Genomic DNA, 57,671 nt, shown 5'->3' on the forward strand with positions numbered 1-57,671 from the left:
AAGACCGGAATCGAACCGGTACGGTGTTTAACCACCGCAGGATTTTAAGTCCTGTGCGTCTGCCAGTTCCGCCACTCCAGCTTGTTTTAAGACTATTCTTTTAACTTAAGATTAAAATATGGTTGCGGAGACAGGACTTGAACCTATGACCTTCGGGTTATGAGCCCGACGAGCTACCAACTGCTCCACTCCGCGATATTGGTGCTGAAGACCGGAATCGAACCGGTACGGTGTTTAACCACCGCAGGATTTTAAGTCCTGTGCGTCTGCCAGTTCCGCCACTCCAGCTTGTTTTAAGACTATTCTTTTAACTTAAGATTAAAATATGGTAGCGGAAATAGGACTTGAACCTACGACCCTTCGGGTATGAACCGAATGCTCTAGCCAGCTGAGCTATTCCGCCAAATGGTTGCGGGGACAGGACTTGAACCTGTGACCTTCGGGTTATGAGCCCGACGAGCTACCAGCTGCTCCACCCCGCGATGTTGGTGCTGAAGACCGGAATCGAACCGGTACGGTGTTTAACCACCGCAGGATTTTAAGTCCTGTGCGTCTGCCAGTTCCGCCACTCCAGCATATCTTGTCACCTTTCAGCGACAATACTTATTATAATAGATGTATATATTTATGTCAACAAAAATTTGTAACTTTTTTTTACCTTATTTTCTAATTGAAGTTTTACGCTTGAAAATATAAAATTCAAACTCATATACAAATTCCTCCACATCCTTTAGGAATGGAGGAATAAAATATAATGATGAAATTTTTATATACATAACTTACATCATTGAGTGAAAATTCTATAGTACGTTTCTATCCTCTTTTACTATATCCTTTTCCTTTTCCTTCTTGATGTCTTTTAAGATCTTGAAATCTTTCTTCACTATCTTTTAGGAACTTAGACATTCTATCCTCAAAACTTCCTGAAGGAGTAGATTTGGTTTTTTCCTTATCCCAATCTATCTCTACTGGTTTTATGGATCTTTTAGGTACTCCAGCTTGCTTTATGGATAAACTCATTTTCCCATTATCATCTACTGAAATAATTTTAACTTTAACTAAATCATTTTCTTGTAGATGATCTCTTACATCTTTTACAAAAACATCTGATACTTCAGAAATGTGTACTAAACCGGTTTTACCGTCTACCTCCACAAAAGCACCAAAATTAGTGATATTAATCACTTTACCTTCAACAATACTTCCAGCCTTTAAGGTCATATTAAAAAGACTCCTCCTTAAATTGATAATTTAAAATATATATTTGGCTATACTTTAATTTAAATTAAATATAGCGAAATCGCTTTACTTAGTGTCACTATTATCTATTACAGGAGTCTCACCTTCTTTAATTAATCCTAACTTTTCTCTAGCTAACTTTTCAACATATTTATTATCTTCAGCTAATTTCATTTCATCCTGTAACTTTTCATTCTCGTCTTTAATCTTTTTTAGTTCTAAAGAGTACTTTGCCTTTTCATTCTTTTGTCTATGTATAATAGTTTGCTGTTTGAAAAAAGTAACACCTACATAAGCAATAAGAACTAACAATAACACTCTTTTTATTCTTTTCTTTTTCATTTCATTAACCCTTTCTGAAATAATCAAGAATATATACTAAATCGTATAAGTATATTTTAATTTGTATTCTTAATTTCTTCAAGGTTTTTATAAGATTATTTTCTATTTTTTTTCAGTAAGCTTGTAGAATATTATTCTAAAAGGATAGGTAACTCTATATATTAACAATCTAGCCATGGTTAATATAGTAACAACTATATTATAAACTATTTTTATAAAAAGTGTACTAAATAATTTTAAATATAAAAACAAGCCCATAATTCCATATATAACTACGTTAAAACTTATGTATGCATAATTAGTATACATCATAAATATAAAAATCAATATTCCTGCTAGAATCCAAAATAGTATGTCCTCTATTGCTGTAACTAATTTATTGGGATTATTAAAGCCTCTTATGATTCTGTAACAATCAAAAAAAACTCCTAATAATACTCCACTAAGTATAGAAAATATAAATAAAACTATCTGTTGATGCATTGTAAATATCATAGTGCACCCTACCTAAATAGTCTAGCTATTATACCGTCTGATTTTTTCCTTTTCTTTTCTTCACTGGTATATACAATATATCCTACATTTCCAGTAATAACAACATCACCATTTTGAACATCTAACTTATTCATTTTTAGTTCTTCTCCACGTATATCCATATTTCCTAATACTGTTTTTAATAATATCTGATGCTCATCAAAGCTAATTATTTCTGTAACTCCATCTAAAGTCATCTTTTTTCTATTTTCTAAAGCCATATAACTTTTTTTATTTTCCACTTTTATATCTTTATTTTGTTCCATAATATCCTCCTTAAAATGTTACCTATCCCATAATATCTTTATAAAAATATATTCATTAAAGAGGATTTTATGCTATATATTACTACTCTTTATCTTCTTCTCCACTTATAATCTCATACATATTTTTAGCTTCTTCTTTGCTCACATGTTGAGCTATATTTACAATTTTAGCTTTTAAAATTTGCTTTGCAAATTTAATTTCAATAATATCATCTTCTTTAACTATGGTACTTGGTTTTGCAACCTTTCCATTTATAGAAACTCTATCACTTTCGCAAACCTCTTTTGCCACAGTCCTTCTTTTAATAATCCTAGAAATCTTTAAATATTTATCTAATCTCATAAATAAATCTCCTTTTAATTAAAAAGTAGCAAATTTTATTTGAATATAGAAAAAACCCAGATTAAAATCTAGGCTTTTGTCTATAAAAATAAAATTATTTATTAACTCTATCTTTAAATTCTTTTCCTGCTTTAAAAACTGGAGCTTTTGAAGCTGGTATTGTTATTTCTTCTTTAGTTCTTGGATTTCTTCCAGTTCTTTCAGCTCTTTCTCTTGTTTCGAATGTTCCAAATCCAACTAGTTGAACTTTTTCACCATTCTCTAAAGTTTCCTCAACACTCTCAATGAATGCTTTTAAAACTGTTTCTGTATCTTTCTTTGTTAATCCTGATTTTTCAGCCATGCTTGCTATTAATTCTGATTTATTCACAATAGTACCTCCTTAATATTAATACTATATAAAGCTATTTGCTTAATATATAGTCTTTATACAACTAAACTTATTCTTCAATTTTAGCAAAAATCCTTCTTATCCGCTATAGTCTTAGCATTTTTTTACTAAATTAAACACGTTTTGCTTCATTCCATAGCAAATCCATTTCATCAAGAGTCATATTTTTCAAATTTAACCCTCTTTTTCCTGCAGATTGTTCCATAAATTGAAATCTTCTAATAAATTTATCTATAGTATAATTTACTGCAAATTCTGGGTCAATGTCAAGAAGTCTTGCTACATTTACTGCTGCAAATATTAAATCTCCAACTTCTTCTTCTATTTTTGACCTATTTTGTAGTTTATATACATCTTTGATTTCATTTAATTCTTCTATAACTTTTTCCATTGCCGGCTCTACATTTTCCCAGTCAAATCCAACTTTCCCTGCATTTTTTTGTACTTTTTCAGCTCTTATCAAACCAGGTAAATATTTAGGTATATGATTTAACGTATCTGTATAAGAGGTAAACTCTTTCTCTTTTTCCTTTATATTATCCCAATTATCTAAAATATCTTCAGTGCTATTTACCTCTATATCTCCAAATATATGTGGATGCCTATTTATCATTTTATTAGTTATACCCTCTATAACATCATTTATACTAAAAAATCCTTCTTCTTTACCAATTTGAGCATGAAACACTACCTGCAGTAGTATATCTCCCAACTCTTCAATTAACTTATCATCATCCTGTTCTTCTATTGCCTCTATAACTTCATAGCATTCTTCTATAAGACATCTTTTTAAAGAATCGTGAGTTTGCTCTAAATCCCACATACAGCCATTTTCTCCCCTAAGGGTTTCCATAACCTTTGTTAAATCATAAAAATCCTTGGTATTATTTTCATCTCTTGGGATATAAATAGATGTCAAATAATCTATATCCTCTTGTCTATCTAGATCATACAACTTAATTTTTCTTATGCTTTCCTCACCCTTAACTCCAGCTGCTCTAACAAAATAAATTTCTGTATCATCTTTATAATATTCGCATAGAGCCAGCTTAGTTTCTGATGCTATAAACCTATTATAAACCTGAGTAATTACTACCCCTATTCTTTTATCCATAATCTGATTTTTTATATCAAAGGCATCTATTATTTTAACCCCTTCAATAGGATCTATCTTTAAACTCTCCATTACTGCGTCAATGAAACTTACAGAAGGGATTATTTCAACTTCAATGCCTCTCTCATCACAAAGTTTAAGTAATAGTGTTACTGACTTCTCTGCCACTAACGGATGGCCTGGTACAGCATATACTATATCCTCTCTTTCCTCATGAATTCTTACTAAATCTTCTGCTATGTTTATATATATATCATCAAAGTTATCATATTTTTCATAGAAATTATCATAACTTATAAAGTCTATACCTAAGCTTTTTAAATAATCCACATTTGGATGCTTTTCTGTTCTAAAAAATACATTATTGTTGTTTCTAAGTATATCTAGAGCCCCTATTGTTAAAGCTTCTTTAGCTCCTGGACCCAATCCAACTACCCTAATCATCAGCATCTCTCCTTTATACTTTGTTTCTAATAAACTTTTTCATTCTGCTTAATTATTTTTTCTTATTTTAACATCAATAATTCATAAAAAATTCTTAATAAGTAGTTTACTTAATGAATTTTCCTTTTATATCATCTATACTAAATATTCTTAGTATTATTATCAAGATAGAAAATAAAAGTACTCCTACAAAAATGGAGCTTAAGCAAGAAATACCATTGCTCATTGTATAATTATAAACATTATTATATACTAAAACAACTGCAATTATCATAATTAATGATGCAAATAGAGGCTTAATAAGTACCTCATATATGTTTAACTTTATATTAAAAATCTTTCTAACTTTTATAAGGTTTAGCAGTGTAGTAATTCCATAACCTACAATAGTTCCTATTACTGCTCCATTAATATTTATCTCTGATAGAGACACAAGATAATAAGATATACCTATTTTAAATATGCAACCTACTATTAAATAATATACTGGATACATATATTTCCCACAACTTTGTAGTAACGATGTAGTTATCTGAGTAACAATTACTAATGGCACTGATATAGCTAATAGCTTAAGGATCTCATATCCTGCTGTATCTCCTAGAAACACTAGTCCCATTATAGGTTTTGCTAAAAAATATAATCCTAAAAAACTTGGAATCCCTATGACAAAAGCTAGCTTAAATACCATTTCAACTCTTCTCTCTAGTTCTCTAAAATTTCTCATAGCATATACTTCCGATACTATAGGAACTAAAGCAGCACATAGTGACATAGATAGTGCTAATGGTATATTTTGTAACGTCATAGCTTTCCCTGTAAGTTGTCCATATAATATGGCGCTGTCCCCAATACTGTATCCAGCAACAAGCAATCTCTGTGGTACTATAATAGAGTCAATAAGTCCCATGATAGTTCCTACAGCCGCTCCTAGAGATATAGGTAATGCTGCCTCTATTATTGAGCTTAATATACCTTTATTTTTCTCTCTATTATGCTTTGGCATATATTTTGTTGCTTTAAAATATTTTAAGGATAAATATATGCTTCCTAAAAATCCTCCAGCCACTGTTCCAAAAGCTGCTCCAGCTGCTGCATACTCTATTCCCTTAGGCAATAATAAATATGCAAGAGCCACACCAAATATAACTCTGCCTAGTTGCTCAATAATCTGAGCTACCGCAGTATTGTTCATATTTTGTAACCCTTGAAAAAATCCTTTAAAAGTACACATTAGACATACAAATATGGGAGCTATAGAAATTACAATAAAAGATTCATAAGACTTTATATCCCACTTTAATACACTTATTATATTTTTAGAAAAGAAAAGCATTAAAAATGAAGCTACTATACCTAACGGAATCATAATCTTCAATGTTTCTCTCAACACATCTCTAATAGCATATACATCATTTTTAATATTAAATTCAGAAATCAACTTTGACATAGCTATAGGTATTCCTGATGCTAATGCTACAAATGTCATATATAGTGGATAGGACATCTGATAATATCCCATACCTTGGTCTCCTATTAACTGTTGTATAGGTATCCTAAAAAAAACACCTAGGAATCTTGCAAATATTGTAGCTACCCCTAAAATTATAGTTCCTTTTATTAGCGATTGTTTTTTCATATTTCCTCCTAAATACTTAGTACTATGTTTATAAATATTTTAGGAATAGCTTATTTAGTACTAGTAAAACTTAAATAACCGCACATAAATTTATTGTGCGGTCCATTAAAATAATTATTAAGTTTGCCTTAGATTAAATTATATTTATTGCTCCATTTGTTTTCCTAAAAAAGATGCTGCTGTTTCAGCTAATTTAAGCTCTAAATCTCCAAAGGTATTAACTTCTTTAGATGCTATTATAATTGCTCCTACTACATCTCCTTCTGCCATTATAGGCACTATTACTTGAGCTTTATATGAATCCATCTCTTCATCACTATGTAATGGTACGGTGCTTTGCCCTGGTGAATTCAATACAATGGACTTTCTATCATCCATTATTTTTTCTAATTGATTACTAACCTTTTTATCCATATATTCTTTTTTAGAACTACCACTTATAGATATAATAGAATCCTTATCGCTAATTATTACTATATTTCCTATACTTTGTTGTAGTGCTTCACTATATTCCTTTGAAAACTCACTCAATTCTTCAATTGGGGAATATTTTTTTAATATAACTCCACCTTCTCTGTCTGTAAATATCTCTAATGGATCTCCTTCTCTTATTCTTAAGGTTCTCCTAATCTCTTTTGGAATTACAACCCTCCCTAAATCATCTATGCGTCTTACTATTCCAGTCGCTTTCATTCAATAATCCTCCTCTTTTACTAATCATGTAATATTAATGCTATTATTATCCTTCTTAACTTAAAATTTATACATATTGGTAAAAATTCGAGAAGATTTTTTTAACTTTTTAAGTAATTTATTTTAATAAATATAATTTAAAAATATCATGCTATACTAAATATATTTAAAGTAAATTATTTATAAAATACTTTATTAAAAAAATATTAAGCTATAACTCTAATTTTATAACAAATTAGAGTTATAGCTTAATTTTATAATTATACTAATAAATTACTTAATAAATATTTATATATTATAATTTTTAATATCTTATATTATTTTTTATAAAGATAATTTATCCTCATATACTTTTATTTTAGAATCACTTTGCCATGCTTTAACTTTTTCTTGCCAAGCAGTGTATTTCTTTTGCTCTAGTAATTCTGAATTTATTGTTTCTTTTACTTCTTCTAATTTCTTAACCGGATATTCTTCCTTATCTAGGCATTTTATTACATGATATCCAGATTGAGTTGCTACAGGTGTTTTAGTATACTCTCCCTTAGGCAAGCTTATGGCAGACATCATAAAGGTTTTATCATATTGAGTTGTAGTATACTCAATCCAATCTAAATCTCCACCTTTATCCTTAGTTCCATCTGTTCCCTTTTCTTTAGCTACTGCTGCAAAATCTTCACCCTTATTTAATCTTTCTATAATAGCCTTAGCCTCTTCCTCAGTTTTAACAAGTATATGTGCTGGTCTTACTCTATTAGGCTTCTCTGTGTATTTTAATTGGTTGCTATTATATTCATTTTTTATCTCTTCATCTTTAACTGATACATCCTTAACTACTTCTTCATATACCTTATCTGATATTACAGAAGGCTGTATTTCATTTAATAACATCTCTTCTGTAAGTCCTGCTTGTTCAAGAGATTTTTTATACTCTTCTTCAGTATTAAAAGATGCCTTTATTTCTTCTAATTGCTTTTTGCTCGCTTCATTAAGTTGTTCTTCTGTTGGCATAACGCCTAATTTATTAGCTTGTTCTCTTATGATTACGTCGTTAATCATAGTATTTAATACGCTTAATCTTTGCTCTTGCAGATATTGTTTAGCTTCCTCATTTTTTGCATAGTCTGCGCCATATTCTTTTTCTAAGTTTTTAAGCACTATAGCTAATTGCTCATCAATTTCACCTATAGTTATCTTTTCACCAAGAACCTTTGCAACTACAGTCTTATTTATACCCTCTTCAGTTTTTTCTACCATACTACAACCAACCATAGAAATAACTAAAGCACTTAATGTAATGCTAGCTATTAACTTTTTAATTATTTTCAATTTAAATCCCCCAATCTGGTTTCTCTCAAATTTAATCGTATCTCTTATTTTATCACAATTTTTTAGGTAAATAAACATAGTACTATGTTAACTCATTGTTTATACTTAACAAATCCTTCATTAAACTTATAAGCGCATTTAATAATTCCTCTTTCTTTATAGTCCTTGATTTATAAGATAAAGCTGGAGATTCACCCATCTTAAATACTATTTGCTTTTTATAGTTTTCTAATACATGCTTTACTAATTTAGGTGATATATAAGTCTTGTCCTTAAATGTTATTATCACTTCATTCATTAGCTCCTTTATTTCAATTATTCCTAGCTCTTTAGCTAATGACTTTAAATAAGCTATATTCATTAGATTATAAACTGTGTTTGGTATATCTGAATATCTATCCTCTATCTCCTCTTGTAACTCCATCATGTAGTCGTTGGAATCAATGGATGCAATCTTCTTATAAACCTGTATCTTTTGAGTTTCATCGCTTATATATTTACTTGGTATATATGCATCTATCTTAATATCTACAGTAGTTTCTATTGGTTCCTTCTCTATTTCTCCATTTATAAGCTTTACAGCGTCTTCAAGCATTCTACAATACAAATCATATCCAACACTAGACATATGACCGCATTGAGCCGACCCCATTATATTTCCAGCACCTCTAATTTCTAAGTCTCTCATAGCTATCTTCAGCCCTGAACCCAACTCTGTAAAATCCTTTATAGCCTTTAATCGTTTTTCTGCTACCTCTGTTAAAACCTTATCCTTCATATAGGTGAAGTATGCATAAGCAATTCTATTGCTTCGTCCCACTCTTCCTCTTAATTGATAAAGTTGAGAAAGTCCCATTTTATCTGAATCGTATATTATCATAGTATTTGCATTAGGAATATCTATTCCTGTTTCTATTATAGTTGTACATACTAAGACATCATATTTTTTTTCTATAAAATCTAAAATAATATTTTCTAATTCTCTTTCTGTCATCTGCCCATGAGCTATTCCAATTCTAGCTTCTGGTACAAGTTTTGCTAGATAGCTGGCCATATCCTTAATAGTTTCAACTCTATTATATACAAAAAATACTTGCCCCTCTCTATTTATTTCCCTGATAATAGAATCTCTAATAAGTTGATCATTAAATTCTACCACATAGGTCTGAATTGGGTATCTTTCCTCTGGTGGTGTCTCAATAACACTAATATCTCTTACTCCTGTTAAAGACATGTGAAGAGTTCTTGGAATAGGTGTAGCTGTTAAGGTCAATACATCTATATTTTTCTTTAAATCTTTTATCTTCTCTTTATGGGTAACTCCAAATCTCTGTTCTTCATCTATTACTAAAAGACCTAAATCTTTAAATACTACATCCTTTTGTAAAAGTCTATGTGTTCCTACTAATATATCTATATTTCCTTCCTTCAGTGCCTTAAGTGTTGCTTTAATCTGCGCAGCAGTTCTAAATCTACTCACCATCTCAACCTTTATAGGGAAGTCTGAATATCTCTTTACCATATTTTTATAATGTTGCTCTGCTAAAATAGTGGTTGGTACAAGAAAGGCTATTTGTTTTCCGTCCATTACACATTTGAATGCAGCTCTTAAAGCCACCTCTGTTTTACCATATCCAACATCGCCGCATAATAATCTATCCATGGGTTTAAAGCTTTCCATATCATTTTTAATATCTTCTATAGCTGTCAGTTGATCTGGAGTTTCTTCATAAGGGAATTCATCTTCAAATTGCTTTTGCCATTCGGTGTCCTCTATATATTTATGCCCTTTCAAAGTGGATCTAATAGCATAAAGTTTAACTAAATCCTCTGCAATTTCTTCAACTGATTTTTTTACTTTGCTTCGAGCCTTAGCCCACTCATTTCCGCCTAATTTATTTATCTTTGGTGTTTTCCCCTCTCCACCTATATATTTTTGTACTAAATCTAACTGCTCTACAGGCACATATAGGGTATCTCCCGATGTATATTCTAACTCTAGATAGTCTTTTTTATTCCCTTGTACATCTAGTTGCTTTATTCCCTTATAAACTCCTATACCGTGGTTTATGTGAACAATATAATCTCCTAGCTTTAATTCTGTAAAGCTCTTGATTCTTCCTGCAGCTTTTTTGCCATACCTTCTAGTAGACTTTCTCTTAGATTGACCAAAAACCTCAGTGTCGGAAATTACACATACTTTCAATTCTGGATATTCAAATCCTTTTATTGAATTACCAAAGGTAACTGCAACTTCACCTGGTTCTATATTAGATATTAAATCTCTATAACTAGCTTCTATCCCTCTGTCTCTTAATGTATTTATTAATCTTTCTCCCCTTGTTCTAGTCCCAGATAATATTAAAGTTCTATATTCCTTCTTCTTTTTATCCTCAATATCCTCAATCAATAAATCTAATTGACCATGATAGTCATGATTAGTAATTTGAGATACTGCAACTATAGTACTTGGCTTTAACACTTTGCTTGTCTTTGATAAGGCATCTAAAGTTATTACTCTTCTTTCTTCTAATCGTGAGATTACCTCATCTTGAGGCATTAAAAGTTCACCTTGTTTTGGAAGTATATTACCTCTCTTAACAAAGTTTTCATAGTTCTCACTAAACTCATAATAAATACTATTTAATTTTCCCATACATCTAGATACATCATCTACTACAACTACATTATTATCTAAATAGTCAAAAAATGTAGATGTTTTTTCATAGAAATATGGCATATAACTATCAATAGTTTCAAAATTCCATGTTTCCTTTAAAGACTCTATATTGGCATTGATTATACCTGTTAATCTCTCTATAGCATCCTTTTGTTTTGTCTTTTTAAAAGCTTCTACGGTAGATTCATAATCACTTTTTATAAGGCTACAAGCTCTTTCTATCTGCTCTTTAGTCAATATCATTTCTTTCGCTGGAAATATAGTAACTTTGTTAACCTTATCTACACTTCTCTGGGTATCTGTATTAAAAGTTCTTATAGAGTCTACTTCCTCATCAAAAAATTCAATTCTTAAGGGCATGGCATTAATAGGGGGATATATATCTAAAATCCCTCCTCTCATTGAGAATTTCCCTATTGTATCCACCACTTCACATCTTTCATATCCGCACTGAATTAACTTTTCGCATAAATTGCTTAAATTCACTATGTCTCCAACTTGAATGTCAAATATAAAGCTTTTAAATACATCTACTGGAACATAGTTAGCTGCTAAAGATTCAATAGATGTTATTACAATACATTTTTCGCTTTCAAGGATTTTATTTAATATTTTTAACCTTTCCCATCTTACATCTCCAGAAATAGCATCTACATTATAAAATACCACCTCTCGGCTTGGAAAATAGTATACATCATTACAATAAAAATTTAAGTCTTCATATAGATTTTTAGCTTCTATATCATTGTGAGTAACTATCAATATTTTATTATCAACTTCCTCATAAACTCCATATAATAAATAACTTTTTCCTGACTCTGATAATCCATAAACTCCTATTGGATAATGTTTATTCTCCATAGCACGAACTATGTTTTTAAACTCTGAACTTAATTTTAAAGGCGTCATTAGCCCTTTTAATCTCAAAATATCATCACCTCTGTAAAATTTATGCTTTAATTTCTAAGCTTTAAAAGAATTAAATCTATTCATAGCTTCTTGTACTCCTTTAGATATAATTACTTCTACAGCTTCTACTGCTACATCAAAGGTTTTCCTAATAATTTCTCTTTCTTCTTTTGAAAATCTGCCTAATACGAATTCCACTAAATCCTCATTAGGCTGTCCAACACCTACTTTAATTCTCGGAAATTCTTGTGTAGCCATTTGAGAAATTATACTTTTTATCCCATTATGACCTCCTGAACTTCCTTTTTCCTTTATTCTAATTCTTCCTACCTCAAGACTAATATCATCATAAATAATTATAATATTCTCAGTAGGTATCTTATAAAAGTTAGCTATCTCTCTAATACTATCACCACTAAGATTCATAAAGGTTTGTGGCTTTAGAAAAATAACTTTTTCTCCCGCTATTGTAGTTTCTCCATACATTCCTCTAAATTTTGTCCTATTTATAGAAAAATTATACTTTGATTCACATAAGTTAATTATATCAAATCCTACATTATGCCTTGTCCTATCGTATTTTTCTCCTGGATTTCCTAAACCTACAACTAAATACATAAATACCTCCTACTCTTTAGTTATATATTTTTTACATTCTAAATCTTATTATACTAGAAATCTTTCATACTAACAAAAAAGTAGCATGAAAATTTCATGCTACTTTTTTGTTTCTTGTTTTATCATCATATTTACTGTTCTATAAGCTCCATTTTTAAATATAACACACTCTATATTTTCTCCATCTTTATTTCCTATAAGTACTTTATTGATATCGTCTACAGACTTTATAGGATTATGATTTATTTCTACAATGATATCCGTAGGTCTTAATCCTGCATTATAGGCATTGCTTCCTTTTTTAACATCTCGTATATAAAATCCCTCTACTCCGTCACTATCTCTAGGTATAGCCTCTTCTCCATTAATCCCCAGAGTAGCGATTAGATGGTTTTCACCATTCATCATATCATTTAAAATTGATGATAAATCATTTGAAGAAATATAATAAGTGTCTTCCATATTTCCTTTGGAGTAATTTATAGATATATTGCTTACACCAATGAGCTCACCCTTTGAATTACATAGAGCTGCTCCACTATTTATATTATTAGGTGGTTTTGATATTTTAAAAACATTTAATGAAGTAGTTAATCTAGCATCCTTATTTAAAAACAAAGATACTTCATTAATACTAATTACAGTACTTTGTTGTACGTACTCCCTATATTGTCTGCCATCATGATTACCAATAACCACTACTTCATCTTCATTTTTTGTTTGAGAAGAATCTCCTAATTTTAGTGGTATTAAATTCTCAGCATTAATTTTTACCAATGCTAAATCATAGGTTTTTTCTATACCAATAAGCTTTCCTTCATATACTTCATTGTTAAATAATTTAACCTTTATATTACTAGCATCCTGTATTAAATGATAGTTTGTAATTATATATCCTTCTTTTTTTATAATTATACCTACCCCAGAATTGGACTCTGTTATTATATTGTCTTTGTTTTTCACATTTATTATTGAAACCACAGACTGAGTAGCTTGTTTTGTAGAATGATTATTTTTAATGTTTTCATCTTGACTAGATATATTTAAAATACTATTATTACTTGATTGTTCCATGCCATAAATTTTGTAAAAGGTGTCTTCATTGTAGGCTAGGGCAATGGCAGTGACTATCCCTGAAAAAGCAGCTAATGTTACATACGCTACTCCGAATGCTATAGCTTTTCTTCTGCAACTCTTCTTCTTCTTATTAAATCTTATGTTCGATTTAAAAACTCTTTCATCATTGTCTATATCATTAAATCCGTCCATAGCCTCACCCCTTTCAAGCATATCTTTTGTACTAAAACAATAAGCTAAATTACTAATTATATGTTATATAAATCTAACATTATTCCATATTTCTAGCTTTAATATGAAATAATATTATACTTGTGTTCTCTTAGTTAATGCTAAAGTAAATGTAAAGATAACTCCATCATCTTTATTTTTTACCCAAATCTCTTCATCGTGTAAAGTTAAAATCTTCTTAACTATAGATAAACCTAATCCTGTACTAACTTTTTGAGTTCTAGACTTATCTCCTTTATAAAACCTATCCCAAATATGAGTAATATCCTCCTCTGCTATTGTAGGACCCTCATTAAATATTTCTATATATGCCTTCTTGCCTTTTAGTTTACAAGATATGGTTATTGTTCCATTTTCATTTGCATATTTTATAGCATTATCTAATAGGTTAGTTACTACCTGCATTATTTTATCTTCATCTGCTAATACATATAACTCATCTTCTTCGAAGAATACTTCCACACTAAGTTCTTTATCCTTTATTCTAGCTTCATTTCTTAAAATACATATTCTAATGAGCTCATTCATATCTAAAGTTTTCTTCTTTAGCTTATAGTTACCAGAATCAACGGCAGAAAGATCCAATAAATCATTTATAAGTCTAGTAAGCCTTTGTATCTCTTCATAAGCAACATTTAAATAATAACTCTGTTTTTCTACTGGTATAACTCCATCTAATATACCTCCGATAAACCCCTTTATAGAAGTGATTGGTGATCTTAACTCATGAGATACGTTAGATATGAATTCCTTTCTATTTTGTTCCACCTTTTGAAGAGAGTCAGCCATCACATTAAAGGCTTCTGCAAATTCTTCTATTTCATCATCAGATTTAATTGTGACCCTTTTATCCACATCACCAGCAGCAATTTTTCTAGCTACTGAGCTCATTTGAGATAGCGGATTAATAATAAGTTTTTGAGAAAAATAGTATATTACTATACAGGATGAAACTACTGCTAAAACTGCAGATATCCATATAATCTGATATACATTTGACAAAGACCTATCTACATTGGTCATAGAGATATTAATGAGAATTGCCCCTTCATCTTTACCTGATCTATTATTTATTCTTTCAACCATTATATAACTATTTTCTTCAAAGTTTATCCCGTCCTTATCAGCCTCTCCAAACTTTTTAAATTTTTTATCTTCATCATAATTTTCTATTATAACTTGCTTCCCAATTAATGGCTTATACTTTACAGAAGATACTGCATAGACATACCCATTTCTATCTGTAAGTATAATATCATCACTAATGTAAGTTGATATAAGCTTAATAAAAGCATCTAATTCTTCATAAGAAATTTCACTTTCTAAATAATCATTTGCCAAATTTTCAATGAAAGCTAATTGAGTGGATAACTGTTCTTTTCTATTCTTTATAATATAGTCCTGAAACCAAAAGGATAAAAATGCAGCTAATATAGTAAAACTAACAGTAATTATTATGGTATAGGCTATTACCATTTTAGAAAATAAACTGTTTTTTACCATTATTTCACCTCAAATTTATACCCTACACCCCATACAGTCTCAAGTTGCCAATTTTCCCCACCTGAAACTTTTTCTCTTAATCTTTTAACATGAACGTCAACTGTTCTTGAGTCTCCTGGATAATCATATCCCCAAACCTCGCATAATAACTGCTCTCTAGTAAATACTTTGTTTCTATTGCTCGCAAGATAGTATAATAACTCAAATTCTTTTGGTGGCATCTTAATTTCTTTACCATTATATGTTACATTATAAGAGTTAACATCGATTACTAGGTTATCAAAGCATAGTGCTTCTTTATTATCTACTTCTGATGTGTATCTTCTAAGTACAGCTTTAACCCTTGCCATAAGTTCCTTTGGCTCAAAAGGCTTAACTATGTAATCATCTGCACCTAACTCTAGTCCTAATACCTTATCAAAAGTCTCTCCCTTTGCAGTTATCATTATTACAGGAGTTTCATGATTTTTTCTTATCCATTTAAGCACATCTATACCGTCAATATAAGGTAACATTACGTCTAATAGCACTAAGTCAGGTTTATAATTTGTAAAAATCTCTTGCGCCTCCTTGCCATCATTAGCAACTTTAACATTATATCCTGAACTCTCTAAATACATTTTTATAACTTCACATATGTTTTTATCATCATCAACAACTAATATTTTTCCTAAAAATCCTTCCATTAAAAAAACCTCCTATGATTCTTCTATAAATTTTTCAAAATATCGAATTAACTTATTTATATTTGTATTATATAATATTATCCAAAATACAAAGAGATTTCTCACTAAAATTAATATATTTAACAAAATATTTATAAATAAATATTTTATCCTCAGCATTTCTATTTTTTTATAAAAAGAGAGCATAAACTTGGTTTATACTCTCCATATATTTTGTCTCATATCTCAAATTAATCAAATAGCTTACTAACTGAAACCTCTTCATATATTCTCTTTATTGCCTCTGCAAATATTGGTGCTATAGATAAAATTTTAATCTTATCTATATGTTTTTCCTTTGATAGATGTATTGTATCTAACATTACTAGTTCTTTTATAACAGAGTTCTCAAGTCTTTCAATAGCCGGACCTGATAACACAGCATGTGAACAACAAGCATAAACCTCTGTAGCTCCCCTTTCCACAAGAGCACTTGCGCCATTGCATATAGTTCCTGCTGTATCAATCATATCATCTATTAAAATAACTCTCTTACCTTTTACATCTCCTATAATATTCATTACTTCAGCTACATTTGCTTTTGGTCTTCTCTTATCAATAATAGCTATAGGTGCATTTAACCTATCTGCAAACTTTCTAGCCCTTGAAACACTTCCAAGATCTGGTGATACAACCACTACATCTTCACAATCCTTAAATCCCTTTTCAACAAAGTAATCACTTAATATCGGTGCTCCCATTAAATTATCTACAGGAATATTAAAATATCCTTGGATTTGAGCTGCATGTAAATCCATAGTTAAAACTCTATCCGCTCCTGCAGCCGTAATTAAATCTGCCACTAGCTTTGCTGTAATTGGATCTCTTGCCTTAGCCTTCCTATCTTGTCTTGCATACCCATAGTATGGTATAACCGCAGTTATTCTACCTGCCGACGCTCTTTTAAAAGCATCGATCATTATTAATAATTCCATTAAATTATAGTTTACTGGTGCACTTGTTGGCTGAACAACAAATATATCTAACCCTCTCACAGTTTCTCCGATATTTACTGAGATTTCTCCATCACTAAAAGTTCCTACTTGAGACTCTCCTATTTTTAAACCTAATCTTTCTGCAATATCATCAGCAAGTTCGGGGTAAGAACTTCCTGTAAAAATCTTAATATTTCTTCCGTGGCTTATCATCTATGTAATCCTCCTATATTTTATTTATTTTTAAATTTATCGTATACCCAGTTTTCTTTGTTCTCTTGTTTAACTCTTCCAATAGCTAGTGCTCCCTTTGGTACTGTATTAGTAACCGTTGTTCCTGCTGCAATATAAGAATTGTCTTCAACCTCCACTGGAGATACTAAATTCGTATTACATCCTATAAATACATTGTTTCCTATCTTAGACTTATTTTTAATTTTTCCATCATAATTAACTACAACTGTTCCACAGCCAAAGTTACACTTATCGCCCACCTCAGCATCTCCTATATAAGTTAAGTGAGATACCTTAGTTCCATTTCCTATGGTAGATTTCTTGATTTCTACAAAATCTCCAATTCTAGCATCTTTTCCTATGATAGTTTCAGGACGAAGATATGCAAAAGGTCCTACTGTTGTATTCTCTCCGACTTGGCTATCTAAAACAACAGAGCTCTCTAATGTAACATTATCTTTTATAACACTATTATTAATTCTATTGTTAGAATATAGCATACATCCTTCCCCTATAATGGTATTTCCTTCTATTACATTTCCAGGATATATAGTTGTATCTGCGCCTATTTTCACATCACATTGAATGTAAGTGCTATTAGAATCAACTATTAGAACTCCATTATCCATATGATCTTTATTTATTCTATTTCTCATAATCTGTTCCGCAATTGATAGTTCATACTTGGAATTAACCGCAGTAACTTCCTCTATTGTGGCTGATATGGCACCTACTTTTTCTCCTTGTGATTTAAGAATCTCTATAACATCAGTTAAATAATATTCACCTTGATTATTGTTATTATCTAGTTTCCCTAGTGTATTTAAAAGCATTTCTATATCAAAGCAATACATTCCTGAATTTATCTCTTTAACTTTTAATTCATCTTTATTACAATCCTTGAACTCAACAATTTTTTCTACTTCTTCACATTTATTTCTAATTATTCTTCCATACTTTAGAGGCTCTTCCATAACTGTAGTTAATATGGTAGCGCCATAATTTCCTTCTTCATGATAACTCATAAGCTTTTTAACAGTGTCTTCAGTAATAAGTGGACCATCTCCAACAAATATAGCTACAGACCCATTTTTTTTATTCAAGAACTCTTCCGCACACATCACAGCATGGCCAGTTCCTAATTGTTCTTCTTGAACTGAATAGGATATATTTCTATTTTCTGTGCCCTTTCTAACTTTTTCGGCACCCTTTCCTATAACTACGTTTATATCTTCTATTCCACTTTTTCTTATGTTATCTATAACATGGTTAATCATTTCTTTTCCACACACCTTATGTAATACCTTTGGTGTGCTAGACTTCATTCTCTTACCTTCTCCTGCTGCTAAAATGATAGCACATTTATACAACTTCAACACCTCTTTATCAAATTATATATATTTTTAGTATATTAATAATTATATATTATCAGACACTTATTTATTATATTTTATTAAATATGTTTTTTCAACAAGAGGTGCTAGTTCCGAATTTTCACGCAAAACAAAAAGGAGTACTATGTCTCCTTTTTATTACTCTGTTATTTCTTCATTAGAAGTTTCTTCATTCTTTACTTTTTCATATTCCCCTAAAATCGCTTGTTGTATTTTTTCTCTTGTTTCAGTGTTGATAGGGTGCGCTATATCCTTAAACTCCCCATCTGGAGTTCTTCTACTTGGCATAGCTATAAAATGACCATTTTGACCCTCAATAACTTTAATATCATGAACAACAAATTCATTGTCTAAAGTTATTGACACTATAGCCTTCATTTTTCCTTCTGTTGCAATCTTTCTTATTCTAACATCAGTAATTTGCATGAAATTCCACCTCCAAGATGTGCTTTGATATAATATTCTCTGTCAACCACTAAATTCCTTCTAATTTTGAGAAAAATTTAATTTTTCTGACTAAATTTATAATTTTTTTTTACTGCCTCAGTAAAAGTAATTCTAGTATGTCCTAAAAGCTATTTATTTATATTTGAGTACTGTAATTTTTAGATGGACATACTTTTGCTGAGCCACTTTCATCTATTCCTGAAAAATCTACTAAAGCTACATAATTTTTAATTAACTTCTCTCTCATTTCAACATTGTCTATTAAAAATCCACAACCTAGTATTTCGCTTTCAAACTCATTTAAAAGCTCTATTACTCCCTTAGCTGTTCCTCCACCTCGCATAAAATCATCTACGAATATACATTTACTATTCCTTTTCATAGATCTAGTAGAAAGTGCCATAGCTCTTAATTTGTCACTAGAACCTGAAACATAATTAATACTCACAGTAGTTCCTTCAGTAAATTTACTATCATGTCTAACAGTAACCAATTCAACTCCTAATTGCTTAGCTACTTCATAACCTAGTGGTATTCCCTTTGTTTCTATAGTAACTACATAATCTACATCAAGTTTGGCAAATTCTTTCGCTAGCATTGCTGCAGCTCTTTGTATTATACTCGGATTGTAAGCGATATCAGTAATATATAAAAAATTACCTGGAACAACTCGAGATTTCTGTCTAAGGGTTTCACAAAGTTGTTGTAGAAAAATATCTCTATCCTCTTGTGACATATCATTTATAAATTTAATTCCACCAGCAGCTCCTGATACAGTTTCAACTTTCCCCATAGATAATTGTTCTAATATTTCCCTTACTATTACTATATCTTCACTTATGGTTGATTTAGCTGCATTAAACATCTCTGTAAATATATTTAAGTTAATAACTTTATTTGGATTTTCAGTAAGCACTTTAGTAATTCCTATAACTCTTTGATTCCTACTAAATTTATCACTATTTTTTCCCATAATTACTTACTACTACCTTTCCGAATTATAAAATGTTTTTTATTAGTATTGTTCACTCTTTATTCTATCCTTTTTTTGATTTTATTACAATTGATTTTATGTATTTTCTACTTTAAATAGAAATTGTTCATTAAATAGGCTTTGTTTTAAATAGTTGTTGATTTTAGAACTATATTAAAACAAAGCCATTAAATAAAATAAAAGTAGTGTATATTTAGTACAACACTACTTTTTAACATTATCTATATTAACTGTATATTGACATTCTATTGCTCAATGGATTGTGTTTAGTAAATTCATTAGCCTCTTCCATATTTCTGGCTTTAAATAATATTTTTCCACCTTTTTTATTTAGGACTCCACCACATAACATGTATTTAGATCCTTGTGCTTTTGTATTCTCTAAAAAGTTTATACCCTCTAGGCCTTTGCCATCTTCCTTATACTTTAATTCTATAAACAATTCTCCATTTCCCATTCTTTTACCCCCATATGCCTTATATCAACAATCACATTATATCGAACGTTTGTTCTGTTGTCAATATTTTTTCTCTTTTCTTAATATATATGCTTTTATCACTTCATCATGACGCCTTGATATGAATATTCTGTTAACTTATAATAAATGTAGTATTTATACTTTACTTACTCGAGGGGGATATATATATGCTTATTGAAAATTATGAACCTATGAATAAGGATAATTGGATAGGAAGGATTGATAGCCATACTAACTTTGATTCATTTAGGTGGCACCAATGGATTTCTCCTATTGATTTAACTGATCCTAAATTGACACCTTTTACAGGGTTAAATTTTGCATTCATAGGGTTTTGTTGTGATGAAGGAATTAGAAATAATAAAGGAAGAGAAGGTGCAATGAATGGTCCACTATTTATAAGAAGAGAGCTTTCTAAACTTCCGTGTACCTTTAATCCAAATGTTAAATTGTTTGATGCTGGTGATATAGTGGTTGAAAATATAGAATTATCCAAAGCTCAAAACACACTTAGTATGTGTATTGATAAATTGTTATCCTTAAACCTGTTTCCTATAGTACTAGGTGGTGGACATGAAACCGCTTTAGGAAACTATAATGGAGTGTCCAGATTTCTAGAAAAGATGTCTTCTTCACCTAAAATTGGAATAATAAATTTTGATGCTCATTTTGATCTTAGACCTTATACTGAAAAGGGTAGTTCTGGGACTATGTTTAGACAAATTGCTAATGATTGCAAAGATAAAAATCTTGATTTCTCTTATTTTTGCATAGGAATCCAGCAGCATAGTAATACTATCGAATTATTCAAAACGGCCAATAATTTAGGTGTTAATTATGTTTTGGCTAAAGATATGATGTACAGTGATGGATGGAATCTATTAAAAAACTTAAATAATTTTATAAAAAAACAGGATTATATATATGTTACTATATGTTCTGATGTATTTTCTGCAGCCTTCGCTCCAGGAGTTAGTGCTCCTCAAACCTTCGGGCTAGATCCTGAAATGGTGTTAAAGCTACTAAAGCATATTTTAAATTCTAATAAAGTGATTTCTTTTGATATATGTGAAATTTCTCCTCGCTTTGATAAAGATAATATCACTTCAAACTTAGCTGCTGTTATAATATTTTCATTAGTAAATACAGTATGCTCCCTTACAGGTTTAGGATATGCACCTTAAATTTTTATACTTTGAGCTATTTCCATAAACACATATTTTAGGGTCTTTGCCTCCAAAATATGTGTTTATGCAATATTAAATTATCATAATTTAATATTTGTCTACGTAAAGGAGCATCTATATATTAACTTAGCTGCCAATCTAAGTACTCGCCCTCCTCATTATCATATATACTTATGATGCTATATCCTTCTTCTCCAAGATATTTTTTATTCTCACTCTCTCCAACATTAGCCTGCCAAATGAAATAATCTCTCAATAATATTGTTAACATTTTAACACTCCTTTTTATATTTTTTCCACTAAAGGCATTACTTTAGTGGATTAAACTGTTATTTTATACTTATTTTTAATACATTATATGGTTTATTTATATCTTTGATTATACTTTATCATAATTTTCAGAAAATTCCTACATGAGTTTTTGATAAATTTTAAACATTTCATCTTTTTTTACAGTTTTTTTTATATGTTAATTTATATTTAAATTTATCCAATTATTGAAGTACATTTATTTCATTTATATTTTCATATTTCAATGTGTTTTCCTTTATATCAAGACCTTTATTATTCTTAAAATTCAATTTAATATGTTTTTTATTCTTTTTTTTGTATATAATTTAGATGTGAATTACTGTTATAATTAATTGCTGTATATAAACCTTAGAATTTTAAAATTGTTGAATACACCTTACTCTAGGTTTATTAATATAATATTAAATATAAATTAATTAGGAGTTGTTATATATGAGTTTTGATTTTTTAAAAGACACCAATCAGAAAGTGCATTTTATCGGAATTGGTGGAATTAGTATGAGTGGACTTGCCGAAATACTATTAAATAATAACTATAAGGTTTCAGGCTCTGATTCCAAAACCTCTAACATAGTTGAAAAATTAAAGAACAAAGGGGCAGAAATTTATATAGGTCATAATGCAGATAATCTTGTAAATGTAGATCTAGTGGTATACACAGCTGCTATATCTAGTAATAATCCTGAACTTACCTCCGCTGTAGAACACAATATTCCCGTAATGGATAGAGCTGAGTTCTTAGGAAAAATAATGTTAGGACATAAATATAATGTAGCAGTAGCAGGAACTCATGGTAAAACTACTACAACATCTATGTTTTCGCATATCGCTATTGAATCCAAAGTTAATCCCACTATACTTGTAGGTGGTGAGCTAGATATAATAGATGGCAATGTATTGGCTAATAACAGTGAATATTTTATTACTGAAGCCTGTGAATATAAAGGTTCCTTCTTAAAGTTCCATCCTTATATAGGAATGATATTAAACATAGATGAAGATCATTTAGACTACTATAGGGACTTAGACCACATAAAAAATACCTTCAAACAATTTGTAGGATTAATTCCTAAAGAAGGCTATGTAGTTGCAAATGCCGATGATGAAGATGTATTAGATGTTATTAAAGACTGTACATGTAATATATTAACCTATGGAATAAATAATGGAGAGTATAGAGCAAGAAGTATAGAGTTTAACACTACTGGTTGTGGTACTTATGACTTATATAAAGGTGAGGAAATGCTATTCTCTGTTGAACTTAATGTTCCTGGAGAACATAATGTTCTAAACTCTTTATCTGCTATATGTACTTCATTGGCTTTAGACCTTCCTGTAGAAGCTATTAAAAATGGTCTATTTAATTTTAGAGGTACTCATAGACGTTTCGAACTTAAAGGATGTACGGATGGAGTTACTGTTATAGATGATTATGCTCATCATCCAGTTGAAATTCAAGCTACCCTTAAAGCTACAAAAAACTATCCTCATAAAAAACTTTATGTAGTATTTCAACCACATACTTACACTAGAACTATAACTCTATTCAAAGACTTCACTGAAGCCTTTGATGGTGTAGATGAACTAATATTAGCAGATATTTATGCTGCTCGTGAAACAGATACAGGAGTAGTAAACTCTCAAATGCTCTCTGATGCTATATGTGAAAGAGGTATATCCTCTATAAATCTTCATAGTTTCGAAGAAATTGTAAAATATCTCAAAAATCAAACTGAAGATGGAGATATAATAATGACTATTGGGGCCGGAGACATAAATAAAGTTGGAGAAAGTTTCCTAAAGAGATAATGAATAATTTTTTTGCAGTGAATTATTAATCTTGCCTACAACAATCTATTAAATAAAATTTAATAGCAAACTTCACTTGCTATTAGATTAACTTTACTCCTCAAGAGTTTGTTTATAACTCACTGCCAACATAACAAACTCTTCTCTATGTAAATATATTTAAAAATTTAATTGATATATAAAATTATTTTGGGGGATTTATGATATGAAAAAAACAGTATATATAGTCAATGCTTTCACTTATAACAATAATGGAGGAAATGGCGCTGGAGTGGCTTTAAACTGTGAAAATTTAACTACTGATGACATGCAATCTATAGCTAAAAATGTTGGACTTTCTGAAACTGCCTTTGTCTCAAAATCAAACTGTCCTGATTATGATTATGAGGTAAGATTCTTTACTCCTACTACAGAAGTAGATTTGTGTGGACATGCTACTATAGCTAGTTTTTATACTCTAGCTAAGAAAGGCTTAATCAAAATCATTAATAATATAGTGAAAATTAAGCAAAAAACCTTAGCGGGAATTTTAGATGTAGAATTGCATTTTAAAAATGGTGAAATAAACTATGTGCTTATGACTCAGACTTCACCTGAATTCTATTCCTACATAAATGACCTTTCTGCACTTTGCGAAATTTTAGGTATTAACGAAGCCGATTGTGGTATTAATGGTATAGCTATAAAACCTATGATAGTTTCTACGGGTCTAAAAGACATAATGTTTCCAGTGAAATCTTTAGACGTGTTAAAAAATATTAAACCTGATTTTTCAAAAATGAAAGAGTACACAGATAGACTAAATTTAGTTGGATTACATGCCTTCACTTTAGAAACAGAAGAAGAAAGCTCCTCTGTTTCTACGCGGAATTTTGGTCCAAGTGTAGGTATTGATGAGGAAAGTGCTACAGGAACTTCTAATGGAGCTCTTTGTGGATATCTAATTAAACATAATATCTTACCTTTTGATAAAATATTAAATATATATAGTGAACAAGGTTATTATATGGGAAACCCTAGCAGAATTATATGTAGTGGTGAGCCTATTAATGATGATATAATTATAAAAGTTGGTGGTGAAGGCGCCATTATGGAAGAAAGAATTATTGAATTCTAGAGATAAAGGACTGTCTAAAATAGGCAGTCCTTCATTGTTTATTTCTATCTAAAAGCTATAACTATTCATGTACTTATAAAGCCCATTTATTTATAGTATTTCATAAATACATCATCAAACTGCCTTCTATGTATATTGAGTACTCGTTTCAAATCCATTTTTTTAGCTGCTTCTCTAAAGCAAGGAACATGCTTTACATCAAGGTCTACTATGGTATTTAATACAAAGAAATGCATTTCCTTGTTCTGTTCTAAGGACAACTTACAAAACTCTTTTTTCATTGAGTAAAAAAACTTCTCAATTCTTTCATTTACGACTTCTTTTATATCCTTTAACTGTTCTATTGTTACTGTAGATTTCTTTACATGATCAAAATTATCACACTTAAGCATTTTTCTATGGAAATTATAACCCTTTTTAAACCTCTCTACAGACTTAGTTACAATATCATCTGAATTTTCCCCTCTGTATTCCTTAAATTTATCTATATTATTTATATATAGCATAAGTAAGTGCTTAAGCCCCTCTTCATGTATGTAATATATTTCCTCAACGGTCAGTTCTACTTTAGCATTCTTGGCAGCTAAAAGCTCTGTTTCTAATATGTTCTCAATTTTTTCTTTTAATAATTCTAATTCTTCTTTTGAAATTTCCCCCACAATCATCCCATCCTTTATCAGTAATTAATTATTAAGCATTTCACCGCAAATTTAATTATATCTTATAAACCTACTCCATAGCTCTTCTACTTCTTTATTTTCTAGAAAAGCTGATAATATCCTATACTCTTTATATCCTTCTTGAATTCTAATACCTTTTTTATCAAATTTAGCCTTATCTATATTTCTAAAATATATAATTTTAGGTTTTAATGACATGTTACTATTTAGTTCAAAACTATCTTTATATATTTTCACGTAGAAGATGTCATTTATAATTCTTACTTTCTTAATTATTATAATTGTAGTTATAATACCTATAACAGACAATACAAATAGAAATTTACCATAAAACATATTTCCCTGTACAAACAGCCCGATAGTAGTAACTATAAGCGATAGAGTTAAAAGTACACTAACTGATAATTGTTTTGATATATATTTTCTTGATGTGTTGCTAAATTTATATTGCTTCATTTTTTTATCTCCTTTTATCAATAGTGAATTTATATTATATAGATTCTAACAATGAAACTAGATAATGCAAATAGGCTTTTCTTTTATACAGTTTGTAATTAGCTCAAAAACCTATTCTATATTTTAAACTCTACACAAAATTCCTTAAATTCTATATATATATTTTCTGTACTGTAATCTAACTCAAAATTACAAATAGTTGAGTGTATTCCTTTATCTTTTAACATGTGTATAGTTGCTATATTAGCATTCTCTTCCTTAGATACTCTAATCAATATAGAATACACATCCACAAACTGTATTCTAGACTTTATATGCTGTGGCATGCTAGATATATTCATATTTACGGTTCTATAATTTAGCACTATTAGTATGTCAGCTTCATAATCATTTTCCCTGAATATTTCTACTGGAAAATCACTATTAATTTTTAGATTATAAATATTCTTACTCTCCATAACCTCTCCTCATTTACATATTCTATATTATTCTTATTTCTTTTTACAACCATAATTATACATCAATCCCCATGTAAATATTCAACTTTTTTTATATGTTATCTCTCATAATAAAATCCTTCTATAATTTCTTAAAAAATCGTCACGAAATTGTTGACAACCTATATAATATATAATATAATAGTTTTTGTCGGCGGGGTGTGGCGCAGATGGGAGCGCGCGTGGTTTGGGACCATGAGGTCGCAGGTTCAATCCCTGTCACCCCGACCAAAGGAACATGTTAAACATGTTCCTTTTTTTATTGCCTAATTTAACTAATTTGCTTTTATCTAAGTTAATTCTCTAATCTTAATATCTCTAAATTAGCCTTTATGTAATAATGCAATGTAGAAATAAGAATATAAAAAGTATTCCTGACATAATAATATGACACATTTTAATATCTCCACTTTTATCTTTATAAATATATTTATCTATGATTCCAAGTAAAATTATACATATAAAAATTAAAATGCAAACTATACCTAAGTAAGAAAATTTTATAGTTGCATTCATTATAATCATATGAATTACGCTCGATAGAAAAGCTACGATGGCTATTACTCCATGAAGTTCTTCAATGATTTTGCTTATGGCAAAGGTAGCCTCTATAAGCCTCTTACTATTCTTTCTTGATAGTCCTATTACAAACCTTCTATTAAACCATTTAATTAAAATCTTTAAAAAACATATAGCTAAACAAACTACACTTACAATTCCCCAAAATCTTCCTAGTATTATCACTGTCTAATTCACCTCATAATAGAATTTTATACTATTTATATTAAAATATATGGTAAAATAATCTTATAATTCTCAATAAATTCCATAGCTTGTAATTTTCCTACGATACTACTGTATAAAAACATTTATCCCTGAAAAACTAATAAAAGCATATTTTAGAAAATAGGATGTGATATTTTTGAAAAAACAACATAGCCAAATATTTAAAACTTTACTTAATGCGTATTATAGTGACAATTTTGAAGGTACAGTTGAGGACTTAATTAATAAAGAGGAAGTAAGTAGAGAGGATTTAGCTGCATGTATCTCTAGTTTGTGTGGAGTAAATATTCCCTTATCATCTAATTACTCTAATGCCTTAAAAGAAGCAATTAAATTATATGATAAAAATCACAAAGTAGTAGAGAAAATCAGAAAATGTACTATGGATTGTAAGCATAATGATGATGAAATTCCTGCATGTGTAGCCTCTTGCCCTTTTCATGCCATAATGGTAGATAATGATAATCAATGTACATATATTGTTAATGAAAAGTGTACTGATTGTGGCTTATGTGTGGAAGGATGTCCAACTGGTAGCATATTAGATAAAGTAGAATTTCTTCCCCTTATAGATTTATTAAAAGGCCCCGAAATAGTAATTGCTGCTGTTGCTCCTGCTATAACTCATCAATTTGGTGAAGATGCCAACATTGATAGACTAAGAACTGCCTTTAAAAAAATGGGCTTTACAGACATGATAGAAGTTGCTTTCTTTGCAGATATGCTTACACTTCAAGAAGCTATAGAATTTGATGCACATGTTCTTAAGGAATCAGATTTTATGATAACCTCCTGTTGTTGCCCTATGTGGGTTGCAATGCTACGACGAGTATATGGTGATTTAGTTAGCCACATGTCTCCAACAGTATCTCCTATGATTGCTGCAGGTAGGGTTTTAAAGAAACTAAATCCTTCAGTAAAGGTAGTATTTATAGGCCCTTGCATTGCGAAAAAATCTGAAGTTAAAGAGCCTGATTTATTAGGAGACATAGACTACGTTTTAACCTTTTCCGAGCTAAAGGAAATATTTGAAGCCTTAGACATCAATCCTAATAACTTAGAGGAAACACCATCCTTAGAATACGCTTCTCGAGGTGGAAGATTATATGCAAGAACTGGTGGAGTTTCAATAGCCATAACCGAATGCATAGAAAGAATGTTTCCTGTTAAGTTTAAAAACATCACTGCAATTCAAGGAAATGGAGTTAAAGAGTGTAAAGAACTTCTCTCTAAAATACAGCAAGGTTTTATAGAAGGCAATTTTATAGAAGGTATGGGGTGCGTTGGCGGATGTGTTGGTGGCCCTAAAGCTATACTTCCTAGAGAAGAAGGAAAACAGCATGTAGACGAAGTGGCTGAAAACTCTGAAATAAAAGTTGCTTATGATAGTGAAGTTATGAACAGAATATTAGATAAATTAGGCATATTCACTATTGAAGATTATAAAGACCCTGATAAAAATAAAATTTTTCACAGAAAATTCTAATCTTTATTTCATTAATTTCTAATTTAGTTATTTTTTGAGGATGCCTTGCTCTATAGACATAATTTTTCACTTCAATAGTATAGTTTTTTTTGATATACTACCTGTGGGGTGATTAATAATGTTAAACAATATAAAAGCAGTAATATTTGATATGGATGGAACTATAGTTGATTCAATGTGGGTATGGAATGACATTGATTGTGAATACTTATCTAAACACAATATAGAGGTACCCCAAAGGCTTAAAGATGAAATATCTCACTTAAGCTTTAATGAAGTAGCTAACTATTTTAAAGACACTTTTAAGCTTCCTTATTCTACGGATGAAATAAAATCTCATTGGAATGAAATGGCCCTTGATACCTATTGCAATAAGGTAGCCTTGAAGCCAGGTGCTAGAGATTTCTTAGACTATCTAAAGGCTAATGAAATAAAGATAGCTTTAGCTACTAGTAACAGCTTTGAATTATTAGAAGCTTGCTTAAAAACTAATGATATATATAACTATTTTGATGTTATTACCTTAACTAACGAGGTTTCACATGGCAAGGATTTTCCTGACGTCTATCTTCTAACAGCTGATAAACTTGGGATAGCTCCTGAAAATTGCATGGTTTTTGAGGATATACTACCTGCAATAAATGGTGCTAAATTAGCTGGTATGAAAGTAGTTGGTGTTTATGATGAGCATTCCAAAGAGCATCATGATGACATAAAGAAACTAGCTGATAAATTTATAAAAGATTATACAGATCTAATTTTATCTATATAATAAAAACTCCTATATTTTTAGGAGTTTTTTTATGTCTACATTTAACTTGGTGTGAATATTATTAGGAATAAGAAGTATTTTTTTGGAGGTTTCCTTTGATAACTTTTTTATTATACCTATTTATGTTCTCCACCACAGCTATTGGAATATTATATATTCTACTGTCAAGAAAATTAGAAACTACAGTTTTACAAATTAGGATGCTTACAAAGCAAAATAGAGAGTTAACTACTAAAATGAATATTTTAACTAAACCATCAGATAACATAAAAATATATTACCACGCTCTTCCCTCTTTCTCTGGAGAAATAACAACTAGATGTCCTCTTTTTCTCTGTCCTATATATAATAGCCAAGTGTTAAGAAATATTTCTACAAACACTAAGGTTGAATTATTAGATTTAGTAGAAGTTCAAGATACCCTATGGTATGAAGTAAAGATAATTTCTAATGAAAACTTTAATCTGAAAGGTTATGTAAAAAAAGAATTCATAAGAGAACTTCAATCTGTAGAGACTTCTATGGTTTATAGGTAGATCATTAAATTTCCTAAAAAAGCTCTCCTTGATGATGCAGTAAGCTTATTATTAAAGAGTCACTTGGTTACAGGTGATTCTCCTTCTCCATATTTCCTTTAGACATATAAAATAATTTTTATTACCTTAACCATAAGTTACTAAATCTCGATCAAAATCTGGCTCATGACAAACCAAAATAATTATTCCTACTTTGTAGCATTTAAGGTTATATCAGACTCTAAAAGGCTTCCTTTGCTCTAAGAATCTAATATGAGCTTGTGCTACTTTGACTTTAATTTATTCTTAGGCTATACTCTAAACATAGGTTGAGGAAACGAGGCCGAACATAATATCGCGGGATGGAGCAGTTGGTAGCTCGTCGGGCTCATAACCCGAAGGTCGTAGGTTCAAGTCCTGCTCCCGCAACCAAAAAAAGCCTTACAGCTAATGTAAGGCTTTTTTATTGATTATTTTATACTATTTAATAATTCTATTGTATTTAATTACATTAATAATATTTTCGACTATTTCTGGAATAAAACATTAGTCTTTTCTATGGAAAATGGTTTATGTAGCTACCTCTAAAAATCTAGAGACCCATGCCAATGTCACATATGTAATAACCTTTCACTTATAGCTTTATGAAACCTTACTCATTAAAACTATAGATTTATCTTTAAATAGAAAAGTACCTAGTATACCTCCTATTATTGCTGGTATTAACCAGTTAAATCCTAAGCTAGCAAAAGGAAGAATGTGTACAAAATTTATATTAACACCTAAACTATCAATAACAGTAAGTGTACTTATAGCCAAAGTAGCATAGGCTGCACCTCTGTAAGTAGAATCCTTAGTAAATATATTTTTGAAAGATGCCATTAAAACTAAAACAAGAGCGACTGGGTAAAGTATCGTTAATATCGGAGCTGCTATAGAAATTATTTTATCAACACCTAAATTAGAAATGACAGCACTAAACGCACAAATCAATGTAACTATATATTGATATTTAACTTTTTTATTGGTAATATCTTCAAAATACTTAGCAGTAACAGATGTTAAACCTATAGATGTAGTAAGACAAGCAAAAGCAACAACTATACTTAATAAAACTGCTCCTGCAGATCCTAATAAGTCATTTGTTATATTAATTAATAATATTGTTTGAGATATACTATCAACATAACTAGTTGAGACAGTAGCTCCTAAGTATGCTAGTCCACCATATACTAGTATAAGTCCAATACCTGCTACTAGAGACGCTTGTACAGTAAGACTTGCAACTTCTTTTTTATCTTTATATCCCTTAGCTAAGAATGAAATCATAATAAGTGCAGCAATTCCACCTGACCCGAGAGCATCCATAGTTTGGTATCCTTGAGTAAGTCCAGTTGAGAATAAGCTTTCTGAATCAATAGCAGTACTTAGTTCACCTAAAGGAGAAACTAATCCTTTTACTATTAATACAGTTAAAGCAATTAAAAGTACAGGAGTTAAAAATTTACCTATGATATCCACAACCTTAGTTGGCTTTACAGTTAAAAGAAATGTTAATGCAAAGAATAAAATAGAGAATATAACTGGGTTAACTGAATCAAATAATGGAGCAATACTCATTTCGAAAGTTGTCGCTCCAGTTCTTGGAACAATAAGAATTGGGCCTAAACAAAGCATTATAATAACTTCCAAACCAAGTCCAAATTTCTTACCAGCCCTCCCTATAATTGCTTGATAAGAACCAGCCTTTGCAATAGCATTAATTGATAAAAGTATCATACCCACATCTGAAATAATAAATCCCAAGAAACTTGTTACCCAACCACTACCTGAAGTCATTCCTATGTATGGAGGAAATATTAAGTTACCTGCTCCGAAGAACATTGAAAATATTGCAAAACCAACAACAAGAATATCTATATTTTTTTTCATAATTATACCTCTTTCCTTTTTAATATATAAAAAAGCCACATAGATATCTATGTGACTTTTATTTATCTAGAATAAAAAGCCACTTAGCACTAATCTATGTGGCTTACATAACGAATTAAATTACATAAAAAGTTAAGCCCAGCCATCATAGATACAAAACCAACGGTTTGTACCTATGATGATTATCTTTATCATAAATACAAACCTAACTAAAATAGCTAAACCCAAAATAGATATTTAATTTTAAACTGTTAGTTATGTTTATATTAGTTATCATATAAAAAACTCCTTATAATCAATGTTTATATTAATAGTATATGCATAATAAATATTTGTCAATTTAAAACACAAGAAAGTTATATACCCCAATTTCTAAATAAAATGTCTATGATATCGTAACTTTAAATTTAATTACAATATAAAGGCACCTCTTAATAAAAATAAAAGACTAAAACGTGAGTACTTTTAATCTTTTATTTCATTTGTATTATACGATTTTTGTAGTCCAATCCTCACAATTCCAAACCTCTGTAACTATATCTTGATAAAACTCTGGTTCGTGGCAAACTATCAGTATTGTACCTTTATATTCCTTTAATGCTCTTTTTAATTCTTCTTTTGCATCTACATCTAAGTGGTTAGTAGGCTCGTCAAGGATTAGTATATTTGTTTCATTATTTATAAGCTTTGCAAGTCTTACCTTCGCAGCTTCTCCTCCTGAAAGTACCATCACCATGCTCTCTATATGCTTTGTAGTTAATCCACATTTAGCTAGTGCTGCACGTACCTCATACTGTGTATAGCTAGGAAACTCCTTCCAAAACTCTTCTATACAGGTACTATTGTTTCCTTCTCTACTTTCTTGCTCGAAGTATCCTATATATTGATAATCTCCAAGTTCTACTTCTCCACTTAGGGGTTTGATATCTCCCATAAGACTTTTTAAAAGAGTAGTTTTTCCAAGTCCATTAGAACCTACTAGAGCTATTTTTTGTCCCCTTTCCATATAAAGGTTTAATGGCCTTGTAAGTGGAGTATCATATCCTATAACTAAATCTTTTGTTTCAAATATCATTTTTCCAGCTGCTCTAGCTTGTTTAAAGTTGAAGGTTGGCTTTGGTTTTTCTTTTATAAGTTCTATCTTATCTATCTTATCAAGTTTTTTCTGTCTTGATTTAGCCATGTTAGCAGTAGCAACGTTAGCCTTATTTCTAGCAACGAAATCTTCAAGTCTTGCGATTTCCGCTTGCTGTCTTTCATATGCCTGCTCTAACTGTTTTTTCTTAGCTTCATAAATTCTTTGGAATTCATCATAATCACCAACATATCTAGATAACTCTTTATTTTCAACATGATATATAAGATTAATTACTGAATTTAAGAATGGTATATCGTGTGAAATTAATATAAATGCATTCTCATAATTTTGTAAATATCTCTTTAACCATTCAATATGAATTTCATCTAAATGGTTAGTAGGCTCATCTAGAAGCAGTATGTCCGGACATTCAAGCAATAGCTTTGCAAGTAAAACCTTTGTTCTTTGACCACCACTTAAATCAGCTACATCCTTATCAAGACCTACATCTAAGAGTCCTAAGCCTTTAGATACTTCCTCTACTTTAGCATCTATAACATAAAACCCGTTATGATCTAACATATCTTGAATGACAGCTGTTCTCTCTAGCATTTTTTCAAGTTCTTCTGGAGACACTTCTCCCATCTTTCCATAAAGTTCATTCATCTCTGCTTCCGCATCAAAAAGGTATTTAAAAGCATCTCTTAATACATCCCTTATGCTCATTCCTTTCTCTAAAACTGCATGTTGATCCATATATCCAACTCTAACATTGTTAGACCATAAAACCTGACCTTCATCTGGCATAAGTTTACTAGTGATAATATTCATAAAGGTTGATTTTCCTTCTCCATTGGCTCCTATTAAGCCTACATGCTCACCCTTTAAAAGTCTAAAAGAAACATTTTCAAATATAGCTCTATCACCAAAACCGTGACTTATATTTTTAACTGTTAATATACTCATTTATTCTCCCCCTATTTTCTTCTTAGGTCTGTGAAATAAAATATACAAGAATAATTAGTTATTTTATTTCATAGACCTTATATTAAAAAATACTAGTGTATTAATTCATCATAATTTTTCAAAACAATAATATTATACTTTACCTAAAGCAATTTTTCTATATACTAATTTTTCTAATTATAATTTAAAAATTTTATTTGCATTATGCTATTCATAAACTTATACTATAATAAGTTAATTAAGTGGGACATCTAGAGATCCCTAGGTTTAAATTAGGAGGAGACAAATTAATATGGCTTGTAAGTTTTATTTATATAAGGGCAAAGGTAAAAATGTAGAAAATGGACATCTATGGGTTTATACTACAGAAATAGAACAGTTTGATGGAGAATATCAAAATGGTGATATAGTTGAAGTATATAACTTTAGAGGTGACTTTATAGGTAAAGGATATATCAATGATGTATCCAAAATTACTATAAGAATCATGACTAGAGATATAAACGAAGAAATTGATGAAGAATTTTTTAGAAAAAGGCTTAATGCTGCTTGGGAATATAGAAAAAAGGTAATAGATACTTCAAGCTGTAGATTTTTATTTGGAGAAGCTGATTTTGTTCCTGGTCTTATAATAGATAAATTAGAAGATTACTATGTTATTCAATCTCTTGCGCTAGGTATTGATAAGTATAAACATATAGTAGTTAAACTATTAGTTGAAGAGTTTAGTGCTAAAGGCGTCTATGAGAGAAGTGATGCTAAAGTTAGAGAGCTTGAAGGTATGGAACAAGCTAAGGGATTTTTAACTGAACCTTTTGATACTATGGTGCAGATAGTAGAGAATGGTGTTAAGTACTATGTGGATATAGAAAATGGTCAAAAGACAGGTTTTTTCTTAGATCAAAAAGAAAATAGAGCTGCTATACATAAACTATGTAAAGATGCTACGGTATTAGATTGCTTTACCCATACTGGTTCCTTTGCATTAAATGCTGGAGTTGCTGAAGCTAAGTCTGTACTTGGTGTTGATATTTCTGAACATGCTGTTGATTTCTGCAAACGTAACGCAGAACTTAATAACCTTCAAGATATAGTTAAGTTTGAATGCCATAATGCTTTTGATATACTTCGTGAATGGGCAAAAGAAGGAAGAAAGTTTGATGTAGTTATACTAGACCCTCCTGCCTTCACAAAATCTCGTTCTACAATAAAGAGTGCAATAAGAGGCTATAAAGAGATAAATATTAGAGGAATGAAATTGACCCAAAAGGGTGGATACTTTATAACTTGTTCTTGTTCTCACTTTATGAATCCAGAATTATTTAGAGAGACCATTGCAGATGCAGCAAAGGATGCAAGAGTAACCTTAAGGCAAGTAGAATTTAAAACTCAATCACCAGACCATCCAATATTATGGAATAGTGATGAATCTTATTATTTAAAATTCTATATATTCCAAGTGGTATAATTTAGAGTTATCGCATTACTAAGATTGTGTATTAACCTTTGTACTCATTAATATTAACCTAGTAGGACTCATTATAATAATAAAATTATTAAGCACAGCTATATTTAAAATCTAGCTGTGCTTCTGTGTTTTATTTATAACTAATACTTTATCATAAGCCTGAAAAAACTATTTGCTCTTATCTTACTAAAATTTTTATTTTAAGACATGTCCTCTTTGTATTTTTCATTTTTTTATTTCACCCATAAGCAAAATTTATGACATTAAATCATTTCTTGTTCTAATTTGAATATTAAAATTTCTTGTACTCCTATTCTAAAAGTGTAACAATATGAATATACTAATATTTGGAAATAGGTGATGTTATGAAGTTTTTATCGCTCTTAAGAATTACGCAAATATTGTTATGCTTTCCTGTGATTATACTTTTTGCTACTTCAAAAATGACTAGTTTGGAGGAGTTAATATTTATTATACTATTTACACTATATACTCTTGTCTATGAATTAATTTTATTGAAAAATAATAAAAGGAGAAGTTCTAGTAAAACCTCTCCCTCTGATTGATATTTTTTGTATTAGGAACTATTTAAAATGTTTTAAGATTAACTTGACAACTTAATTTAGATTAATTCCTATATCCTAATCTCTCCATTTTTATATTCTGGAACTATATCTACAAGGTCTTTACTTAAACAATATTTTAAATCCTCCTCAAGACCTAGCTCCATTATTCTCTTATAATGACTGGCTTCTTTTACAAAAGAAAATATGTCAGTATTATTTTCATATATGTAGTGAGAAGTTTTTGCTATATCTGACATCTCTATGGTATTTAATTTATTTAAACAATGAATTATGTATCCACTAGTTATAAAATCATCCATTGAAAACTCTCCATAAGTTCCTGCATTGACAAATACCACATCTCTATTAAGCAAAGCAAGTTTTTTTGCCACTGCATTGCCATTAATCATAGAAGCTATAAATATATATTCCGCATTCTCACTGTTTTTTATAGCTTTTGTCCCATTTGTTGTAGACATTACTAAAGTTTTACCTTGAATCTGCTCTCTAGTATAATCCAAAGGAGAATTAGAAAAATCAAAGCCTTCTATCTTAAGAGCATTTCTCTCTCCACCAAGTAAATACTTATGTCTTTCATGATTAACTATTTCTAGAGCTTCCTGTATTTCCTTTACTGGAATTACTCTATCACACCCATTACTAAGAGCTGTTACCATTACAGATGTGGCTCTAAGTACATCTATAACCACTACTACCTTATTTTCTAGCTTCTCGTTTTTAATATCCGCTGCTGAAATTATAATATCTACCTTCATACATATCCACCCCTTTTAAAATATATAATTTAAGATTTTACATTATTAATCCCTTGATACAAATGCTCTCTTTCAAGCTTATCATCAATGGCATTTAATATCTCCCACTTTTTAAGACTCCACATAGGTCCAACAAGTAATGCTCTTGGTGCATCTCCTGTTAATCTATGAACCACTATATCTTGTGGAAGTAGCGTTATAGCTTCACAAATCAAATCAATATATTCATCCTTTTCTAAAAGCTTTAATTTTCCATTGTTATAAAGCTCCTCTAAGGTTGTATTCTCCATAACATGTAATAGATGGAGTTTTATCCCCTTAATAGGAAGCTTCGCTAAATATTTAATTGTATCTATCATATCTTCTTTAGTCTCATCTGGCAATCCTAAAATTACATGAACTACCACATCTATTCCTCTTTGAGAAAGTCCCCTTACAGCTTCTTCAAAAACCTCTAGCTTATATCCTCTATTAATTAACTTAGCAGTTGTATCATTACTAGTTTGAAGCCCAAGTTCCACCCAAGTATACACCTTTTTTGAGTATTCTTCCAATAAATCTAAAATTTCTGCTCCAATACAATCTGGTCTTGTAGCTATGGCCAATGAAACTACATCTTTCTGATCTATAGCTTCATCATATTTCCTCTTTAGCACTTCAACAGGTGCATAGGTATTAGTGTAGGCTTGAAAATAGGCAATATACTTTCCATCCTTCCACTTCTTATTCATCATATTTTTTATATCTTCAAATTGCTTAGTTATAGAAAAGCATCTCTCTCCAGCAAAATCTCCAGATCCTCTTTCAGAGCAAAATATACATCCACCCTTACTTATAGTTCCATCCCTATTAGGACAAGAAAATCCTCCGTCTAAAGATATCTTAAAAACCTTACCACCAAATTTCTCTCTTAGAAAATAGTTTAAACTGTGATATCTCTTACCATTCCATTCTGTCTTCATATATATCAAATTCCTTTTTTATAATATAAATAAATTAGGGAGTAATTTATTTAGGTAAGGGCAACCATAGGTTGCAGGTAAGATGCTCACTTTGTTCGCAGGTGAGGAGTGCCTTTGGCACAGGTAAAGGTGGCTTTTGCATAGGCAAAAGTAGTTATGTTGCGACTTTGGTGCTTTAAAATATAAAATCAGCTTTGCTGATTTTTTCCTTTCCTGCAACCTTAGGTTGCTCCTTACCTGTCACAAAGTGACGCCTTACCACGAACACAGTGAGTATTTACCTATGCCTACGGCACTCTTACCTAAAATAAATTGCCTCGCACTTTATTTATATTATATCAAATTAAATCTTTTAAACAACTTAACCATCTTTAAACACATATTTCAACTCTAATCTCTATATATTTAGTATATGATTATATATTATATGGGGGAGATATTTTTGAAGCATTTCAAACAGGTGTTCCAAGTGGCTACGGTTTTTGTTGGCACAATTGTAGGGGCTGGCCTTGCCTCTGGACAAGAAATTACTCAGTTTTTTTCTACTTACGGGTATGTTAGTTTCTTTGGTCTAGTACTTTGTGGAATTTTTTATATCTTCATAACAAATATAATTTCTACAATAAGTTTAGAATATAACCTAAATTCCTATACAGATTTTATTAGATTAGTGAGTCCTGGTTTTCTAGGTAAAACTACTGATTATTTAACTAGCTTTTTTTTAATCTCAGGCTCTGCTGTAATACTAGCAGGCAGTGGTGCTTTGCTTTATCAATATTTTGGAATTCCTAAATACATAGGTATATTTCTAATGGTAGTAGTAAGTGTGATTACTCTTCTTAATGATACTAAAGGCTTAATTGCTATAAATTCATTTATTGTTCCATCTCTTACAATTGTGATTATTGCGGTGTTTGGACTATATCTTATTTATGGTGGAAAATATATGACTTTAGATTATATAAAAAAGGTTCCTATTTATAAAAATCTACTGATAGAAAATCAATGGATTATCTCCACATTTTTATATGCAGGATTTAACTTGTTATTTTCAAGTGGTGTTTTAGTCCCTATTGCCAAGGAAATTAGAAATAAAAAAGTTATGCTCTTAGGATTAATTATCGGTTCTATTATGCTTACAGTAATTGCATCCTTAATAAATGCTATGTTGATGGTAAACACTCCGGATATATTTAAATATGAAATACCATTACTTCATGTAGCAAGTAAATTTGCTCCTATTATGCAGGTATTATTGTTGATTATAATATGGTGCGAAATGTTCTCTACAGAGGTATCTGATATCTACAGTGTTAGCAAAACCTTAGAAGAAAAATATAATATTCCTTATAAAAGAGGGGTACTTTTAACTGTACTTATAGCTCTGCCTATATCTCAAATAGGATTTAAAAAGCTTATAACCTTTTTATACCCTGGCTTTGGAATAATTAGTTTAATCTTTATGGTTCAGTGTGTTATCTTTTATTTAACCATGAAAAAAAGATGAGAATATTTTCTCATCTTTTCCTCATCCTTTAACTTTATATAAATCCTTCAATACTATTAACTCTCTTAAATGCATTTTCCGTTATTTCCTTTGGATAACCTATATATTCAAGTAATCTTATGGCATTTTTACTCTTAGTTACTCCTCTTTTAAGTTTATAGTCAAAGTTCAACCCTTTTTTGTCAGAAACATTTTCACTGAAATGATAAAAATCATATTTATCCTTCACTAAGTCTACTAGCTCTCTATCATGAGTGGTAACTATAGAAATACATCTTCCATTGTTTATATAATTTAGTATCTCCGCTGAAGCTGCAATTCTCTCTACAGGGTTTGTCCCTCTAAATATTTCATCTATGGTACAGAACACTGGTATTGGTTTCTCCATAGCATTTATTATCCTAAGTATATTCTCAGCCTCTGCTAGATAATAACTTCTATGTTCACTTATATCATCCTTAGGACTAATAGAGGATATAATATTAAAAAATGGAGCTTCATACTCCTTTGCTAATACAAAATAAAAGGTTTGAGCAAAAATCATATTTACTCCTAACATTTTTAAGAAAGTAGACTTACCTGACATATTAGTTCCTGTAAGAACTATTCCCTTCTTTTCTATAGTAATAGAATTTTCTACTGGATTTTCTAGTAATGGATGAACTCCATCAACTATCCTTAAGGCAACCTTCTCTGTAAATTTAGGTGTTGAGCAATTATTCTTTAAGCTGTCCTGATAGCTAGCTATGGATACTAAAGCTTCTAATTCACCTAATATATAGTAAAGTTCTAGTATATTATCTTTATTTTTAGCAAGGTTATTTACAACTTTATAATAAGTTGCTTCCTCTAATAAAAATAATGTGCTTGCCCACTCAAGTGCTCCTCCAAACATTGCCATAAAATTAATAAATCTAGTTCCATTTTTAACCACTTTAAGTTCTTTTAGTAATTCCCTTATCCTTATAGTATGTGACTTTAGCTCATCCTCTTCTATATTAGCTACTTTGTCACCGCCTCTTATAACTTTTGCTAAATATATTATTCCTGCAAATTTTGTATTTCTTTCTTCATTCATATTTATAATCATGTTTAGAAAACTAATTAAAAATAAGCCAAGCATATATTTATACTCTATAAATATACCACTTAAAATTATTAATAAAGGAACCACTTTCCCTAAAAAGGTGTACAAAATATACTTTAATTTATTAGGTTCTAATTTGTTCTCTATCATGTATAAAAGATTGTTTTTCTTATCTTTACTAATATTGAAATATGTATTCTGAAGGAATCTCCGTAAATTACTATCTTCTTTGATAACATCTATAGCCCTTTTTCTATCCTTTAATTTTTTCTCCTCATGTATTGGATTTCTAAGCATACAATAGAGTGCTGCTTCTCCTACTGTACTGTATGTCTTATCTACAGTTTCATATATATCATCCATCTCTAAATCATACCAACTTTGTTCATCTATTCTATATTCATTTCCACCTTTAATATCATAGTACTTTCGAATCTCCTTTAAATCTCTTTCTTTATTCCATTCGCCTTTATAATCGTTATCAAACATATTTGAATAACTGCTTTTTATTAACTTATACTTCAATTTGCTTTTTTTCATTTATTTTTATTTCCTTTCTAAAGTTATTTGCCTGTGATATACGAAGAAGTTCTTAATTGCAAATTTATTTTTCAACTTCCTCATCTTTTATAAAAAACATGCACTCATAGAAATAATCTTTATTGAAACTTATGTATTCTATTATACTATTTTTTATTAATACTTGAGAGTACTTTATATTTTTTTTATAATCTAATTCTCTATAATGTTAACTAGATATTTTTGAGATATACCTCATTATGATATATTATAAGTATTCTTTATTTTTTAAAAGGAGTTTATTATTATGAATTATAATATATTAGATAATTGCACAGTTTGCCCTAGACATTGTGAAATTAATAGAAGTAAAGGAGTTCTAGGTTTCTGTAAAAGTACTGCTACCTTAAGAGTTGCCAAAGCTTATGGGCATATGTGGGAAGAACCTTGTATTTCTGGTAGTAATGGTTCCGGAACTATATTTTTTTCTAACTGTAATTTAAGATGTGTATTTTGCCAGAATCATGATATAAGTCAAGAATATATAGGTAAAGAGATTTCAATAGAAAGACTTAGTGAGATTTTCTTAGAACAACAAGAGAGAGGATATCACAACATCAACTTAGTTAATCCTACTCACTATATTCCTCAGATTCTTGAAAGTATAAAGCTCAGTAAATCTAAAGGATTGAGCATTCCTGTAGTATACAATTCTAATGGCTATGAAAATGTGGAAAGTTTAGAACTTTTAAAAGGTAGTATTGATATCTATATACCTGATTTAAAGTATTTCAATGATAAATATGCCATAAAATACTCTAGTGCTCCAAATTATTTTAACATAGCTACTAAAGCTATAAACGAGATGGTTTCTCAAGCTCCAGAGCCAATATTTGATGAAAATGGCATTATGAAAAATGGAGTTATAATAAGACATTTAATGTTACCAAGCCTCTTATTTGATTCTAAAAAAATTGTTGATTACATATATAAAACCTTTGGAGACAAAGTGTATTTAAGTCTTATGAATCAGTATACTTCTATGTTTAAGGCTAAAAACTACCCAGAAATTAATAAGCCTCTAAACTTCGACCATTATGATAGTCTTATTGATTATTGTGTAGAGCTAGGGTATAAAAATGCCTTTATACAGGAAAGTGGAACCTCTTCTTCTATTTATGTTCCAGATTTTAACTTAGAAAACATATAAATAACTAAAGTTAGATCTCAAAAAAATAACTGGTCATATATGTATAACCAGTTATTTTCTAAAAACTATTAAATATTTCTCTATGTTATAATTTGTATTTTTCTAGTTCGTCTTTAAAGTAAGATGCTATTTTCTTAAATTCATTTATAGAAGAGATAAGCTTTGTTATTTCCTCTGTATAGCTTGTTACATTAGCACTTACTTCTTGTGAAGATGCGGAATTTTCCTCTGCTATGGCTGCAAGAGATTCTATGTTCTCATACATGCCTTCAATAGAAGATGCTTCTTTATCTAAATCATTTATAGTTGATATCATAGCTGTAGCCACCGTTTTTACAGATGTATTTGCATCGTAACTTACTTCTCTTATTTTTTCTAAGCCTTTTGTATCCTTTTGAAGTGTATCATATTGATTTTCAATATTATTTATTAATACATCAATATCTTCAAGGAACTGATTTAAATTAGAATTTATCTCCTCTACTGCATTCTTTGTTTGTTCTGCTAGTTTTCTTACTTCTTCTGCTACTACTGCAAAACCTCTTCCATGTTCTCCTGCCCTCGCTGCTTCGATAGATGCATTAAGTGCAAGAAGGTTGGTTTGATCTGAAATTTGTGCCACTATTGATACTATATTATTTATATCTTTAGCTTTATCTCCTAGCTGAACTCCTTTTACTTTTACTTCTTGGAATTCATTTAAGGTATTTTGTATATTCTTACTTACACTGTCTATCTCGTTAAAGCTAGAATTTATTTTGTTCATAGTATTTTCTAATTCACTCTTATTATTATTTTCACTATCAACAATAACTTTAAGTGATCTTATATTATCATTAAGCACTTCTGCTACATGTTCTGTATTTGTAGCCTGTTCCACTGAAGTTCCTGCAACTTGTTCAACTACATCAGATATTTCTCTTGAGGTCTTTTCCATATTATCTGAAATAACCCTCAATTTATCAGCAAAATCATTCATTTCATCGGTAACACCTTTAAATCCAACAAAGTCAGAAGCCATTACCTTCATAGATTCCTTAAAGTTATGGTGTATATCTTGTAATGTATCCTTAGTAACTATATCTACATCCTCGAAGAAAATATTATTCTTTAATTTATTGCTTATTTCATTTATATCTTTTAATGGTCTTAATAGTAAACTAGTTCCTATAATGGTTGCTATTCCACTTATTGCAGATATCCCCAACACCTTTGCTACACTATCAAGTCCAAGCAATGCAAATGATCCTATAAGTGTTAATATTAAAGTAAATATGGTAGCCTTCACTGGTATGGATTTGATAAATCCAAAAGATAAAATATTGCTGAATTTGTATTTTTTCTTATAGTAGATTTCTTGAGGAAACTTTATCTTAACAGCCATACTATCACTATTTTTTTCAGTAATCTCTATAGTACCTTTTTCATTAAAATAATCAAAAGAACCTTCTAACATACCCAGGAAATACTCAAACATTCCTCTTTTAGAAGAATATTTCATAATAGCTTCATTCTTAGATAATGGAACTATCTCTACTAGTGGCGGTTTAGCCCCAGGTATTTTCTTGGTAATTGCTATATGTATGTCAAACAAAGATCTTAAAAATCCATAGGTATTTTTTTGGTTAAAAAATACTGGATAAACCTTAGCAAAGGAATATATATTATCTTTACCTATGTATTTCCACAGAGTTTCAGTAGTAATTTTCTCATTCTCTGCTAATTTACTTATATATTTTTTTATTTCATTATCATCAACATCCTCTAATGGTGAGAATACTCTTTTATTATTCCATCCTGCATACTTCATTGCTTTTTCAACGCTAGCATCTCCATATAATTTCTTCGAAGTACTCATCCATACTGACACTACTGTACCCTTCATTTTTTATCCCCCATTTTCAATATTTTACTTATTACAATGATAACATTATATAAAAAAAAAGTATATATTTTCATGTTCTATTCATCTTCATCAATTATATTCTTATTTTTCAATATAAAATAAAACTTTACCCCTTTTTTTGTATTTTCTACTCCATATTTTCCACCATGTAATTCTATTATATTTTTTACTATAGAAAGCCCCAGACCTGTACCTCCATCTTTTCTTTTTCTTCCTCTATCCACCTTATAGAACTTATCCCATATCTTTTCTAAGTTATCTTCCGAAATATTCTCTCCCGTATTTTCAAAAGAAACTTTAACTCCCTCATCATTCTTTTTAATTTTTATAAAAATAATTCCATCCTCATTTGTATATCTTATTGCATTAGTTGAAAAGTTAGTTATAACTTGTTCTATTTTAAAGATATCTGCTACTACTTTTAATTGTTGTAATTCACTTTTTATTGTTATGTTTTTTTCTTCTATACTATAGGATAATTTTTTTAATATATTCTGAACTACTCCATCTATATAGAATTCTTCTAGTCTAAGGTCAATAATGCCATTTTCTAGAGAAGATATCTGTAACATATCTTTTACTAAGCTATTCATTTTTCCACATTCTTCTATTATTACATCTAAGGAGCCCTCTTGCTCCACATCAGAAAATATGCCATCCTTTATACCTTCTGCATATCCTTTAATTAATGTTATAGGAGTTTTTAATTCGTGAGATACATCTGCTATAAACTCTTTTCTCATATTTTCTATTTGTTCCTTCTTATCTATATCCTTTTGAAGTTCTATGTTAGCTTCTCTTAAAGATGTTAGTGCCTTTTCTAAATTAGAGGATAAAAAATTTAAAGTATAAGCTAGACTTCCAATCTCATCATAGGACTTAACCTCACATTTTTCATCGAAATCTAAAGTACTCATCTTCATAGCTACTTTACTAATTCTTCTTAATGGATTAGTTATCATTTTCGAATATATAATAGAGAATAATATGACAACTATTATAGCTACTACATAAAAATACTTATAAAATATATTTATTATACCTACTGCCTCATTAATATATTGAATTGATGTGAATCCTAAAACCATTTTCCCATTATTCATAACAGCTGAACATAAGTATTCAGTAGTCTTTCCTGTAATATTTAAGGATACAGTTATCTGTTCTCCAGACATTAATTTTCCTATTGTTTGTACATCATACTTTATTGCATTTAAAATCTCTTGTATTATTTTATTATTTTCCTCATTAACACTATCTAATTCTGTTTTAAATGTTATTATAATGTTATTTCTTATATCAGCTATCGCCATTGTAGTATTATAGTCATTCTTAAATCTATATATATTATTCATTATTTCTTCTTCTGTTTTAGCATTAGATAAGGTTTTAGAAAATTTTTTAACATTGTCTTCTATGTCAATGGATTTTTTATCATGATACATCTGCTCAAAAAGTAACTTTTGACTTATAAGAGTAAAAGTTAAAAAAGCCATGAACATAATAATAGTTGCAATTAACATTTTCTTAGTCATGCTATTACTTATACTTTTTTTTAAATTATCAATACTCTTCATTTTACACCTCTAACTTATATCCAAAACCTCTTACTGTTACAATTATTTTTGACATATTTTTAAGCTTTTCTCTTAACCTTTTTACTGTAGTATCTACTACTCTAGAATCTCCATCAAAATCATAACCCCATATATGCACCAATATTTGTTCTCTAGTAAGTACAATGTTTTTATTTTTTATTAAGTACATAAGTAGCGAAAATTCAGTTGGTGATAAACTTATATCCTCATCTCCAATAGCAACTTTATGGCTCTCCTCATTTATAAATAAATTTTCAATACTTATTCCTTTCACAATAGCTTCTTTATCTCCATAGGTTCTTTTTATAAGAGCTTTTACCTTTGCCACTAGCACCTTAGGACTAAAAGGTTTCGTTTCATAATTATCTGCCCCAAATCCCAATGCTAGAAGCTTATCCTCTTCCTCTTCTCTAGCACTTAACATGATTATAGGCATATCATAGTCTTCTCTTATTACTTTTATAGCCTCAAATCCATCCATTACAGGCATCATAACATCTAAAATAATCAATTCCATGCTTTGCTTATCTAAAATTCGCAATGCATCTTCTCCATTACAGGCATAGAATATAGAAAAACCTTCCTTTTTTAAATAAGCCCCTACTAAGTTCCTTATATTTTCTTCATCATCAACAATCAATATATTTATGTTATCCCTCATATATCCAACTTCTCCTTATTAAATTCATGACCTAACTTATTATTTTCTTATCTTAATTATACCCGATTTTTCCTCTCAACTAATTGCATAAATTAAAAAATTACTTGGAATCTACCAAGTAATTTTTTACTCCTTATCTAATCCTTAGGATATCTAATTTTAGGTACATCTACTACTCCCTCATAAGCTACTGGAGGTGTAAAGTATCCATACTCCTGCTTAGGTATAGTTCTTGTAAGCTCAGCTATTTTTGTTACACCTACATATATATTAGAAATCCTATACCAAGTAGCATAGTCAACTTTACCTGTAACTGGGAGCCCAAAAACTCCTTGGAATACTCTAACCTGCTCTGCAGTGGCTGGTCCATATCTACCATCTACAGCAACCTTTGGTATAAGTGGATAATTTTGAGAAATTCTATTTAAAAAGGTTTGAACTACCCTAACTGGCTCTCCACTGCTACCTATATCTAAAGTATATCCTGGATAGGACTGAGGTGATCCTGATACCCTTTCTGCTCGAGATAGTTCTAAGTTTGAACCATAGTAATTAGTTAAGATTTCAAAAGGAACATATCCTTGAGTTGCCAAACTCTGACTTCCCCATTGACTAAGCCAATTTGGACATTGAACTCTATTTCCATCACAATATTGAGCAAATAGTGGTTGCTTTTGTCCTGGTCTCTTAATATAGGTAGAGAATAACTCATCTACTAGTTTACTTATGTTATCATATATGTTTCTACCATAACTAAATGCTTGATCATAAGCTGTTGAATTGGTTATATCAAAATTATAACCTTTTCCTCTATACCACTCTGTAAATATTCTATTAAGCGTAAATGAAATAATACAAAGAAGGTTGGCTCTTATAGCACTTTCATTCCATGTAGAATATATTTCACAACTAGCTACATTCTTTATATACTCATGATAGGTAACCCTATAATTAGGTGCAGATGCGTTTGTAGGAACTCCATCATGTACTATTATGAATTCTGGTACAACTACTTGTGGAAGTACCACTCCTCCAGTTGGCGGTGGTAATGGTTTAATTTCATCTTCTGGAATCTTAGGCGGGAATATTCCAAATAATGTGTTTTTAGGTATGTCAATTATCTGTATGTCTGTTACATTACTCTCTCTATTGCTTCCATGTCTCTTTCTAGCAGTGCCTAATGGAAATAAATTGCATTTTTGCAGCGCAGTAATTCCAGGAAATATCTGACATCCCCTAACTATTAACTGATCATATCCAGGTACATCTACGGTAACATTACAAAGTCCATAAGGTATTAAGGTATTTTCTGCATTTAAGGACCTTTCTAATGGTGGGGTTTCTAATTGTATTGTTTCTGTTTTTCCTACTTCATTTGTACTTAATAAAATTACTTCTCTATTTAGACCCTCATTTAGACCCTCAGTTAGAGCCTCCTGTGTAGTTGGAGTTACTGTTACCCTAGCTCCACTTAATGGTATTGCTGAATTGGCTCTAAAGACTTGAACTTCTAGTCCTCCTACATCAGCCATAAATATCTCCTTTTATATAGTAATTCATTTATATATTATGAATTTTCCTCAAAAAGGTTCCATATAAAGGGCACCTAAAATTAATTTTTAATGTTATCAAACCTATAAATTATCTTCTTAGATATATCTGTAAAATAATAAAGCCGTGCAAATGCACAGCTTTATTAAATTAAATCAATTTCTACCCTATTTAGTTTAGCTATCACTTTAATCTCCTTAGGATGTAAGGTTTGAGTCCTCAAGGTATTTTTGTTACTTATTAATAGTACTTTATTACTATCTAATTTTTTTATCTGCCTTAAGACTCTTTCTCCATTAAGTTCTATAAGATATAATTTATTATTTTCCATCTCTGAAGTCATATTCGCAAAAACTATATCCCCTTCACATATTCTAAAACCTAATAGATCATCATTTTCTATCTTTATATAAATTACTTTATCTTGAGCATATCCTTCTATCTTATTAGATATTATAGGTAAATCTCTTTTGCCTATTGGTTTATTTAAATCATAATTATATATACCCACTGCTTTAATTACAGAGCTAAGTGCATTACTCCATAGGTCATTTACCTCTTCCATCTTAACTGATGAATTTTTTACTGATATAGTTTTACTAGTTGTTCTACTAATCTCTCGCTCTTGTTTATTCTCCTCTTGAATTATATTATCAAAAAGAGTAGTCATATTAGTAAAATCTCCACCTAATATATTACCTAATCTATCTATTAGTCTTTCATTAACAACTTTTCTTCCATTTTCAATCTCATTTATAAAGCTTTCAGCAACACCTAATTTTTTTGCTAATTGCTTTTGAGTCATCCCTTTAGAATTTCTAGCTTGCTTAATTTTTTCTCCTACACTATTCATATTCATTCTCCCCCCAAGGCAAATTGAAAAATTAACTAGTCAGTATTCTGGTTTATTTTATTTCATATGCTTAATATAATGCATCTAAAATAACCAGTTAAATGTAGTTATTTTTTCATCATATTCATCCTTTGAAACTCTCTTTCTTGAATTAAATGTTCAATCAAATCATGTAGCTCCATTTCAATAGATATTGGTGTGGTGGAGGCTAATATAGGTTTACTTTTAAGTACAGTTCTTACTCTTGAAACTGCTCCTTGAAGCTCCACACCTTGAAATCCATTAAAGATTATAATTTTCTCCTTTGGTAATAACTCCTCACTATTTTGTTTTTCATTCTTAAGTAGTATATCTTTAAGAGTATATTTACCCATACTTGCTTTAATAAATATGAAATCTGCCTTGGTCAATTCCTCAAACCCATTCTCCAAAGCCTCTTTTTCCTCTTGGTCAATTCCATATATCACTAACTTCTTTTTCTCCAATATCTCCATGTTACACCTCTTTGAAATTATAAAGTTTCTGGTGCTGAATACTCTATTCCAAAAGTATCTACAGTTACTGACTTCATAACTTGATCCTCATATGGTTTATCTCTATAATCGGTTTTTGTACTTACTATTTCATTAGCTACTTCTTGACCCTCTATTAATTTTCCAAAGGAAGCATACTGTCCATCTAGATGTGGAGCATTTGCTACCATAATAAAGAACTGACTTCCAGCTGAATCTGGATGTTGAGATCTTGCCATGGATAAAACTCCTGCTGAATGTTTTAATTCATTGTTAAATCCATTTACAACAAACTCACCCTTAATTGAATATCCTGGACCGCCCATACCAGATTTTTCAGGACAACCTCCTTGTATCATAAAACCTGGTATTACTCTATGGAATATCAATCCATTATAAAAACCACTTTCTACTAAATTAATAAAGTTTTTTACTGTGTTCGGCGCTATTTCTGGATATAGTTCAGCTTTCATTATCTTTCCATTTTCCATTTCAAATGTTACTATTGGGTTCATAACATATCCTCCTCATATTTCATTGCGATTTTATTATATTATAATCACAAATGTTATTATCTTTCTAGTAAATTATAGCAAAGATCTATAATCCTATCATCTTCCTTTGAATTATATATCTTAATATTTCCTTTATTTTCACTTTTATTTAACATATTATTATTTTTTAGAATTCTTTGTAGTTGTTTGGCTGTTCCTAAGCTTCCATCTATTATAGTTACATTATTTCCTAGGACATTTTTTAATGCTCCTTTAATAAAAGGATAATGAGTACAACCTAATACTACTGAAGATATATTTTTCTTATCTAAGTTTTTAAATCTCTCTTCTAAATAGTTTTCCACTATTTGACCTTCTAGATGACCACTCTCTATAATTTCTACTAATCCCTCACAAGGCATAGGAACTATATGAGATTTCTCGCTATATTTTTCTCTCAGCCTATTAAATTTTTTTTCGGCTAAAGTCATAGGCGTTGCCATAATTACAACAGTACCATTTCCATAATACTCAATGGCAGGTTTTAACGCTGGCTCTATACCAATTATAGGTATATGCTTATAATTCTTCCTTAAACTTTCAATGGCTGCACTAGTAGCTGTATTGCATGCTACTACTATTGCTTTAGTATCCATAGCCAATAATCTATCCACAACTTTACATGAAAGTTCCTCTACTTGTTTTGGGCTCTTAATCCCATAAGGAGCATTTTTAGAATCTCCAAAATATATATAGTTTTCATTTGGTAATATTCTAATTGCTTCTCTTAGTACACTTATTCCACCTATTCCTGAATCAAAAAATCCTATATTTAAATGTGCTTTCTTCATTTCACTACACCACTCTAAAGTACTATTATTTATCATTATAAATTCTATATATTTATCATACTATACCTAACTCTTTATGAAAAGTATTAGTATATAGTTATAATATATATTTTAGATTATCGTCAAATCTAAAGAAATTTAAATACTTAAATAAAAAAATCTGCCATTGTAATATATGTTAATTAACAACAATTAAATGACAGATTTTTTTAAATTCTTAAATCAGAGTTTTATTTATCCAATAACTCAATAATCTTATCCTTGATATACTGTAAAATCTCAACATTTCCCATATATACAGTATCATCTATATCACTCAATTTAATTTTGAAGAAGTTTATTACCAACTTATTTTCACTTATTATATATTCATCAGAGTGCAAAGGTGAATATATTACTTCAACTTCTTCAAAATTATTTTTATTATCTCTATTAGCTAACTCACTAGCTAAAAAATCAATATTAAGCTTTTTTAATGGTGCTGCCATTGCTTTAGTGAACTCTAAGTCTTCCATCATCCACATGTTATTATTCCAAAATTTCTTTTCTTTTTTATTACCATCAAATCTTTCTCTATTTTTTATAGCACTTAATGCCCTTCTCACAGATTCATCATTAAATTCTTCATCGTAAGCAACCTTTAGTGCTGGCATCTCAGCAACATCATAGAAAAATTTTTCTGATATATTATCTTTTTCACTAGCAGCCTGCCAATAATACAACATAGCCTCTACTGCATCTAAATTTAATTTTACTCTATTTAACATAAAATTTCTCTCCTCACATATCCCTATATTAAACTTAGCTTTTATTATACAATATCGATTATAATTACCTATGTGTTATGATTCTTCAGCTTCCAGATCTTTTTACTAATCCCACAGCTAACCCCAATATAGATACCCCTTCTTCTTTTATCTCTATAGGATCATATTTAGGGTTTTCTGGAATGAGCACAGCCTTATTCTTCTTTAACCAAAGCCTTTTTAAAGTTGCCTCACCATTTAAGTTTACTGCTACTATATCGTTATGATTAGCTACAGTTTGTTTTCTAATAACCACATAATCTCCATCATCTATGCCAGCATTAATCATACTATCTCCTTTTACTGTTAATATAAAAGGATCCTTCACTCCCTTTATCCAGTAATTCGGTATATTTAAATAATCTTCTATTTCATCATTAATTGAAATAGGTTCTCCAGCTGCAATACTACTATAGATTGGTACATTTCTTAACTCCACCTCATTTAAAGTCTCTCCATTGTGTCTTGGATTCAAAATAACTTCATTACTTGAACTATTATCGATTGCAAAGTCATGAGTCAATCCATATTTAAAATCTACATAGGTAAAGTAATCAATAAATTTGTTATTATTTATCTGTGGGATAATTTTCTTAACAACAGATTTATTACCACAATTTATTATCTTATATTTATGTTCATCAAAATCTTTTACCGACTTAGAATTCTTATAACATTTTATCCATGGAGTACTATTTCTACTCTCACCTTTATTATTGACTAATATAAAATTACTGTAAGGCTTAATGCTTAATAACCCTCTTACTATCCCTAGTTGCTTTATACTTAGTTCTTCTACATTATCTACAATTATATGAGTATAGTTTATTCTATTTCCTCGTACATATTTATCTACCACATTCATTTTATCTATATAATCAGCTAAATGATTTTTCTTTAAGTAATTGTTATACCACTTAAACAGTTCATAAATTTCCTGTCTATTTTTAGAATTTTTTCTTATACTAATTCCTCTACCTACTCTTTTAAGCTCCTTATACTCCTCTAAGGATTTTATATTAATATATTTAATATATTGAATTTCTTCTAATAGAAATTTTATATCGTATTTTTCTACACATGAATTATTTTCTTTTAAAACTTCTACGCCTTTACTAATTACTTTTAGAAGTTCGTCATTGTCTATAGTTTCAAGTCTTTTATTACTCTTATAAAAAAGTTCATCCAATAATTCCTCAATATTGTACATTTCAATATTTCCGCCAATAAATGAAAATAGTGTTATAGGACTTATGCGTTCCTGTAATTTGTTCATATAACTTTTATTATAGTTTTTATTATCACTTGTTATAATTAATATATTTTCATCCTTGTCCATTGAAAAATTATTTTGAAGATGAACAGCCTTTGCTAATATTCCTTCTGTTTTACAATTTCCTATTTCTCCCTGTAATATGAAGAATTTATTATTTTTGTTCTTATTTAATTTTTCTAATATATTCTCATGGCTCATATATCCTCACCTCCTATTAACATTTATTGTATCATTAATGTAACTACAACAATTCCCATAATTCTACTAGTCAAAATTCTAAGAATTTAGACAATAAAATAAATTTTATGCTGTGTAGTCTTTTATAACATAACTATAGATAATTCAATTTATCTATGTATTTTTCCTTTATATAGATTATATCATAGTTACTTTATGTATAAAATAAAAGATAACTTATTGACATATTGCTTTGACTTTTGTAGAAAATTGATATGTCTTATAATGTAACTAAAATTACTTACAAATCGTTTTATTTGCTAAATTATATATATATTTCTAATATTTAGAATTTACTATATTGATTTATATGCTATAATATAAATTGATGTAGTTTTACTTTGGGGGATTATCATGATTAATATATTAAGTATAAGAAGCTGTAAAAAATTCTTAATTCGACTCTATATCTTAATAATTTTACTATGCTCAATTGATTTATTAGTTGCGCCTATTACTGCTTTGGGTTCAGAGAATTCAAAAATGCACCCATCCTCTCACAATAAAAATGTTCTAATATTGACTTCTTTTAACAGTATTGATAATTTTGAATCAAATCTTTCAAATTATCTAATCAATAATATTCATGATGCCAATTTTACGATAGAAAACCTTTCTTTGTTAGGAAGAAATAACTCATATTTAGATACTCAAGCAAAATTGCTGAGTGAAAAATATTCTAATATAGATTTTGATTTAATTATTGCTTTAAACGATGAAGCTTTAAAGTTTACAGGTACATATCATAACCTCATTGTGAAGGATACTCCTGTGATTTTTGGGGGAATTAGCTACTTCAGTTACCTCTCACAATACCCCTTTAATCGATTTACTGGAATCATTAAAAATCCAAATATAAATTCATTATTAGATTTTATCCTTGATATTCATCCATCAATATCAACTATTAACATTATTTTGGATGAATCCTTATTTGCTCTAAATATAGAAAACTCATTAAGATCATCAATTCCTTACTATGGAGAATATGTAAAATTTAATTTTATTAATGCTTCCACTATAGATGATATCTCTAAGGAACTTTCACCCAGCCATTTAAATGAACCTATCATAATCCTAGGTAGCTATACTGATAAAAATGGTACTATCTTATCACCTGATGAAATAATAGATGAAATTAAAAGTGTTTGCTTCTGTCCTATATATACTTTAGATGGTAACTTTATTAACTCGAAGGTAATTGGTGGATGCTTCATAGATACTAAAAGTCATGGTAAAATTTTAACTGAACTAGTAGATAGACAGTTAGCTTCTAAAGATATTATAAAAATTCCACCAGTTTATGATAATAATAGTGTATTTAAGTTTAATTATAATGAACTAAAGGTTTTTCATATTGATAGAGGGTCCTTACCACCAAATGCTATTGTTTCGAATAGTCCTTGGTTAAGTATAAACTCTATATATGTAATCATAGGAATTGTATTACTACTTATACTTATATTTATTATAACTGTCCAAAAAATTATTAATAGAAAAAATATTAACTTAGAAAAAAAGAAATATGAACAAGCGGTTTATTCTGATCAATTAAAAACCGAATTTATAGCCAACTTTTCTCATGAACTAAGAACACTTCTCAATGTAATGTTATCTGGCTTGCAGCTTTTAGATATATATGTTAAATCTGGAGATGTCACTTTTAAAAATCATGAACAAGAGCAAAAACTAGTCTATGTTCGTCAAAGTGGATTAAAGCTCCTAAAACTTATCAATAACTTAATAGACTTGACGAAATTAGATGCTGGATATTTCAACACTAACTTCGAAAAAAGAAACATAATTCAAGTTATTGAAGATATAACTATGTCCGTAGTTGAATTTAGCAAGTCTAGGGGTATCGATTTAATATTTGATACCAATGAAGAAGATGTCTTTATGTCTGTAGATAGCGAAAAAATGGATAGAATCATGTTAAATCTACTGTCTAATGCTATAAAATTTACTCCTGCAGGTGGTACTATCTTTGTAAATATTAACTGCGATAGCTCAAATATAGTAGTCTCTATCAAAGACTCCGGTATAGGTATTCCTAAAGAAAAGCAAGAAAGCATTTTTGATAGATTTACTCAAGTTAATAGTTCTCTATCTCGCCATAATGAAGGCAGTGGAATTGGACTATCCCTAGTTAAATCATTGGTGGAGCTTTTAGGTGGTACTATTACATTAGAAAGTGAAGCAAATCAAGGATGTAAATTTACTTTTAAACTACCTATAAAAATTGTTGATGACTCAAAATCATCAGTAGATATATCTAGTCACAATTTACAAAAGAACACAGATAAAATATTAGTAGAATTATCTGATATAAATGAAGTTTTAAAATCTTAATTAAAGGCTTTGTTTTAATATAGTTCATTATCAACAATCATTTAAAACAAAGACTAATTAAAAGAGAACGGATATTTAAATCCTTTCCCTCAAATTATTATAAGCCCCTATGATATTATTATCATAGGGGCTTTCTATCTATAATTTCAAATCTTCTTTAGCCTTAACATGATTCTTCCATGCATATAATACTAATGCCACACAAATTACTCCATAAGCTACAAATACTCTAAAGTACTCACCTATTTGAGGATTATTAAATAAGTTCTTTCCTGCTGTAGGAGATACAATAAATAATGTATGGAATAGAATTACTCCAAGTATTGCTTGTTTATTTGTAGCTTTTGATACTGTTGCTCCACCTATTAGTATAGCAGCAATTGCAAACATTCCTACCTGTTCATGACTTCCATAGGTGTTTAACGTTCCTATATTTTGAAGGAATATAAGTTGTCCCCACGCTGCAAGCACCGTAGATATTATTATAGCTTTTACTCTAATCTTATCTACATTTATACCTGACGCATTTGCTACCATAGCACTTTGTCCAACAGTTCTAAAATCCTGTCCTAGCTTAGTTTTAAATATAAATACATTAAACACACATAAGAATACAATTAATATCATAGTTACCATAGGTACTTTAGCAAAGTCTAATAGAGTAGCTATCTGTGGTAATTGACATACTATTAGCATAACTAAGCTTAAAACTGCACCTACAATGTATTTAGTTATTCTCTTATCCTTTTTCTTTATTACTGAATATGCACCTCTCCCTATAAAATATATTATTAGAATTAATGCTACATAATAAGTTAAATAATATAATGACATTCCCCAGATTCCATCTAATGCATATTTAATTCCACCATTTAAATCAACTGTATTTTTAATACCCACTCCTCCACTTATAATAAGAACAGGGTTTTTCATTGGGATTAAAGTACCTATTAAAACTAAGAATAAAAGCTGATAAAGTCCATTGGCAAAGAACCCTAATACCATACTTGTTATCATCTCTTGACCTTTGGTTTTATTTAGTACCTTTCCAGTAAAATACCCGAAAATTATGGCTAGAGGAGTTGTTAAAACTACACAAAGTAAAAATCCTGGAAGTCCTACTATTCCCCAATGAGTCACTGCTACTATAGCAATTTGAGCAGCCATTGCACCTATAACTATACCAAAGTTTAGTCCCATACCTGCTATTACAGGGATTATAAGGGATAATACTATGAAAGTATTTCTAGCAATCCTAGTCACTAATTCATTTAATACTAACGACATAGGTTGACCAGAAAGGTTAAGTCCAAATATACACAAAACCACAAATAATATAGTTACCATGTTATTAAAAACATAATTCTTACCAGTTTTAACTATATTGTTTTTATTCATTTCCAGCACCTCCCTTGGCTTTAGTTAAGGCATAGAGTATTATACCCTGAGTGACAATTATCCTTATTATTTCTGATAGACCTCCTCCTTTAACCGCTTGATTTGCTACTGGTAATCCTACAACTAATAATCCTTGAAATAAGAATGTTCCTATAATAACATGGGATATTTTTGCCTTTCTAATGGAGGCTCCACCTATAAGTATTGCTGCAACTGCCGCGAATCCCATCATCATCGGTGCTTGATATAATTGAAAAAAACCGTAACTTTGAGAATAAACCATTATTCCTACTGAACCCAATACTGTGGATATTGTAGTTCCTATTATTCTCATTCTATCTACCGATATAGCTGATGCTCTTGCAAAATTAGGATTATCTCCAGCTGTCGACATCATTATACCTGTCTTGCTTTTTAAGAATAGCCACATAAATATACAACACACAAAGAATATTATTAATGCTCCTGTTGGAATCTCAACTCCAGCAATTTTAAAGCTCCAAAAATTATCTAAAATACTTGAGTATCTTCCATCTAAGGTAATGGTAGTTCTCAAGCCATCTCCTATTGGCCATTTTATCTCATCACTTTTAAAGGGTAATAAGAGCCATCCTATACACATTAGTGATATAGCTGAAAATCCTGCGTATGTAGCTATCATCATTTCTGATCCCTTTACTTTGTTTAATAATACTCCGTAGAGATATCCAAATACTATAGCTATTGGTATTCCTATAGCTATCCCTACAAAGAACCCAACTCCACCACTAAGATTAAGCTCTATACTAATTAGTCCACCTAGTATTCCTGCTAGTATTCCTATGGGTAATCCAAAATTTAGCCCTATTCCACAAAGTATACCTGGTACCATGGCAAGTACTAGTATTCCATTCATCCCAAACCTAACTAACATGTCAGATACAAGCATA

Annotated in this window: 52 protein-coding genes and 7 tRNA genes (1 of these 59 running past the window's edge); 12 read left to right on the top strand and 47 right to left on the bottom strand. The window is 29.9% G+C overall.

Annotated features, from left to right (window positions below; all coding sequences use genetic code 11):
• Nucleotides 1–119 precede the first annotated feature (119 nt).
• The 25 genes from ACI48Q_RS18820 to ACI48Q_RS18940 form a co-directional block, all read right to left on the bottom strand.
• Nucleotides 120–195: transfer RNA gene (locus tag ACI48Q_RS18820), tRNA-Met, on the bottom strand.
• Between the two features lie 4 nt (nucleotides 196–199).
• Nucleotides 200–288 (bottom strand) — tRNA-Leu (locus ACI48Q_RS18825).
• A 38-nt stretch (nucleotides 289–326) separates the two neighbouring features.
• Nucleotides 327–403 (bottom strand) — tRNA-Met (locus tag ACI48Q_RS18830).
• 3 nt (nucleotides 404–406) lie between these two features.
• Nucleotides 407–482, bottom strand: a tRNA-Met gene (locus ACI48Q_RS18835).
• A 4-nt stretch (nucleotides 483–486) separates the two neighbouring features.
• Nucleotides 487–575, bottom strand: a tRNA-Leu gene (locus tag ACI48Q_RS18840).
• Nucleotides 576–813: 238 nt separating this feature from the next.
• Nucleotides 814–1,221 (bottom strand): S1 domain-containing RNA-binding protein, encoded by a 408-nt coding sequence (locus ACI48Q_RS18845; protein ID WP_474920668.1) that lies wholly within the window; start codon nucleotides 1,219–1,221, stop codon nucleotides 814–816.
• Nucleotides 1,222–1,305: 84 nt separating this feature from the next.
• Complete coding sequence (locus ACI48Q_RS18850; RefSeq protein WP_474920669.1) at nucleotides 1,306–1,581, bottom strand: FtsB family cell division protein; 276 nt, start codon at nucleotides 1,579–1,581, stop codon at nucleotides 1,306–1,308.
• A 102-nt stretch (nucleotides 1,582–1,683) separates the two neighbouring features.
• On the bottom strand, nucleotides 1,684–2,076 hold the full coding sequence (yabQ, locus tag ACI48Q_RS18855) for a spore cortex biosynthesis protein YabQ (protein ID WP_474920670.1): 393 nt from the start codon (nucleotides 2,074–2,076) through the stop codon (nucleotides 1,684–1,686).
• 8 nt (nucleotides 2,077–2,084) lie between these two features.
• Nucleotides 2,085–2,381, bottom strand: a complete 297-nt coding sequence (yabP, locus tag ACI48Q_RS18860) for a sporulation protein YabP (protein ID WP_474920671.1) — start codon at nucleotides 2,379–2,381, stop codon at nucleotides 2,085–2,087.
• Nucleotides 2,382–2,463: 82 nt separating this feature from the next.
• Nucleotides 2,464–2,724 carry an RNA-binding S4 domain-containing protein gene (locus ACI48Q_RS18865; RefSeq protein WP_474920672.1) on the bottom strand — a complete coding sequence of 87 codons (261 nt, stop codon included), beginning with the start codon at nucleotides 2,722–2,724 and terminating at the stop codon, nucleotides 2,464–2,466.
• Between the two features lie 94 nt (nucleotides 2,725–2,818).
• Entirely contained in the window at nucleotides 2,819–3,094 is a 276-nt protein-coding gene (locus ACI48Q_RS18870) for an HU family DNA-binding protein (RefSeq protein WP_474920673.1), read from the bottom strand.
• A 133-nt stretch (nucleotides 3,095–3,227) separates the two neighbouring features.
• Nucleotides 3,228–4,673, bottom strand: coding sequence for a bifunctional methyltransferase/pyrophosphohydrolase YabN (gene yabN / locus ACI48Q_RS18875; protein ID WP_474920674.1), 1,446 nt, complete (start codon nucleotides 4,671–4,673; stop codon nucleotides 3,228–3,230).
• Between the two features lie 106 nt (nucleotides 4,674–4,779).
• Nucleotides 4,780–6,312, bottom strand: a complete 1,533-nt coding sequence (locus ACI48Q_RS18880) for a putative polysaccharide biosynthesis protein (RefSeq protein WP_474920675.1) — start codon at nucleotides 6,310–6,312, stop codon at nucleotides 4,780–4,782.
• A 144-nt stretch (nucleotides 6,313–6,456) separates the two neighbouring features.
• Nucleotides 6,457–7,005 (bottom strand): stage V sporulation protein T, encoded by a 549-nt coding sequence (spoVT, locus tag ACI48Q_RS18885; protein WP_474920676.1) that lies wholly within the window; start codon nucleotides 7,003–7,005, stop codon nucleotides 6,457–6,459.
• Between the two features lie 324 nt (nucleotides 7,006–7,329).
• Nucleotides 7,330–8,334, bottom strand: a complete 1,005-nt coding sequence (locus tag ACI48Q_RS18890) for a peptidylprolyl isomerase (RefSeq protein WP_474920677.1) — start codon at nucleotides 8,332–8,334, stop codon at nucleotides 7,330–7,332.
• Nucleotides 8,335–8,416: 82 nt separating this feature from the next.
• On the bottom strand, nucleotides 8,417–11,941 hold the full coding sequence (gene mfd / locus ACI48Q_RS18895; RefSeq protein ID WP_474920678.1) for a transcription-repair coupling factor: 3,525 nt from the start codon (nucleotides 11,939–11,941) through the stop codon (nucleotides 8,417–8,419).
• A gap of 36 nt (nucleotides 11,942–11,977) precedes the next feature.
• A complete protein-coding gene (pth, locus tag ACI48Q_RS18900) occupies nucleotides 11,978–12,541 on the bottom strand; it encodes an aminoacyl-tRNA hydrolase (protein WP_474920679.1) in 564 nt (187 codons plus the stop codon).
• A 99-nt stretch (nucleotides 12,542–12,640) separates the two neighbouring features.
• Nucleotides 12,641–13,810 carry a S1C family serine protease gene (locus tag ACI48Q_RS18905; RefSeq protein ID WP_474920680.1) on the bottom strand — a complete coding sequence of 390 codons (1,170 nt, stop codon included), beginning with the start codon at nucleotides 13,808–13,810 and terminating at the stop codon, nucleotides 12,641–12,643.
• Nucleotides 13,811–13,924: 114 nt separating this feature from the next.
• Nucleotides 13,925–15,352, bottom strand: coding sequence for an ATP-binding protein (locus tag ACI48Q_RS18910; RefSeq protein WP_474920681.1), 1,428 nt, complete (start codon nucleotides 15,350–15,352; stop codon nucleotides 13,925–13,927).
• Entirely contained in the window at nucleotides 15,352–16,038 is a 687-nt protein-coding gene (locus tag ACI48Q_RS18915) for a response regulator transcription factor (RefSeq protein ID WP_474920682.1), read from the bottom strand. Before ACI48Q_RS18915 ends, ACI48Q_RS18910 begins: the two co-directional genes overlap by 1 nt.
• A gap of 230 nt (nucleotides 16,039–16,268) precedes the next feature.
• Nucleotides 16,269–17,225 carry a ribose-phosphate diphosphokinase gene (locus ACI48Q_RS18920; RefSeq protein ID WP_474920683.1) on the bottom strand — a complete coding sequence of 319 codons (957 nt, stop codon included), beginning with the start codon at nucleotides 17,223–17,225 and terminating at the stop codon, nucleotides 16,269–16,271.
• Nucleotides 17,226–17,245: 20 nt separating this feature from the next.
• The gene (glmU, locus tag ACI48Q_RS18925) at nucleotides 17,246–18,616 is read right to left on the bottom strand and encodes a bifunctional UDP-N-acetylglucosamine diphosphorylase/glucosamine-1-phosphate N-acetyltransferase GlmU (RefSeq protein WP_474920684.1); all 1,371 of its coding nucleotides are present in this window, start codon (nucleotides 18,614–18,616) and stop codon (nucleotides 17,246–17,248) included.
• Nucleotides 18,617–18,778: 162 nt separating this feature from the next.
• Nucleotides 18,779–19,066, bottom strand: coding sequence for a septation regulator SpoVG (spoVG, locus tag ACI48Q_RS18930; RefSeq protein WP_474920685.1), 288 nt, complete (start codon nucleotides 19,064–19,066; stop codon nucleotides 18,779–18,781).
• A 157-nt stretch (nucleotides 19,067–19,223) separates the two neighbouring features.
• Nucleotides 19,224–20,060, bottom strand: coding sequence for a pur operon repressor (purR, locus tag ACI48Q_RS18935; protein WP_474920686.1), 837 nt, complete (start codon nucleotides 20,058–20,060; stop codon nucleotides 19,224–19,226).
• A gap of 247 nt (nucleotides 20,061–20,307) precedes the next feature.
• A complete protein-coding gene (locus tag ACI48Q_RS18940; RefSeq protein WP_474920687.1) occupies nucleotides 20,308–20,538 on the bottom strand; it encodes a hypothetical protein in 231 nt (76 codons plus the stop codon).
• 188 nt (nucleotides 20,539–20,726) lie between these two features.
• Here ACI48Q_RS18940 and hutG point away from each other — a divergent pair, with 188 nt between their 5' ends.
• Nucleotides 20,727–21,743 carry a formimidoylglutamase gene (hutG, locus tag ACI48Q_RS18945; protein ID WP_474920688.1) on the top strand — a complete coding sequence of 339 codons (1,017 nt, stop codon included), beginning with the start codon at nucleotides 20,727–20,729 and terminating at the stop codon, nucleotides 21,741–21,743.
• A gap of 124 nt (nucleotides 21,744–21,867) precedes the next feature.
• On the opposite strand, the gene ACI48Q_RS18950 is transcribed toward hutG, so the two are convergent.
• On the bottom strand, nucleotides 21,868–22,017 hold the full coding sequence (locus tag ACI48Q_RS18950; RefSeq protein WP_474920689.1) for a hypothetical protein: 150 nt from the start codon (nucleotides 22,015–22,017) through the stop codon (nucleotides 21,868–21,870).
• 473 nt (nucleotides 22,018–22,490) lie between these two features.
• Here ACI48Q_RS18950 and murC point away from each other — a divergent pair, with 473 nt between their 5' ends.
• Together murC and ACI48Q_RS18960 are read left to right on the top strand one after the other, a co-directional pair.
• A complete protein-coding gene (gene murC, locus ACI48Q_RS18955) occupies nucleotides 22,491–23,867 on the top strand; it encodes a UDP-N-acetylmuramate--L-alanine ligase (protein ID WP_474920690.1) in 1,377 nt (458 codons plus the stop codon).
• Nucleotides 23,868–24,072: 205 nt separating this feature from the next.
• Nucleotides 24,073–24,984, top strand: coding sequence for a PhzF family phenazine biosynthesis protein (locus ACI48Q_RS18960; protein ID WP_474920691.1), 912 nt, complete (start codon nucleotides 24,073–24,075; stop codon nucleotides 24,982–24,984).
• 86 nt (nucleotides 24,985–25,070) lie between these two features.
• Here the strand turns inward: ACI48Q_RS18960 and ACI48Q_RS18965 are convergent, their stop codons facing one another.
• The 3 genes from ACI48Q_RS18965 to ACI48Q_RS18975 all read right to left on the bottom strand — a co-directional run bounded on the left by ACI48Q_RS18965 (nucleotide 25,071) and on the right by ACI48Q_RS18975 (nucleotide 26,578).
• A complete protein-coding gene (locus ACI48Q_RS18965) occupies nucleotides 25,071–25,643 on the bottom strand; it encodes a hypothetical protein (protein WP_474920692.1) in 573 nt (190 codons plus the stop codon).
• A 51-nt stretch (nucleotides 25,644–25,694) separates the two neighbouring features.
• Nucleotides 25,695–26,120, bottom strand: a complete 426-nt coding sequence (locus ACI48Q_RS18970) for a hypothetical protein (protein WP_474920693.1) — start codon at nucleotides 26,118–26,120, stop codon at nucleotides 25,695–25,697.
• Between the two features lie 116 nt (nucleotides 26,121–26,236).
• On the bottom strand, nucleotides 26,237–26,578 hold the full coding sequence (locus ACI48Q_RS18975) for a hypothetical protein (RefSeq protein ID WP_474920694.1): 342 nt from the start codon (nucleotides 26,576–26,578) through the stop codon (nucleotides 26,237–26,239).
• Nucleotides 26,579–26,772: 194 nt separating this feature from the next.
• On the opposite strand from ACI48Q_RS18975, the gene ACI48Q_RS18980 reads away from it, so the two are divergent.
• A tRNA-Pro gene (locus ACI48Q_RS18980) sits at nucleotides 26,773–26,848 on the top strand.
• A gap of 99 nt (nucleotides 26,849–26,947) precedes the next feature.
• Here the strand turns inward: ACI48Q_RS18980 and ACI48Q_RS18985 are convergent.
• On the bottom strand, nucleotides 26,948–27,361 hold the full coding sequence (locus ACI48Q_RS18985; protein WP_474920695.1) for a hypothetical protein: 414 nt from the start codon (nucleotides 27,359–27,361) through the stop codon (nucleotides 26,948–26,950).
• Between the two features lie 178 nt (nucleotides 27,362–27,539).
• Here ACI48Q_RS18985 and ACI48Q_RS18990 point away from each other — a divergent pair, with 178 nt between their 5' ends.
• The 4 genes from ACI48Q_RS18990 (at nucleotide 27,540) to ACI48Q_RS19005 (ending at nucleotide 30,608) form a co-directional block, all read left to right on the top strand.
• Nucleotides 27,540–28,889, top strand: coding sequence for a [Fe-Fe] hydrogenase large subunit C-terminal domain-containing protein (locus tag ACI48Q_RS18990; protein WP_474920696.1), 1,350 nt, complete (start codon nucleotides 27,540–27,542; stop codon nucleotides 28,887–28,889).
• Nucleotides 28,890–29,007: 118 nt separating this feature from the next.
• Entirely contained in the window at nucleotides 29,008–29,661 is a 654-nt protein-coding gene (locus ACI48Q_RS18995) for an HAD family hydrolase (RefSeq protein ID WP_474920697.1), read from the top strand.
• A gap of 95 nt (nucleotides 29,662–29,756) precedes the next feature.
• A complete protein-coding gene (locus ACI48Q_RS19000; protein WP_474920698.1) occupies nucleotides 29,757–30,197 on the top strand; it encodes a hypothetical protein in 441 nt (146 codons plus the stop codon).
• Nucleotides 30,198–30,532: 335 nt separating this feature from the next.
• Nucleotides 30,533–30,608: transfer RNA gene (locus ACI48Q_RS19005), tRNA-Met, on the top strand.
• Nucleotides 30,609–30,818: 210 nt separating this feature from the next.
• Here the strand turns inward: ACI48Q_RS19005 and brnQ are convergent.
• Nucleotides 30,819–32,108: a branched-chain amino acid transport system II carrier protein gene (gene brnQ / locus ACI48Q_RS19010; RefSeq protein WP_474920699.1), complete on the bottom strand. Its 1,290-nt coding sequence runs from the start codon at nucleotides 32,106–32,108 to the stop codon at nucleotides 30,819–30,821.
• A 487-nt stretch (nucleotides 32,109–32,595) separates the two neighbouring features.
• Complete coding sequence (locus ACI48Q_RS19015; RefSeq protein ID WP_474920700.1) at nucleotides 32,596–34,152, bottom strand: ABC-F family ATP-binding cassette domain-containing protein; 1,557 nt, start codon at nucleotides 34,150–34,152, stop codon at nucleotides 32,596–32,598.
• A 292-nt stretch (nucleotides 34,153–34,444) separates the two neighbouring features.
• Between ACI48Q_RS19015 and ACI48Q_RS19020 the strand changes: the two genes are divergently transcribed.
• A complete protein-coding gene (locus ACI48Q_RS19020; protein ID WP_474920701.1) occupies nucleotides 34,445–35,620 on the top strand; it encodes a class I SAM-dependent rRNA methyltransferase in 1,176 nt (391 codons plus the stop codon).
• 634 nt (nucleotides 35,621–36,254) lie between these two features.
• On the opposite strand, the gene ACI48Q_RS19025 is transcribed toward ACI48Q_RS19020, so the two are convergent.
• Nucleotides 36,255–36,962: a 2-phosphosulfolactate phosphatase family protein gene (locus ACI48Q_RS19025; protein WP_474920702.1), complete on the bottom strand. Its 708-nt coding sequence runs from the start codon at nucleotides 36,960–36,962 to the stop codon at nucleotides 36,255–36,257.
• 29 nt (nucleotides 36,963–36,991) lie between these two features.
• Entirely contained in the window at nucleotides 36,992–37,924 is a 933-nt protein-coding gene (gene mnmL, locus ACI48Q_RS19030; protein ID WP_474920703.1) for a tRNA modification radical SAM protein MnmL/YtqA, read from the bottom strand.
• A gap of 427 nt (nucleotides 37,925–38,351) precedes the next feature.
• On the opposite strand from mnmL, the gene ACI48Q_RS19035 reads away from it, so the two are divergent.
• Nucleotides 38,352–39,431, top strand: coding sequence for a YkvI family membrane protein (locus tag ACI48Q_RS19035; protein ID WP_474920704.1), 1,080 nt, complete (start codon nucleotides 38,352–38,354; stop codon nucleotides 39,429–39,431).
• A gap of 34 nt (nucleotides 39,432–39,465) precedes the next feature.
• Here the strand turns inward: ACI48Q_RS19035 and ACI48Q_RS19040 are convergent, their stop codons facing one another.
• Nucleotides 39,466–41,007, bottom strand: coding sequence for a MutS-related protein (locus tag ACI48Q_RS19040; RefSeq protein WP_474920826.1), 1,542 nt, complete (start codon nucleotides 41,005–41,007; stop codon nucleotides 39,466–39,468).
• Nucleotides 41,008–41,344: 337 nt separating this feature from the next.
• Here ACI48Q_RS19040 and ACI48Q_RS19045 point away from each other — a divergent pair, with 337 nt between their 5' ends.
• Nucleotides 41,345–42,247 (top strand): radical SAM protein, encoded by a 903-nt coding sequence (locus ACI48Q_RS19045; RefSeq protein ID WP_474920705.1) that lies wholly within the window; start codon nucleotides 41,345–41,347, stop codon nucleotides 42,245–42,247.
• Between the two features lie 85 nt (nucleotides 42,248–42,332).
• On the opposite strand, the gene ACI48Q_RS19050 is transcribed toward ACI48Q_RS19045, so the two are convergent.
• From ACI48Q_RS19050 to lexA, 10 genes are all read right to left on the bottom strand, one after another.
• Entirely contained in the window at nucleotides 42,333–44,132 is a 1,800-nt protein-coding gene (locus tag ACI48Q_RS19050; protein ID WP_474920706.1) for a heme NO-binding domain-containing protein, read from the bottom strand.
• Nucleotides 44,133–44,209: 77 nt separating this feature from the next.
• Nucleotides 44,210–45,730, bottom strand: a complete 1,521-nt coding sequence (locus ACI48Q_RS19055; protein ID WP_474920707.1) for a sensor histidine kinase — start codon at nucleotides 45,728–45,730, stop codon at nucleotides 44,210–44,212.
• 1 nt (nucleotide 45,731) lies between these two features.
• Complete coding sequence (locus tag ACI48Q_RS19060; protein ID WP_474920708.1) at nucleotides 45,732–46,412, bottom strand: response regulator transcription factor; 681 nt, start codon at nucleotides 46,410–46,412, stop codon at nucleotides 45,732–45,734.
• A gap of 137 nt (nucleotides 46,413–46,549) precedes the next feature.
• Nucleotides 46,550–47,944 carry a peptidoglycan-binding domain-containing protein gene (locus tag ACI48Q_RS19065; RefSeq protein ID WP_474920709.1) on the bottom strand — a complete coding sequence of 465 codons (1,395 nt, stop codon included), beginning with the start codon at nucleotides 47,942–47,944 and terminating at the stop codon, nucleotides 46,550–46,552.
• Between the two features lie 164 nt (nucleotides 47,945–48,108).
• Nucleotides 48,109–48,816 carry a S24 family peptidase gene (locus ACI48Q_RS19070; RefSeq protein WP_474920827.1) on the bottom strand — a complete coding sequence of 236 codons (708 nt, stop codon included), beginning with the start codon at nucleotides 48,814–48,816 and terminating at the stop codon, nucleotides 48,109–48,111.
• 107 nt (nucleotides 48,817–48,923) lie between these two features.
• Nucleotides 48,924–49,310 (bottom strand): DUF3783 domain-containing protein, encoded by a 387-nt coding sequence (locus ACI48Q_RS19075; RefSeq protein ID WP_474920710.1) that lies wholly within the window; start codon nucleotides 49,308–49,310, stop codon nucleotides 48,924–48,926.
• Nucleotides 49,311–49,327: 17 nt separating this feature from the next.
• The gene (locus ACI48Q_RS19080) at nucleotides 49,328–49,843 is read right to left on the bottom strand and encodes a peptidylprolyl isomerase (protein ID WP_474920711.1); all 516 of its coding nucleotides are present in this window, start codon (nucleotides 49,841–49,843) and stop codon (nucleotides 49,328–49,330) included.
• Nucleotides 49,844–49,899: 56 nt separating this feature from the next.
• Complete coding sequence (gene murI, locus ACI48Q_RS19085; RefSeq protein ID WP_474920712.1) at nucleotides 49,900–50,673, bottom strand: glutamate racemase; 774 nt, start codon at nucleotides 50,671–50,673, stop codon at nucleotides 49,900–49,902.
• A 230-nt stretch (nucleotides 50,674–50,903) separates the two neighbouring features.
• Entirely contained in the window at nucleotides 50,904–51,440 is a 537-nt protein-coding gene (locus ACI48Q_RS19090; RefSeq protein WP_474920713.1) for a TDE2712 family protein, read from the bottom strand.
• Nucleotides 51,441–51,525: 85 nt separating this feature from the next.
• Complete coding sequence (gene lexA / locus ACI48Q_RS19095) at nucleotides 51,526–52,953, bottom strand: transcriptional repressor LexA (protein ID WP_474920714.1); 1,428 nt, start codon at nucleotides 52,951–52,953, stop codon at nucleotides 51,526–51,528.
• Nucleotides 52,954–53,346: 393 nt separating this feature from the next.
• Here lexA and ACI48Q_RS19100 point away from each other — a divergent pair, with 393 nt between their 5' ends.
• Nucleotides 53,347–55,344, top strand: a complete 1,998-nt coding sequence (locus ACI48Q_RS19100) for a sensor histidine kinase (RefSeq protein WP_474920715.1) — start codon at nucleotides 53,347–53,349, stop codon at nucleotides 55,342–55,344.
• Nucleotides 55,345–55,482: 138 nt separating this feature from the next.
• On the opposite strand, the gene ACI48Q_RS19105 is transcribed toward ACI48Q_RS19100, so the two are convergent.
• Together ACI48Q_RS19105 and ACI48Q_RS19110 are read right to left on the bottom strand one after the other, a co-directional pair.
• On the bottom strand, nucleotides 55,483–56,742 hold the full coding sequence (locus tag ACI48Q_RS19105; RefSeq protein WP_474920716.1) for an ABC transporter permease subunit: 1,260 nt from the start codon (nucleotides 56,740–56,742) through the stop codon (nucleotides 55,483–55,485).
• Nucleotides 56,735–57,671, bottom strand: partial view of an ABC transporter permease subunit gene (locus ACI48Q_RS19110; protein WP_474920717.1) — the 3' portion only. It continues 113 nt past the right edge of the window; 937 of the gene's 1,050 nt are visible here — the last part of the coding sequence; its start codon lies beyond the right edge, outside the window; its stop codon occupies nucleotides 56,735–56,737. Before ACI48Q_RS19110 ends, ACI48Q_RS19105 begins: the two co-directional genes overlap by 8 nt.

The organism is Clostridium sp. LXY-7, assembly GCF_056172015.1.

Bases quoted from the DNA above. Each gene is read 5' to 3' on its own strand.
- ACI48Q_RS18845 (WP_474920668.1), bottom strand. From the start codon at position 1,221: ATGACCTTAAAGGCTGGAAGTATTGTTGAAGGTAAAGTGATTAATATC.
- ACI48Q_RS18850 (WP_474920669.1), bottom strand. From the start codon at position 1,581: ATGAAAAAGAAAAGAATAAAAAGAGTGTTATTGTTAGTTCTTATTGCT.
- yabQ (WP_474920670.1), bottom strand. From the start codon at position 2,076: ATGATATTTACAATGCATCAACAGATAGTTTTATTTATATTTTCTATA.
- yabP (WP_474920671.1), bottom strand. From the start codon at position 2,381: ATGGAACAAAATAAAGATATAAAAGTGGAAAATAAAAAAAGTTATATG.
- ACI48Q_RS18865 (WP_474920672.1), bottom strand. From the start codon at position 2,724: ATGAGATTAGATAAATATTTAAAGATTTCTAGGATTATTAAAAGAAGG.
- yabN (WP_474920674.1), bottom strand. From the start codon at position 4,673: ATGATTAGGGTAGTTGGATTGGGTCCAGGAGCTAAAGAAGCTTTAACA.
- ACI48Q_RS18880 (WP_474920675.1), bottom strand. From the start codon at position 6,312: ATGAAAAAACAATCGCTAATAAAAGGAACTATAATTTTAGGGGTAGCT.
- spoVT (WP_474920676.1), bottom strand. From the start codon at position 7,005: ATGAAAGCGACTGGAATAGTAAGACGCATAGATGATTTAGGGAGGGTT.
- pth (WP_474920679.1), bottom strand. From the start codon at position 12,541: ATGTATTTAGTTGTAGGTTTAGGAAATCCAGGAGAAAAATACGATAGG.
- ACI48Q_RS18905 (WP_474920680.1), bottom strand. From the start codon at position 13,810: ATGGACGGATTTAATGATATAGACAATGATGAAAGAGTTTTTAAATCG.
- ACI48Q_RS18910 (WP_474920681.1), bottom strand. From the start codon at position 15,352: ATGGTAAAAAACAGTTTATTTTCTAAAATGGTAATAGCCTATACCATA.
- ACI48Q_RS18915 (WP_474920682.1), bottom strand. From the start codon at position 16,038: ATGGAAGGATTTTTAGGAAAAATATTAGTTGTTGATGATGATAAAAAC.
- ACI48Q_RS18920 (WP_474920683.1), bottom strand. From the start codon at position 17,225: ATGATAAGCCACGGAAGAAATATTAAGATTTTTACAGGAAGTTCTTAC.
- spoVG (WP_474920685.1), bottom strand. From the start codon at position 19,066: ATGCAAATTACTGATGTTAGAATAAGAAAGATTGCAACAGAAGGAAAA.
- purR (WP_474920686.1), bottom strand. From the start codon at position 20,060: ATGGGAAAAAATAGTGATAAATTTAGTAGGAATCAAAGAGTTATAGGA.
- ACI48Q_RS18940 (WP_474920687.1), bottom strand. From the start codon at position 20,538: ATGGGAAATGGAGAATTGTTTATAGAATTAAAGTATAAGGAAGATGGC.
- hutG (WP_474920688.1), top strand. From the start codon at position 20,727: ATGCTTATTGAAAATTATGAACCTATGAATAAGGATAATTGGATAGGA.
- ACI48Q_RS18950 (WP_474920689.1), bottom strand. From the start codon at position 22,017: ATGTTAACAATATTATTGAGAGATTATTTCATTTGGCAGGCTAATGTT.
- murC (WP_474920690.1), top strand. From the start codon at position 22,491: ATGAGTTTTGATTTTTTAAAAGACACCAATCAGAAAGTGCATTTTATC.
- ACI48Q_RS18960 (WP_474920691.1), top strand. From the start codon at position 24,073: ATGAAAAAAACAGTATATATAGTCAATGCTTTCACTTATAACAATAAT.
- ACI48Q_RS18970 (WP_474920693.1), bottom strand. From the start codon at position 26,120: ATGAAGCAATATAAATTTAGCAACACATCAAGAAAATATATATCAAAA.
- ACI48Q_RS18975 (WP_474920694.1), bottom strand. From the start codon at position 26,578: ATGGAGAGTAAGAATATTTATAATCTAAAAATTAATAGTGATTTTCCA.
- ACI48Q_RS18995 (WP_474920697.1), top strand. From the start codon at position 29,008: ATGTTAAACAATATAAAAGCAGTAATATTTGATATGGATGGAACTATA.
- brnQ (WP_474920699.1), bottom strand. From the start codon at position 32,108: ATGAAAAAAAATATAGATATTCTTGTTGTTGGTTTTGCAATATTTTCA.
- ACI48Q_RS19015 (WP_474920700.1), bottom strand. From the start codon at position 34,152: ATGAGTATATTAACAGTTAAAAATATAAGTCACGGTTTTGGTGATAGA.
- ACI48Q_RS19020 (WP_474920701.1), top strand. From the start codon at position 34,445: ATGGCTTGTAAGTTTTATTTATATAAGGGCAAAGGTAAAAATGTAGAA.
- ACI48Q_RS19025 (WP_474920702.1), bottom strand. From the start codon at position 36,962: ATGAAGGTAGATATTATAATTTCAGCAGCGGATATTAAAAACGAGAAG.
- mnmL (WP_474920703.1), bottom strand. From the start codon at position 37,924: ATGAAGACAGAATGGAATGGTAAGAGATATCACAGTTTAAACTATTTT.
- ACI48Q_RS19035 (WP_474920704.1), top strand. From the start codon at position 38,352: ATGGGGGAGATATTTTTGAAGCATTTCAAACAGGTGTTCCAAGTGGCT.
- ACI48Q_RS19040 (WP_474920826.1), bottom strand. From the start codon at position 41,007: ATGTTTGATAACGATTATAAAGGCGAATGGAATAAAGAAAGAGATTTA.
- ACI48Q_RS19045 (WP_474920705.1), top strand. From the start codon at position 41,345: ATGAATTATAATATATTAGATAATTGCACAGTTTGCCCTAGACATTGT.
- ACI48Q_RS19050 (WP_474920706.1), bottom strand. From the start codon at position 44,132: ATGAAGGGTACAGTAGTGTCAGTATGGATGAGTACTTCGAAGAAATTA.
- ACI48Q_RS19055 (WP_474920707.1), bottom strand. From the start codon at position 45,730: ATGAAGAGTATTGATAATTTAAAAAAAAGTATAAGTAATAGCATGACT.
- ACI48Q_RS19060 (WP_474920708.1), bottom strand. From the start codon at position 46,412: ATGAGGGATAACATAAATATATTGATTGTTGATGATGAAGAAAATATA.
- ACI48Q_RS19065 (WP_474920709.1), bottom strand. From the start codon at position 47,944: ATGGCTGATGTAGGAGGACTAGAAGTTCAAGTCTTTAGAGCCAATTCA.
- ACI48Q_RS19070 (WP_474920827.1), bottom strand. From the start codon at position 48,816: ATGAATAGTGTAGGAGAAAAAATTAAGCAAGCTAGAAATTCTAAAGGG.
- ACI48Q_RS19075 (WP_474920710.1), bottom strand. From the start codon at position 49,310: ATGGAGATATTGGAGAAAAAGAAGTTAGTGATATATGGAATTGACCAA.
- ACI48Q_RS19080 (WP_474920711.1), bottom strand. From the start codon at position 49,843: ATGAACCCAATAGTAACATTTGAAATGGAAAATGGAAAGATAATGAAA.
- murI (WP_474920712.1), bottom strand. From the start codon at position 50,673: ATGAAGAAAGCACATTTAAATATAGGATTTTTTGATTCAGGAATAGGT.
- ACI48Q_RS19090 (WP_474920713.1), bottom strand. From the start codon at position 51,440: ATGTTAAATAGAGTAAAATTAAATTTAGATGCAGTAGAGGCTATGTTG.
- lexA (WP_474920714.1), bottom strand. From the start codon at position 52,953: ATGAGCCATGAGAATATATTAGAAAAATTAAATAAGAACAAAAATAAT.
- ACI48Q_RS19100 (WP_474920715.1), top strand. From the start codon at position 53,347: ATGATTAATATATTAAGTATAAGAAGCTGTAAAAAATTCTTAATTCGA.
- ACI48Q_RS19105 (WP_474920716.1), bottom strand. From the start codon at position 56,742: ATGAATAAAAACAATATAGTTAAAACTGGTAAGAATTATGTTTTTAAT.